Origin of the sequence: Morganella morganii H1r, from assembly GCF_000633515.1 — a bacterium.
Classification (GTDB): Bacteria; Pseudomonadota; Gammaproteobacteria; order Enterobacterales; family Enterobacteriaceae; genus Morganella; species Morganella morganii_B.
This window is the reverse complement of the sequence record NZ_AYMP01000004.1, coordinates 115343-173013: the sequence shown is the minus strand read 5'-3', so window position 1 is coordinate 173013 and position 57671 is coordinate 115343. Positions and strand designations below refer to the sequence as shown.

Sequence of the window (57671 nt, the reverse complement as noted above, 5' to 3'; positions counted from 1 at the left end):
ACTGTATGTGCTCTGCCGTTGTCGATGTCCCGAGTGAGGCCACCGCATAATCAATACCGAACTGTGCCAGGGCAACCACATCCATATAGCCTTCCACCACAAGGATGCGGGACAGTTCGCGGTTATTCTGCTGCGCTTCATACAGCCCGAATAACTGACGGCCCTTATGAAAAATATCGGTTTCCGGTGAGTTCAGGTATTTCGGCAGTGCGTCATCAAGAACACGTCCGCCGAAGGCAATTACCCGGCCGCGCCGGTCGCGGATAGGAAACATCACACGTTCCCTGAAGCGGTCATAGCAGCGGCCGTTATCATTGACCACTAACATGCCTGCATCCAGCAACTGCTGACGGTCATCCTCACTGCGGGCAAAGCGTTTGAGGACGTTGTCCCATCCGGCGGGGGCATAGCCGATAGCAAACCGGCTGATAATCTCCTGACTCAGACCCCGGCGGTTCAGGTACTCACGGGCATGACCGGCGTTATCGGCCTGTAATGCATGGCGGTAAAAGCTGTCCAGTTTTTCCATCAGCTGATACAGATTCTGGCGCTGATGTTTTTCTATCTGGCTGCTGCCGCTTCCGGTTTCATAAGGAACATCCAGCCCGTGCATTGCTGCTAATTCTTCGATCGCCTCGACAAACTCGAGCCGGTCATAATTAATTAAAAAATCAATAGCATTGCCGTGGGCACCACAGCCGAAGCAGTGGTAAAACTGTTTATCGCTGCTGACTGTAAAAGAGGGAGTTTTTTCGTTGTGGAAAGGACAACACGCCTGGTGATTTTTACCGTGTTTTTTCAGCGGCACCCTGACATCGATAAGATCGATGATATCGGTTCTCGCTAATAAGTCGTTGATAAATGTGCGTGGAATGCGCCCGGCCATAACCCCTTTTTCGCCTGTCTGATAACGATAATAAGCCGCGCTTCCTTCCGGAAACACGGCCATTAACTGCAACTACTGCGGTCTGACTAAGTTGCGGCGCGGCCGCAGCGATTAGTACAGACGAGTGCGACGTGCGTTTTCGCGAGCCAGTTTCTTAGCGTGACGCTTAACAGCAGATGCTTTAGCGCGTTTACGTACAGTCGTTGGTTTTTCATAAAACTCACGACGACGTACTTCAGCTAATACGCCTGCTTTTTCGCAGGAACGTTTGAAACGACGCAGTGCAACGTCAAATGGCTCGTTTTCACGTACTTTAATTACCGGCATGTGCCTCTCACCTCAATAAATAGGTCTGTACTGGCGTTATGCCAGTTGTCTTTAAAATGGTGCGGAATTTTACTTCAATGTGACCCACGTTGTAAAGTGCTGTGGATAATCAGACAGAGAAATACCCCGGATTTGGTCCGGTGTTACCGCCGGGACCGGATCCGCACACCCGACAGGGGTTTTACAGAGGGTGCAGATTATAGCGGATACGCGGTGATTTGTCAGCAACAGAAATCCGTTATGCAGGGGAAAAGTGTGTGGATAACTGTGTTCATCCTGTGAATAAGCGGTTTTTGCTGAATAAAAATACGGCAGAAAAGCCCCGTATTTCACCTTAATACCTGTCAGCACGTCATTATGGTGATACACTGCATTCTTTGCGGAGACGGATTTGCGTTCTGCTGTCCGCCGCCAGTCCCGTCAGTTTTTGTTCCAGCGAGTTAAGTCCCATGCGAGTGTTAGGCATTGAAACGTCCTGCGATGAAACCGGAATCGCAATTTATGATGATGAAGCCGGTTTGCTGGCTAATCAGTTATACAGCCAGATCAAAGTCCACGCGGATTACGGCGGCGTGGTGCCGGAACTGGCATCCCGTGACCATATCCGGAAAACGGTGCCGCTGATTCAGGCAGCACTGAAAGAGGCCGGTCTGACGGCACAGGATATTGATGCGGTGGCCTATACCGCAGGACCGGGGCTGGTCGGGGCGCTGATGGTCGGGGCAACAGTCGGCCGTGCACTGGCGTTTTCCTGGGATGTCCCGGCGGTGCCGGTTCACCATATGGAAGGCCATCTGCTGGCACCGATGCTGGAAGAACATCAGCCGGAATTTCCGTTTGTCGCGCTGCTGGTATCCGGCGGTCACACACAGTTAATCAGTGTGACCGGTATCGGTGAATACACACTGCTGGGTGAATCTATTGATGATGCAGCCGGGGAAGCCTTTGATAAAACAGCCAAATTACTGGGGCTGGATTATCCGGGCGGGCCTGCACTGTCACGCATGGCAGCGCAGGGCACGCCGGGGCGTTTTACCTTCCCGCGTCCGATGACCGACCGGCCGGGGCTGGATTTCAGCTTCTCCGGGCTGAAAACCTTTGCTGCCAATACCATTCATCAGAATGATGATTCAGATCAGACCAAAGCAGATATCGCCCGTGCTTTTGAAGATGCGGTGGTGGATACGCTGGTAATCAAATGCAAACGCGCGCTGGAGCAGACCGGCTTTAAACGGCTGGTGATGGCAGGTGGCGTGAGTGCAAACCGCACACTGCGTGAACGCATGGCGCAGACACTGCAGAAACTGGGCGGAGAGGCATTCTACGCCCGTCCTGAGCTGTGCACGGATAACGGTGCGATGATTGCACTGGCCGGGATGATCCGCTTCAAAGGCGGGATGCGCAGTGAGTTAGGGGTGACCGTCCGTCCGCGCTGGCCGCTGGCTGAGTTACCGCCGCTGGACAAATAATCTCCGGACACAAAAAAGGCGCTTCAGCGCCTTTTTTAATCCTCTTTTTCCTGCTCTTTCGCTTCCTGAATTATCTCTTTATCCGTTTTGGCCCGCTTTTTCTTCAGCTTCTGCCAGATGCGGCTTTCCTGCCCGCGCCACAACCGCTGGATATTGTCATGATGGCGGATCAGCACCAGACAGGAGAGCATGGCGACCGGGAAGGTAAACTCCGGTTTGAACCACCAGACATAAAACGGAGCTACCAGCGCACTGACAATTGCGCCTAATGATGAGTAACCACTCAGCAGCACGGTCAGCAGCCAGGTGCCGGCAACCAGTCCGGTCAGATCCCAGCCGATGGCGGCAATCGACCCAAATGCCGTTGCCACGCCTTTTCCGCCTTTAAAGTGGAAAAATACCGGATAAATATGGCCTAAACAGGCAGCAATGGCGATAATGCCGAGGTAAAAATACGGTATTTGCAGGAGGTAGGCGAGCCAGACCGGCAGCATACCCTTGAGAACGTCGCAGATAAGGACACCGGCAGCCGCCAGTTTGCCGCCGATGCGCAGCACGTTGGTCGCCCCCGGGTTTCCGGAGCCGTGATGCCGCGGATCCGGCAGTCCCGCAAGACGGCAGATCAGGATCGCACTGGAAATTGATCCCAGCAGATAAGCGAAGATGATCATACCAAGCGCGATTCCACTCATGCTTCTCTCCTGACAGACGGTAAATTATAGTTATTGCTCCCCATGGATAATACGCATATTTCATGGGAAGTGATATCCGATGAGCATAAAAAAACGGGGTAATTGCGGATGGATGTTGTTTTTATTAAGAAACTTGTTGTTTTTACAACGATTGGTGCTTACGACTGGGAAAAGGATATTACGCAGAAATTGGTGCTCGATATCGAAATGCACTGGGATAACAAACGCGCATCTGAGAGTGACGATGTGGAACATTGTCTCGATTATGCCAGTGTCAGCACCGCTATCCTGAATTATGTACAGACAAGAGCGTTCGCGCTGGTGGAACGTGTGGCGGAAGAAGTGGCGTCATTATTGCTGACAGAGTTCGCTACACCGTGGGTGCGTATTCGTGTGGCTAAACCGGGGGCGGTGGCGCAGGCGGAAGAAGTCGGTGTCATGATTGAACGAAGTGCGGGCTGATATTGTCATAATGCCGTCAGCGGAACTGTCATAAAAGCGCTGAGGGTGTCATGAAACTGTCACACTTGCGTCATATGCTGTCCTCCGTATCCGGCATTCCCGCGTCCGGGAGTGCCTTATTTTATCTGCCATACAGGGCGTTATATGGGCGATATCACAAGTTTACTGCATGCATTGATTCTCGGGGTTGTTGAAGGGTTAACCGAATTCCTGCCGGTGTCATCAACCGGTCATATGATTATTGTTGCTGAGCTTATCGGCTTTACAGGCGATAAAGCGAAAACGTTTGAAGTGGTTATCCAGCTCGGTTCCATCCTGGCAGTGGTTTTCCTGTTCTGGCGGCGGATGTTTGCCCTTATCGGCATTCATTTCGGCCGGGTTCCCCATGAAGGGCAGACGCAGGGAAAACTGAATTTACTCCACATTATTATTGCTATGTTACCGGCGGTGGTTCTCGGTTTACTGCTGCGGGATCAGATCAAGTCTCTGTTTAATCCGGTGAATGTGATGTACGCGCTGGTTGCGGGCGGTATCCTGCTGATTGTGGCGGAAGTCTTTAAGCCGAAGAAGGTGCAGGCCACAGGTCTTGATGACATCAGCTACCGTCAGGCGTTTGCCATCGGCTGTTTCCAGTGCCTGGCATTGTGGCCGGGATTCTCCCGCTCGGGTGCCACCATCTCCGGCGGTATGCTGATGGGGATCAACCGTTACACCGCGTCAGAGTTTTCCTTTATTCTGGCCGTACCGATGATGATGGGCGCGACAGCACTGGATTTATACAAAAGCTGGCATTTCCTGAGCAGTTCGGATATTCCGATGTTTGCGGTCGGTTTCCTGGCGGCGTTTATTGTGGCCTTGATTGCCATGAAAACCTTCCTGTCACTGATTAAACGTATCTCCTTTATCCCGTTTGCTATCTACCGCTTTATTGTGGCTGCTGCTGTTTACGTGGTCTTTGTTCACTGAGTTTCGCGTAAACACATCACTCTTTGCGCAGGGAAAATCCATCTGACCTGCGCAAAGTCAAAGCGGGCACTCTGCAGATTTGCTAGTAATATAATTAATAACGGATACATAAAAGCCGGTAATGGTTTACCGGCTTTTATGTGTAATATTTTATTTATGTTGACTGCCCGACACAGCGTGATCAGATGCTCCGCACCTGTCACGAATCTGACCACAATGCCGCGCCGGAGCCAATAAATCGAGCAGGAGTCAGGATTATGTGCAGCACATGCGGTTGCAGCGAAGGAAACGTGCAGATTGAAGGTCACAGCCACGACCACCACGGCCATGATCACCATCATCATGACCATGACAACCATTCCCGCCCTGTCATTATTCATCACCACCACTATCATCATAACGGTGATGTAAATCACTACTATTATGACGGCCGTGAAGCCGGTGAAGAGCATGAGCACGAACATGCTCATGATCATCATCATTCACATGATCATGAACATGCGCACGACCACGGTCATGACCATGATCACGCAGCGGCTTTTGCGCCGGTAGTTGATAAAGACAATATGCATTACGGGATGGGCGAAGCGGGCACACACGCGCCGGGCCTGACCCAGAAACGGATGGTACAGATTGAGATGGGGGTGCTGGATAAAAACAACCAAATCGCCGTCCATAACCGTGAACATTTACAGGAGCAGGGCATTCTGGCGCTGAACCTGGTGTCCAGCCCCGGCTCCGGCAAAACCACATTACTGACCCGCACACTCAATTACCTGAAAGACAAAATCCCTTGTGCCGTGATTGAAGGCGACCAGCAAACCACCAATGATGCTGAGCGGATCCGCGCAACCGGTGTACCGGCGATTCAGGTTAATACCGGCAAAGGGTGTCATCTGGATGCACAAATGGTGCATGACGCTATGCATCATCTCGGACTGAAAGATAACAGCCTGTTATTTATCGAAAACGTCGGTAACCTGGTCTGCCCGGCCGGTTTTGATCTGGGTGAGCAGCATAAAGTGGCGATTCTGTCAGTGACAGAAGGTGAGGATAAGCCACTGAAATACCCACATATGTTTGCTGCCGCAGACCTGATGCTGATTAACAAAATCGACCTGCTGCCGTATGTGAATGTCAATATTGAAGCCTGTGTGAATGCGGCACGCCGTGTGAATCCGGATATCGATGTCATTGTGCTGTCAGCCACTACCGGTGAAGGAATGGATGAATGGGTTGCCTGGTTGCAGGATCGCCTGAGTAAGGTGAAGCAGCAGCGCAGTACGGCGGAATAAGGGATTTCTATGCGTTTTGTTGATGAATTCCGTGATCCGGCACTGGCAGAAAAACTGCTGGCGCAGATCCGGGAAGAGATGGCTTCGTGGCCGCATCCGCTGAAACAGCCTTTGCAGATTATGGAAGTGTGCGGCGGACATACGCACGCCATTTTTAAATTCGGGCTGGATAAACTGCTGCCTGATTCCGTGGAATTTGTTCACGGGCCGGGCTGCCCGGTCTGTGTGCTGCCGATGGGGCGTATTGATGCCTGTCTGGAAATCGCAGCCCGTCCGGGGGTGATTTTCTGTACGTTCGGGGATGCCATGCGCGTTCCCGGACGCGGCGGTTCACTGCTGGATGCCCGCCGTCACGGCAGCGACATCCGTATTGTCTATTCCCCGCTGGATGCGCTGACCATTGCCCGTGATAATCCTGACAAAGAGGTTGTTTTCTTCGGACTGGGGTTTGAAACCACCATGCCGGGCACGGCGGCGACCTTACAGCTGGCGAAAAAAAACGGACTGAAAAACTTCACCGTTTTTTGTCAGCACATCACCATTATCCCGACGCTGCGCACACTGCTGGAGCAGAAAGATGTGTTTATCGACGGCTTTATCGCGCCGGGGCACGTCAGTATGGTGATTGGCTGCACGCCGTATCAGCCGCTGTGTGATGAATTCGCCAAACCGTTTGTGGTGACCGGCTTTGAGCCGCTGGATCTGCTGACCGCCATTCTGATGGTTGTCCGCCAGCTGAAAAAACAGGCACAGGACAACCACGCGCTGATGGCGGTGGAAAATCAGTACAGCCGAATTGTGCCGGAGCAGGGGAACCTGCTGGCACAGAAAGCACTGGCGGAAGTCTTTGAACTGAAATCCAGCAGTGAATGGCGCGGACTGGGTAATATCGCGGACTCGGGTATTCAGCTGACACCGGCTTACCATGAATTTGATGCTGAACGCCGCTTCCGGCCGCAGCCGCAGTCTGTTGCTGATAACCCGCAGGCGCGTTGCGGGGATGTATTAACCGGCCGCTGCAAACCGGTGGACTGTCCGTTATTCGGCAACGCATGCACACCGGAAACAGCACTCGGCGCACTGATGGTCTCCTCTGAAGGGGCTTGTGCCGCTTATTATCAGTACCGGCGCGGAGAATAACATGAAACCTATTACTGAAATCACCCTGGCCCAGGGTAATGGCGGACAGGGGATGCAGCAACTGATCGACTCCCTGTTTTTGCAGGCATTTTCCAATCCGTATCTGAATGAAAAAGAAGATCAGGCACGCATACCGCTGACTGAATTACAGGCTGCCGGTGATCGCCTGGCGTTCAGTACCGACAGCTATGTGATTGATCCGATTATTTTCCCCGGCGGCAATATCGGCAAACTGGCGGTATGCGGCACGGCGAATGATCTGTCTGTCGGCGGCGCAATTCCGCGCTATCTCTCCTGCGGATTTATCCTTGAGGAAGGGCTGTCGTTTGACATCCTGTCTCAGCTGGTTAACAGCATGGCGGAAACCGCAAAAGCCAATGGTATTCAGATTGTGACCGGCGATACCAAAGTGGTGCCGCGCGGTGCGGCAGATAAAGTCTTTATCAATACCGCCGGTATCGGTGTGATCCCGCATCAGCTGAACTGGGCGGCGGCACAGTGCCGTCCGGGGGATAAAATTATTGTCAGTGGTACACTGGGTGACCACGGTGCAGCGATCCTCAATCTGCGTGAAAACCTCGGGCTGGATGCGGATCTGCGCAGCGACTGCGCGGTGCTGGAGCCGATGCTCGCACCACTGCGGGCAATTGACGGCGTCCGGGCTGTGCGTGATGCCACCCGCGGCGGTGTCACCGCTATCCTGCATGAATTTGCCGATGCTTCACAGTGCGGTATGAATATTGAAGAGCAGAAACTGCCGCTGAAAACCGCAGTACGCGGTGTGTGCGAGCTGCTGGGACTGGAGGCACTCAATTTTGCCAATGAAGGTAAAGTGGTGATTGTCACCGCTCCGGAGGCTGAAGCCGCCGTGCTGGCAGCCCTCCGTAACAGCCTGCTCGGTCAGGATGCCTGTACCATCGGGCAGGTAACAGAAGCAAAACAGGTGAAGGTACAGGGGATTTTCGGGGCGACCAGGTTGCTGGATCTTCCGTATAACGAGCCGTTGCCCCGCATCTGCTAATCTACGTCATCCTCCACTCTGTGGCTGTGTTGGCCGCACTCATCGGCCCCGGTCACATACTGATGTATGCTCCCGGGGCACTCTTCCCTTGCCGCCTTGCCACAGAGCGGATGATTTAGCAGATTTCGCGAACAGGGACGTGTCAGCGTCTTTCCGGTTTGCCGGTTATCCCGCTGCCCGAATCTGAAAGAAGATGGTTTGATGTTTTATTCTTTCCGGCACACAGTGAGTATTCGGATGATTCAGCAGATTTCGCGGACAGGGACATGTCAGTATTTTTAAAAATATTAATAAGCTAATTATTCTAACAGGAGTATGATTCTCCGGTGGATCACATATAAAGATCCTACTGGTACACACGTACTCCGACATCGATTCCCGACGCTGTCGGGATTTTTTTGGTAAAAAAATGAACTGGTCTACATTTAAATCAACGTATCTTGTCAGGTTCTGGCAGCCGTTGCCCGCAGTGATCGCCGCCGGCATCTTATCCGCATACTACTTCGGATTAACAGGCACATTCTGGGCGGTCACCGGAGAGTTTACGCGCTGGGGCGGACACATTCTGCAACTGTTCGGCGCTCATCCGGAAAACTGGGGGTATTTTAAGGTGATCGGTTTGCAGGGCTCGCCCCTGGATCGTATCGACGGCATGATGATTATCGGCATGTTTGCCGGTTGTATCGCCGCTGCCTTATGGGCTAACAACGTCAAAATCCGCCTTCCGCAACACAAAATCCGTATCTGGCAGGCCGTTATCGGCGGCATTATCGCCGGTTTCGGAGCGCGTCTTGCAATGGGGTGTAACCTGGCGGCCTTCTTTACCGGTATCCCGCAATTCTCCCTGCATGCCTGGTTCTTCGCACTGGCAACTGCCGCAGGCTCTTACTTCGGCGCAAAATTCACACTGCTGCCGATGTTCCGCATTCCGGTTAAACTGCAAAAAGTCAGCAAAGCGTCACCGCTGACACAGGATTTGCAACGGGCGAAACGCCGTTTTCGTCTCGGTATGCTGATCTTCCTGCTGTGTGTCACCTGGTCTCTGTTCACGCTGTTTAAATCCCCGAAACTCGGCATGGCAATGCTGTTCGGCATCGGGTTTGGTCTGCTGATTGAACGGGCACAAATCTGCTTTACTTCCGCATTCCGTGATGTCTGGATCACCGGGCGTACTCAGATGGCAAAAGCGATTATCCTCGGTATGGCCGTCAGTGCTATCGGCATCTACAGCTATGTGCAACTGGGCGCAGAGCCGAAAATATTCTGGGCAGGCCCTAACGCCGTGATTGGCGGGTTGCTGTTCGGCTTCGGTATTGTGCTGGCAGGGGGTTGTGAAACCGGCTGGATGTACCGTGCCGTGGAAGGTCAGGTGCACTTCTGGTGGGTCGGTCTGGGGAATATTATCGGTGCGACGATTCTGGCCTATTACTGGGATTCTGTGGCGCCGTGGCTGGCGACTGACTACGACAAAGTCAACCTGCTGGATACCTTCGGCCCGGCCGGTGGTCTGCTGGTCACTTACGGATTACTCGCTTTCGCCTTTATCCTGTTACTGATGTGGGAGAAACGCTTCTTCCGCCGGAAAAACCAGGCTGACGCTGTCGCCGCTGCCGCACACTAAGGAGCACACCATGAATACCGAAAATACTGCAATTGTGCCGGATTACCGGCTGGATATGGTTGGTGAGCCGTGTCCGTATCCGGCAGTGGCAACCCTTGAAGCCATGCCGTCACTGAAATCCGGGGAGGTCCTCGAAGTGGTGAGTGACTGTCCGCAATCCATCAATAATATTCCGCTGGATGCCAAAAACCATGGCTACACCGTGTTGTCCATCCAGCAGGACGGGCCGACAATCCGCTATCTGATACAGAAATAATGCGGTTCCGGGCACCGGTTATCTGCCGGTGCCTGTCAGCACTTCAGTAATGCCACTGCGGCACGGATACGCGGCTCTATCGGATAGTCCGGTGCCGGAGGTGCCAGTTTCAGGGCAATCTGGCGCAGCGGCTCTGCCATCACCATCGATAACAGCAAATCACTGGTTTGTGCTGCATCCGGCTGCGGCAGGAAGTTCTGATGGCGGGACAGCCATTCCGTCAGCAGCGCACGTCCGCGCTCAATTCCGCCTGCCTGATAGCGGGTCAGTAATAACTCCCGGCCGGGAAAATCACTGCTCAGCAGACAAAATAATCCCGCCGCCTCAGCACTGAGCACCTTGTGGCTCATGATGGTCAGATTTTTTTCAAGCAGCTGATAAAAATCATCTTTAGTCTTTGCATCCTGCATAAACAGCGGCACAAAGGAATCCGTCCAGCCGCGCACTATCTGCTCTGCCAGATCTTCCCGGTTATCAGCAAACCGGTACAGCGTCTTTTTGGAGACCCCCGCCTGTTTTGCCACCGCATCCATCGTCATCGCGGCATACCCCTGTGATAACAACAAACTGAGTGATGCTTCCCGGATTTTTGCAATCAATTCTTCTTCCGGAACAACCGGGCGGCCACGTCCGCGGAGTTTTGTGGCAGGTTCATGATTAGCCATACGTGCGATCCTCAATTGACAAATATCCATGGCGGGACAATATTAATTTGGAAACGAAATTCGTTTCTTAATTGTGGAGTATACGTTATGTCAGCGAAAAAACAAAACTTACCGTGGGCACTGAATGATATTAATCAGTTATTATCCCCTGAGCCACTGAGAATGGAAATGGGTCTGGAACGCAGCGAAGAGGGGCTGCTGACCGTATCTGTCAGAACTGATTTGCGCGGCTGCAAAGGGCGGATGCTGGAGTGGTGGTTCACGTTTTTTGAAACCACGCAGCATATCCGCTGGTGGCATCCGCATGATCATGTGGCACACCACGGCTGGGATTCTGTCTGGAAAAAAGGGGAGAGTTATATCGGGGCGACAATCCGTGCGGTTGAGTCTCTCGGGCCGATCCCGCCGGTCGGGGCGACACTGAAATTCAATGATGCACAGGATTTCTTTGATGCGGATAAACTGGCCGCAGCGCGGCAGACTCATCAGATTTCCGGTGCGATTTGTGCCCATATCGGGTTCGGGGATGATGTGAAAACCGATACGCTGGGTTACCCGATCGACGGAAAAATGCTGCATATCACCTATGATACTGAGTTCGGATGTGTGTTACGCAGCCGGTTTTTACTCGGGGCGTCATTGGCGGATCCGCTGACGGAATTGCCGGATGAGATTGGTTTCGGGCTGATGAAGCACTGCTATAACGAGTTTACTTACTTGTCCCGTTTTCTGCCGTCACTCTATTACGGCGAGCACGGTAACGATGAAAAAGCCCCGCTGCCGTGGGCATAACAGCGGGTATCTGCGGGAGCCTGTTACCGGGCTTCCCGCAGATCGTGTTTTCAGCGCTCCGCTTCACCGCCGAGGGCGGCAATGGTGTTGCTGATCAGCGCACTCAGTTCGCCGGTCATCAGAATAAAATCAGCATCAAACCGCTGAGCAAAATCCTCACGGTCGATATCTTCATTTTTGTCTTTTAAATCATCACTGTATTTCAGGCGTTTAAAGGAACCGTCATCAGACATCAGGAACTGAATCCGCTCTTCCCAGTCCAGAGCCAGTTTGGTGACACATTTTCCTGCTTCAATGCAGGTGGCGATTTCATCTGATACCAGATCCTGCTTCTTACAGCGGATCACACCGCCGTCTTCCAGAATGGCTTTCAGTTCAGCTTCCTCCATCAGGGCAAATCCGGTTGGTAAATCACCGGAACGCACCCACTCGGTCAGCGTCAGTTCAATCGGGTCTTTGGTGGTCAGCGGGATCACCGGCAGAGAGCCGAGTGTTTTACGCAGCAGGGCAAGGTTATCTTCCGCCCGTTTGGCACTGGCGGCATCGACGATAATCAGGCCGCGTTCGGCATCAATCCAGATGGCGGTCTGGCTGAAACGGCTGAAGGCACGCGGCAGCAGCGCGTGAACCACTTCATCTTTCAGGGAATCTTTTTCCGTTTTCTTCAGTTTGCGGTGCTGCTCATGTTCCAGCTTTTCAATTTTCGCCTGTAATTCCTGTTTAATCACCGGCGATGGCAGCATTTTTTCTTCTTTTTTTGCACAGATAAGGATCTGTTTACCGGCAGCGTGAGTCAGTGCATCCCCCCGGGATCCCATCGGCGAGACCCAGCCGGTTTTCATCATATCCTGACTGCCGCACGGCGTGAATGCCATGTGTTCCAGCTGTTTTTCCAGTTCATCGGCAGACAGCGGAAACGGTGAGCTAAGGCGGTAAACGAGTATATTTTTAAACCACATCGGACAGTCCTGTTTTATGATGCGCGGTCATTGCGCGGTGAGAATTGCATCCCGCTATGATAACGGATCTTGCCGCGTTGCTCTAATGCCTTCGCGCGGAAACTTGATTGTCAGAGCGCCGCCCTGCATTATCAGAAGCATGAAAGACAGAGCGTAACTCCACAGCAGAAGGGGACAGTATGCGGATCGGTATTGATTTGGGCGGCACCAAAATTGAAGTGATTGCACTCAGTAATGAGGGGCAGGAATTATTCCGTAAACGGACGGATACGCCGCGTTTTGATTATCAGCAGACATTACAGGCGATTGCCGGGCTGGTACACGATGCGGAAACCGCTACCGGAGAGACCGGTACTGTCGGAGTGGGGATACCGGGAACGCTGTCACCGGTCACCGGGAGGGTAAAAAATGCCAACTCGGTCTGGCTTAACGGTCAGCCGTTTGATGCGGATCTCAGTGCATTACTGCAACGGAAAGTGCGGGTGGCAAATGATGCAAATTGCCTGGCGGTCTCTGAAGCGGTTGATGGTGCAGGTGCCGGGTTTCCGGTGGTTTTTGCGGTGATTATCGGTACCGGCTGCGGCGCGGGGATTGCCCTGAACGGGCAGGTTCACAGCGGTGGCAACGGTGTGGCCGGGGAGTGGGGACATAATCCGCTGCCGTGGCAGGATGAAGCCGACCGGCTGTTTAAAGGCATGGCGGATTGCTATTGCGGCAAACAGGGCTGTACCGAATTGTTTATCTCCGGTACCGGTTTTATGGCTGATTATACGGCGCTGACCGGTGAGGTCTGCAAAGGCGCGGAGATCATCCGTCGTTTGTCGCAGGGTGATTTACCGGCTGAACAGGTGATGGTGAATTATGAACAGCGGCTGGCAAAAGCGCTCGGTCAGGTCGTGAACATGCTGGACCCGGATGTGATTGTGCTGGGCGGCGGGATGAGTAATGTCGATCGCCTGTATCAGACAGTACCGGCGCTGATGCGTTCCCGTGTTTTCGGTGGTGAATGCGGTACGCCGATCCGCAAAGCGGTGCACGGTGACTCCAGTGGTGTCCGTGGTGCGGCCTGGTTGTGGCCGAAAATCTGATAAAAAAAGCCCGCACACGGCGGGCAAAGGCATATTTTAACACGATAACAGAAGGTAATTGCGGCGCTTTATGACAGGTAAAGCGCCTGATGCGTCCGGGAACAGCGGCGGTTAATGCGCCGCTGAGTCCGGAAGATTAATTGAAGATTCTGAAACGGCTTTCATCATCCATAAAGGCTTTTTCACCGGCTTCCTGCTCAATGGATCCGAACACTAACTGTGCGCGCAGTTTCCAGTCAGCCGGGATATCCCAGGCTTTGCTGACCTGCTCATCAATCACCGGATTATAGTGTTGCAGGGATGCGCCGATATTTTCTTCGGACAGTGCAGTCCAGACAGCAAATTGTGCGATACCGCTGGCCTGTTCAGACCAGATCGGGAAGTTATCCGCATACAGCGCAAATTGTTCCTGTAAGCCTTTGACAACGGACTGGTCTTCAAAGAACAGCACAGTACCGGCACCGGACAGGAAGGCATTATCAATTTTGCTTTCTGTCGCGGCAAATGCATCTGCCGGTACAATGGCGCGCAGTGTCTCTTTCACGATATTCCACAGTTTTTTGTGGTTTTCACCAAACAGCACCACGACGCGTGATGATTGTGAGTTAAACGCCGTCGGGCTGTGTTTCACGGCTTCTTTGATGAGCGCGGCGATACGATCCTGAGAAACAGGCAGATTATTACCAAGGCTGTAAATTGTTCTGCGTTTTTTAATTAACTCGATAAATGAATTAGACATGTTACTCTCCGTTAAATTTTTTGTCGGAAAAACTGGTTTCCGCGCTCTCTTCAGTTCATGATGAACAGCATATAAGCAATGAATCAAAAAACATACCGAAAATATTTAACCTTATGTTTCAAAAAATTCGGCCAACAGAAAAATTTCCAATAAATATCATTGAATTAATAATTGTGTACTAATGGCGTGAAAATATCACGCCGTTGTAACACGATATTCCGGCGATAATTTGCTGATCCCGAGTCCGTTCATTTTTCTGACAGAGATCTGCACCGCAATACGTTCTTTCATGGCTTCAATGTGGCTGATAACACCGATGGTTTTTCCGGTGGCATTCAGGTTATCGAGTGCATCCAGCGCAATATCGAGTGTTTCCTGATCCAGTGTGCCGAAGCCCTCGTCGAGGAACAGGGATTCAATCTGTGTTTTATGACTGACGAGATCAGACAAGGCCAGTGCGAGCGCCAGGCTGACCAGGAACGTTTCCCCGCCGGAGAGGGTTTTGGTGTCACGCTGAGTGTCTGCCTGCCAGGTATCTGTGATTTGCAGCTCCAGGCTATCTGCTGTTTTGCGCTGCAATACATAGCGGCCGTGCAGTTTCTCCAGCCGCCGGTTCGCCAGATGGATCAGATAATCCAGCGTCAGTCCCTGGGCAAAGCGGCTGAATTTGGCGCCATCGGCAGAGCCTATCAGCAGATTGAGGCGGCTGTGGTCGGTGACGTCCTGCTGATGCCGGGTGATCTGATCCAGTAAATCGCGCTGCTGTACCCGCAGATTATCATCCGCCGTCAGCCGTCCGCGCAGTTCCCCCTGACGGCTGCTCAGTTCCCGCAGTTGCTGTACGGCGGCGGTCTGTGATTCTGTCAGCTGTTGCCGGGACTGTTCACGGAACGGCTCCGGTTGGACGGACAGATGCTGCTCCAGCGCGGTTCTGGCATCCCCGAGACTGGTGGCGGCTTTCAGCTGTGCCTGGTTAAGTGCTGTTTCCAGCGTCTGTAACTGCTGATGTTCCTCTTCACTGAGCAGGGCGGCGAGGAAATCGGCCTCACCGGCAAACGGGCTTTCTGCCAGTTGCTGCTGAAAAATCTGCTGATTGTGGTGCTGCTGCTCCTGTGCGTCCAGAATCTGCTGTTGCAGCCGTTTTTCTTCTCCCCGGAGCCCGGCAAGGTGCTGTTGCAGGCTGTCGCGCTGCTGTGTCAGGGTTTTCAGTCGGTTTTCCGTTTCCTGCTGCTGATGAAGCAGTTTCTGTAATTCCGTGCTGATATTTTTATCACCAAACAGCGCCTGCCGCTGTTCCGTGACGGCGTTGTGTTGTTGTTGCAGTGCAGCCAGTGCGGCGGATTGTTCTGCCAGTTGTGTGGTCAGCTTTGTCTGCTGTGCTTCCAGATTTTGCTGCTGTGCGGTCAGTTCCGCGAGTTGCTGTGCACTTTGCTGTATCAGTTGTTCATTTGCGGCGAACTGATCACTTTCCTGCTGACGCTGTGCCAGCCACTCAGCGGTTTCTGCCGGTGAGGGAATGGTGTAACCAAAGGCGGTCACGGTTTGTGTCAGCGAGGTTTCCAGTGTCTGTTGCTGCTGATGAAGCTGCGTCAGCCGGGCCGCCCGTTCCGTCTGCTGCTGCGCCAGGAACTGCTGTTCCTGACTGTTGCGCTGTAATGCCTGTGACAGCCGCTCACACTCAGCCTCTTCCGCCTGTAACCGGTTTTGCAGTGTTAATACCTGTGTTTCCAGGGTGCGGCGGGCTTCCAGAGACTGCTGTTGCTGCTGATACAGCCCGTCATAATGCTGAGTGATGTCATTCAGTGATACCGGGGAATCTGTCAGGGCGTCAAACCCGCCCTCAAGACAGATTTTCTGCCATTGTGAAGTATGAGCCGCGAGAGCCTCTCCGGTTTCCTGCAGTGTACTGCTCAGTTTTTCGTGTTGTGTGCGGGTAAAGGCCAGCTGAGATTGCTTCGCTGCCAGTGTTTTTTCCGCCTCTCTGATAGTGTGTGTCAGTGTTTCCAGGCGCTGCGCGGTTTCATCCGGTGTTACCTGCTGATAGTCCGTGACAGCCGGGTGATCGGTACTGCCGCATAACGGACAGGGCTCTCCGGCCTGTAAACGCTGACGTTCCGCCTCCAGCCGGACAATGGTTTGCTCCAGCTGATAACGGGCTGTCAGGTCACGCAGATGTACCTGCTGGTCAGCCAGAACCGGCCCGTGTTGTGCAATCAGGTCTGTCAGCGTTTTAATCTCTTCCTGAGAGTCGCGCTGTTGTTGCAGAAGATTTTCCCGGTTACGGGTCAGCAGGGTGATTTCCGGTGCCAGAGATGTCAGTTTTTGCAGTAATCCGCGTTTTTCACCGGTCTGTTGCAGTTGTGTGGTTAACTGCTGATCCGGTTCGGTTTGCCGGGCCTGCTGCAATGTGGTCTGTAAGGCGGTCAGCTCTGTTTTCAGCGGCAGAACAGACTGATTGCGGGCAGCCAGTTTATCTGCCATTTCTGTATGTGCTGCGGTCAGTGACTGCTGCTGAATTTCCCCCGCCTGCTGCTGTTCTGTCAGTGCGAAAATCTGAGCCCGGTATTCCTGCCGGGTGTGCAGCTCATGCCGCCACTGAACAATGGCGGACGGAAGCTCTGCTTTCTGTGCATTTTCCTGTCTGAAGTGTGTGCTGCGTGCATAACTGTCACGGGTTTGCGCCAGCTGTTGCTGAAGCTGTACTGACTGGTTTTGCAGTGCCTGCTGTTCCTGAAACTGTGTCTGATAGTGCTGTGTCAGTGTCTCAGACTGACTGTTCAGCAGCTGCAGCCGGTTATCCAGCGGCCTGATGTCGTTTTCTGCCAGTGTTTCCAGTTGCTGATACTGCTGTTTCAGCCCGGTGAGTAACTGTTGTTGCTCCTCACACTGACTGCTCAGCGGCTGCAGCGAGCGGGTGGTGCTCTCTGTAGTTTGTGCCAGTTCCTGCATACGGGCGGTCAGCTGTGCACTTAAGGCGGCACTGCTCTGCACTGCCTCTCCGGCCGGGCGCAGTTTTTCTGCCGGTTTGGCGCGGGCAAGCCGGTTAAGCTGTGTTTGTGCATCCTGTATCTGCTGCATAACGGAAGCATGTTGCTGTTGCCGCTGTTCTGTTTCTGTATTCAGTGTATCGCGGTGCTGCCACCATTGCAGCGCGGTCTGTAGCTGTGTCTGACGGATAAGCTGAGCCTGCTCATCAGCCTGCAGAGTGGTCAGTTCAGCCTGACACGCAAGACGCTCCTCGTCTGTCATCAGCCGGATAGCGCCGGTCTGCGCTTCCAGCAGAGATAACGCCTGTTGCGCGGCTTTGTAGTCTTCATAAACCTGACGGGAAATCAGACGGTAAATTTCCGTGCCGGTCAGTTCTTCCAGCAGATCCGCCCGTTCATTATCACCGGCATTCAGAAAGGCAGCGAAATTTCCCTGTGATAACAGGACGGAACGGGTAAAACGGGCGAAATCCAGGCCGGTGATCTCAATAATGCTCTCCCTGACCTGCGTCAGTTTGTCTGAGAGAATTTTTCCGGTGGCACACTCAGCCAGTTCGGCCTTCGGCGGCTGAAGGTTACCGTCAGCTTTATCCCTTGCGCGGCGCTGGCTCCAGAACGCGCGGTATGTTTTTCCTTTGACGGAAAACTCCACTTCGGCCAGACATTCCGCAGTATGGCGGGTCATCACATCATTCTGGGATGCGGATGTTTTTACGCGCGGGGTTTCATGATAGAGCGCGAGACAAATGGCATCCAGCAGCGTGGTTTTCCCGGCACCGGTCGGGCCGGTGATGGCAAACAGTCCGTTTCCGGCAAAGGGCTCTGCTGTAAAATCAATCTTCCATTCGCCCTGCAGTGAATTGATATTTTTAAACCGTAATGTCAGGATTTTCATTCACTTTTTCCTTTCCGGCTGTCTGTGCGGGGGCTGCTTTTTCCGCTGATACCGGTGCTGATTTCACTGCTGTCTCTCTCTGCCTGGTCACGAACCTGTTCACACACGCGGCGGAAAAGGGTGGTGAGACGCGGAATATCCTCTTCTTCGGTATCACTGAGTGCCAGACGGCGGGCAAAAACATCATCCGGAGTCAGTTCATTCAGGGTTTCACGCAGGGCTTCGCTGTTGTCTGCGGTTATCTGCCTGCGCTCGCGCCGCAGCAGGAGCACTTCAGCAGCCAGCGGCTCTGTCAGTGCCTGAATACGTTTCTGAATGTCCGGCAGGTAATCCCGCCCGGCAATTTCGATGTCCAGCCAGACCGGCTGTGTATGTTCATCACGGGGCGGAAACTGTTCCAGTGCCAGGCTGATGGCATCGAGATCGCCTTTCAGACAGACCATTGGCTGAAAACAGGGAACCGGCACCGCATCAATCGCTGTAATACTGTTGTTCTCCAGGGTCAGCAGGAAGACACTTTTTTCCTGTCCGGACTCATCAAAACTGAGCGGGACGGGGGAACCGCTGTAACGGATGGTGCCGCTGTCACCGATGGACTGTGCGCGGTGAATATGCCCGAGGGCAATGTAATCCGCCGGCGGGAACGCACCGGCCGGGAAGGCATCGAGTGTGCCGATATAAATATCACGGACAGATTCCGATGTTTTGGCACCCACTGTTGTCAGGTGGCCTGTCATAATGATTGGGACATCCGTGCCCAGTTCAGTCCGTTTTGCCACCGCTCTGTCATAAAGAGACTGATAATGTGTCTGTATGGCGGTCAGCAGTGCCAGTTGTTTCTCTGATTCGGATTGTCCGGCCTGACTTTCCAGAATATCGCGCGGCCGCAGAAACGGTACGGCACAGACAATCGCGCCGGGCTGATTCTGCTTATTATGAAGCACGACCAGATCCCGCGCCGGATCCGGCCGGGCAATCACATCCGCATTCAGGCAGGCCATCAGTTCACGGGATTCATTCAGTGTGGCAACGGCATCATGGTTACCGGCAAGCATAATCAGATGGCAGCCGGTCTGCTGCAATTGTGCAACAAAACGGTTATACAGCTCACGGGCGTAACTCGGCGGGGAGGCGGTATCAAACACATCACCGGCGATAATCAGGGCATCTGCCTGCTGTTCTTTTATCAGGTTTATCAGCCAGTCTGAAAACTGCAGATGTTCCTGCAGCCGGTTTTTAGTGTAAAAATATTGTCCGAGATGCCAGTCTGATGTGTGAATGATTTTCATATATACGGTTATTCCTGCCGGGCGAACTGAATGTGTATTGCATTAGGCGGTTTACTGAAAACAGAGTATAACGGAAATCAGGCGGTAAAAATAAATATTGGATAAATATCCAGTATTTTACGATCTGACACGCATTTTGTGTGTAGTATGTCAGTTTAATGACATTATCTTTGCGGTGCAGGCTGAGGTATCGGCTGATATTCATAAATCTGTCACAAAAGTGACGCATAATCGCGGCACTGTCTGATGAAATGAAATTAACGGTAAACAGGGAACGCCATGGCAAGACGAATTTTAGTCGTTGAAGATGAAGCACCTATCCGTGAAATGGTCTGTTTTGTACTGGAGCAGAATGGCTATCAGCCTATCGAGGCAGATGATTATGATGCGGCTATTGCCCGGCTGGTGGAGCCTTTCCCTGATCTTGTCCTGCTGGACTGGATGATCCCGGGCGGTTCCGGTATTCAGGTTATCAAACATATGAAACGGGACAGTCAGCTGAGGGAGATTCCGGTGATGATGCTGACGGCACGCGGTGAAGAGGAAGACCGGGTCAAAGGTCTGGAAACCGGTGCAGACGATTATCTGACCAAACCGTTTTCACCGAAAGAGTTAGTGGCCCGTGTTAAAGCGATTCTGCGGCGCATCTCCCCGATGGCGGCGGATGATCTTATCGCCATGAACGGCCTGACACTCGACCCGGCATCCCACCGCGTAACCAGTAATGAGAATCCGCTGGAAATGGGACCAACCGAATTCAAACTGCTGCACTTTTTTATGACTCATCCGGAGCGGGTTTACAGCCGTGAACAGCTGCTCAACTATGTCTGGGGCGAGAATGTCTATGTTGAGGATCGCACCGTGGATGTGCATATCCGCCGCCTGCGCAAGGCGCTGGAAGCGGACGGGCACGATAAAATGATACAGACAGTCCGGGGAACGGGTTACCGCTTCTCTGTCCGTTACTGATAATAATGTTAAACCGCAAGAGGATCGCGCGTGCTTGAGCGTCTTTCGTGGAAAAAAATTGTACTGGAATTACTGGTTTTCTGCCTGCCGGCACTCTTTTTGTCACTTTTTTTCGGCTATACCGGCTGGTTTCTTGCCGGTGCCCTGTTTGCCGCTGCCGTCTGGCACAGCTATAACTTACTGAAACTGTCTGACTGGCTGTGGCTGGACCGCAGTATGCTGCCGCCGCCCGGCCGCAGCAGCTGGGAGCCGATTTTTTACGGTATCTACCAGCTTCAGCAGCGTAACCGCAAGCGCCGCCGTGAACTCGCCACCCTGATCAAACGCTTTCGCAGCGGGGCGGAATCCCTGCCGGATGCCGTAGTGATGATGACGGAAGACGGCAATATTTTCTGGTGTAACAAACATGCCCAGCACCTTCTTGGTTTCCGCTGGCCGGATGATAACGGGCAGCACATCTTTAACCTTCTGCGTTATCCTGATTTCAGCCGCTATCTGACCCAGGGCGATTATACCCTGCCGCTGACGCTGGAACTGAATAACGGCAGCATGATGGAATTGCGCATCATGCCGTACTCGGAAGGGCAGTTACTGATGGTTGCCCGTGATGTGACAGAGAAACGTCGTCTTGAAAACTCGCGGCGTGATTTTTTTGCCAATGTCAGTCATGAATTGCGCACGCCGCTGACCGTTTTGCAGGGCTATCTGGAAATGCTTGCGGATCAGGATTTTGATAACCCGATGAACAAAAAAGCGATTCTGACCATGCAGGAGCAGACCCGCCGTATGGACGGTATGGTTAAACAGCTTTTGCAGCTGTCAAAAATTGAAGTGGCGGTCAAAAGCGGGCTGGATCAGGTGGTGGATGTACCGGGAATGCTGATCATGCTTCAGCAGGAAGCCGTTACCCTCAGCCGGGGTAAGCAGGAGATCCGCTTTACGGTGGATGACAAACTGAAGATTTTCGGGGATGAGGAAGAGCTGCGCAGTGCCATGTCAAACCTGGTGTATAACGCGGTAAATCATACACCGGAAAATACCCTGATTGAGGTCAGCTGGGCGCTGCGTAACGGTAATGCGGTGTTCAGTGTGAAAGATAACGGCCCGGGTATTCCGGCGGAACACCTGTCGCGCCTGACGGAACGTTTTTACCGCGTGGATAAATCCCGCTCGCGGCAGACCGGCGGTTCCGGTCTGGGGCTGGCGATAGTAAAACACGCTTTACAGCATCATCACACCCATCTGGATATTACCAGCAAACCCGGGCAGGGAACGGAGTTCAGTTTTACCATTCCGGCACGGCTTATCGCTAAATCTTCTCATTAAAGCGGCTTTTGCCGCTTTCTTTATTTAATCGCTGTTAATTTCAGCAGATTTAAAATGTCTGATTAAAATATAAACAAATCATATAGTGTTTATTGAAGCTTACATAACAGCAATCGCTGCTTTGGAAATAGACTTCGGTATATAGTTCTGGTTTTTGCTTTGACTATTGCCTTTCTGCGCTATAAAAGTTTTACTTGTAGTGAGTTATTGGCAATTATCACTGTTTTTTAAATCTAATCACTATAGTTATTAACTTAACATGAATAACATAGTGCTAATGGAATGTTAAAACAGCAGGAGATGCCGCCGGTGACAGATCAGGGAGTTGGATCTTTATTTCCGATATTTTTATTAAATATTTCACATTAAATTAACAGTAACAGACAAAAATAATATGGCGCATCGTTTAACTTCACGAGATATTTTAGCCTTAGGTTTCATGACCTTCGCGCTGTTTGTCGGGGCGGGGAATATTATATTTCCGCCAATGGTCGGCCTTCAGGCCGGTGAAATGGTCTGGACGGCGGCAGCCGGGTTCCTGGTCACCGGCGTTGGTTTACCGGTTCTGACCGTGATCGCACTGGCAAAAGTCGGCGGCGGTATTGAGGCACTCAGTACACCTATCGGTAAATATGCCGGGTTGCTGCTGGCTATTGTGGCCTATCTGTCCGTCGGGCCGCTGTTTGCCACGCCGCGTACAGCCACTGTTTCCTATAAAATCGGGATTGCACCGCTGGTGGGCGGGGAATCTGAAATGTCCCTGCTGATTTACAGCGTGATCTACTTTGCCTGTGTGATCGGCATTTCTCTGTATCCGGGCAAATTGCTGGACAGTGTCGGGCATGTGCTGGCACCGGTTAAAATGCTGGCTCTGGCGATCCTCGGGGTGGCTGCGGTAATGTGGCCGGCCGGTGATGCCATTATGGCAACGCCGGAGTATAAAGAAATGGCGTTCTCCAACGGGTTTATTAATGGTTATCTGACCATGGATACCCTCGGGGCCATGGTCTTCGGGATTGTCATTGTTAATGCCGCCCGTTCGCGCGGAGTGGAAAACTCGTCACTGCTGACCCGCTATACCATGTGGGCCGGGCTGATTGCCGGTGCGCTGCTGACGCTGGTTTATCTGGCGCTGTTCAAATTAGGGGAAAACAGCGGGTCGATTATCCGGAACCCGGCTGACGGCGCGGAAATTCTGCATGCGTATGTCCAGTATACCTTCGGTAACTACGGCAGCTTCTTCCTTGCGGTGCTGATTTTTGTTGCCTGTATGGTGACGGCGATCGGCCTGACCTGTGCCTGTGCGGAATTCTTCAGCCGTTATCTGCCGATTTCTTACCGTAAACTGGTGTGGATCCTCGGTGCGTTCTCCATGGTGATTTCCAACCTGGGGCTGAGCAAGCTGATAGCATTCTCCGTTCCGGTGCTGGTATCCATTTATCCGCCGTGTATTGTGCTGATCCTGCTGAGTTTCACACTGCGCTTCTGGAAAAAACCGGGACGGGTGGTTGCGCCGGCAATGCTGGTCAGCCTGATCCTCGGGACGATGGGCGCTCTGAAAGCCACTAAAATGTTCGGCTCTTATATGCCTTCATGGATTGAGTCACTGCCGTTCTTTAAATATGACCTGGCGTGGCTTGCGCCGTCACTGGCAGTGCTGGTGGTTTCCATTGTGGTTGATCGCCTGATGGGCGCTGAGCCGGAAGTGAATCACAAACACGCCTGATAACCCGGTTTATAAAAATACCCTGTCATGTGCGGGGTATTTTTTTGCCCGTGATTCAGGCACAAAAAAACCAGCCCGCAGGCTGGTTTTTGTATCTCTTAACTGCCGGAACTTACAGTTTGCCGGAGTTCTTTTTCAGGAAGTCAGCAACGCCTTTCGGAGATGCATTCATACCTTCCTGACCTTTTTCCCACTGAGCAGGACACACATCACCGTGCTCTTCGTGGAATTGCAGTGCGTCAACCATACGCAGCATTTCGTCTACGTTACGGCCCAGCGGCAGGTCGTTGACGACCTGATGACGGACAACACCGTTTTTGTCCACCAGGAAAGAACCGCGCAGAGCAACACCGGCTTCCGGAAACTCAACACCGTAAGCGCGCATGATGTCATGTTTGATATCCGCAATCATCGGATACTGAACCTGACCGATACCGCCATCCTCGATAGCAGTGTTACGCCATGCGTTATGAACAAACTCAGAGTCCATAGACACACCAATCACTTCCACACCGCGTTTTTTGAATTCTTCATAGCGGTGATCGAATGCGATCAGCTCAGAAGGGCAGACAAACGTGAAGTCCATCGGCCAGAAGAAGATAACAGCCGGACGGCCGTTCAGGTGTTCTTTCAGATTGAAGTTATCAACAATTTCACCGTTACCCATAACGGCTGCAGCTGTAAAATCGGGGGCTTGACGGGTTACCAGAACCATAATTTACTCCTGTAAGATTATATAGAGTATGGCAATAAACAACAGACAGAATAAAGAATCCGGGGATGGTATTAAAGATCATAATACCGATTAATATAATAGGTTTTACCTATCAATAGTTCATTATTCTATCTGCTACCCGAATAAGATAGAGTTATTTGAGTAAAGTTCAAGTGCTAATTGTGTGAATGAACGTAAAAACCGTTACTGACCTGTAAACGGCTTTGTCACACTGTCCATCATCTGCGGATAGAAACGGAAGAAGATATTTTCAAGAGACTGATAATTATCGGTAAAATCCTGATTTGTCTCCCTGAGCGCGGCAAGTTTCGGACGCCTTTTTGCCATCCCCGCCAGCACCTGTCCGATATAGGGGACTTCCTGATAACGGATTAACCAGCGCTGCGGCCACATAAATTCATTCAGCTCCTGAAATTTCACCGGTGTAAACGCCAGCTGCGGTTCAATCACGGTGCGGACGTGCTGTGTGAAATCGGTCAGTGAGGTCGCGGGCTCAAATTGTGACCAGTGCAGGGAAAGAAAATGATCCCAGACCACATCCAGGGTGATCGGCGCGTAGCGGCGGTATTCCGGGCGGAACAGCTGACGGGCTTCCCGTACCAGCGGGTGTGTGTCAGTCAGGGTATCAACACGCCGGTGCAGCCGGATCCCCGCCGCGACCGGTGCGCTGTACTGTTCTTCCGGGGCGCCGCGGACAAAATCGGCCATCAGATTGCCGAGAAAACTGCTGTTTGCCAGTGAGGCAAGGTGGAGATGTGCGAGAAAATTCATAATACCGCAGCCTTTTATTCCGCCGTCGGCGGGTTATTTCTTGCGCCCTGCTTACCGGGGCACTAGACTATTGCGCCTGTTTTTCTTTTTGAGATGAAACCGAGAATCTCATGCGTGTTGCCGATTTTACTTTTGAACTGCCGGACGAACTGATTGCCCGCTATCCGCAGGCGGAGCGGAGCAAGTGCCGCCTGTTATCGCTTGATGGTATCAGTGGCGAACTGAACCACGGTATCTTCACCGATGTGCTGAATAAACTCAATCCCGGTGATCTGCTGGTATTTAATGATACCCGCGTGATCCCCGCCAGAATGTTCGGCCGCAAAGCCTCCGGCGGAAAGATTGAAGTGCTGGTGGAGCGGATGCTGGATGAGCATCGTGTACTGGCACATGTCCGTGCATCGAAAGCACCGAAAGAGGGTGCGGAGCTGTTGCTGGGCGAAGATGAGAGCGTGAAAGCCACTATGGTGGCGCGTCACGATGCACTGTTTGAAATCCGTTTTGATGATGAGCGCGATGTGCTGACTATTCTGAATCAGATTGGTCATATGCCGCTGCCGCCATATATTGACCGTCCTGATGAAGAGTCGGATCGCGAGTTATACCAGACCGTGTATAATGACCGCCCCGGCGCGGTGGCCGCACCGACTGCCGGGCTGCACTTTGATGAGCCGCTGCTGGCGGCATTGCGCGAAAAGGGTGTGGAAATGGCCTTTGTCACCCTGCATGTCGGGGCGGGTACTTTCCAGCCGGTGCGCGTGGATAACATCGAAGATCACATCATGCACTCCGAATATGCGGAAGTGCCGCAGAATGTGGTTGATGCCGTGCTGGCGTGTAAAGCACGCGGTAATAAAGTGGTCGCTGTCGGCACAACATCCGTGCGTTCCCTGGAAAGTGCGGCGAAAGCGGCACAGGATGCGCTGATTGCACCGTTCTTTGATGATACGCAAATCTTTATTTATCCGGGATATGAGTATCAGGTGGTGGATGCGCTGATCACCAATTTCCATCTGCCGGAATCCACGCTGATTATGCTGGTTTCCGCGTTTGCCGGCTATCAGCACACCATGCAGGCGTATGAAACGGCGGTACGTGAGCATTACCGTTTTTTCAGCTACGGGGATGCGATGTTTATTACCCGCAACCCGCAGGCGAAATTTGAAAAAATTGGTCAAAACGACTGATATACTACTGATTATTGATCAGGCAGATTTCAGCGACTGCTGACTGACTGCCGCTAATTACACATCATCAGACTGTTTTTCTGATGCCGGAGGTTTTGTGAAATATGAACTGCAGACGACAGACGGCCGTGCGCGCCGTGGTCGCTTAATTTTTGATCGTGGCGTTGTTGAAACCCCTGCATTTATGCCGGTGGGGACTTATGGCACAGTGAAAGGGATGACACCGGAAGAAGTGAAAGAGACCGGTGCGCAAATCTTATTAGGCAACACGTTCCATCTGTGGCTGCGCCCCGGTCAGGAAATTATGAAATTACACGGTGACCTGCATGACTTTATGCAGTGGAAAGGCCCGATTCTGACTGACTCCGGTGGTTTCCAGGTATTCAGCCTGGGCGCAATGCGTAAGATCAAAGAAGAAGGTGTCCATTTCCGTAACCCGATCAACGGAGAAAAAATCTTCTTAAGTCCTGAAAAATCGATGGAAATCCAGTACGATCTCGGGTCTGATATCGTGATGATTTTTGACGAGTGTACGCCGTATCTGGCGGACCGGGATTACGCGAAGAAATCCATGGAAATGTCCCTGCGCTGGGCAAAACGCAGCCGTGACCGTTTCGATGAACTGGGTAACCCGAATGCACTGTTCGGTATCATCCAGGGCAGTGTTTACGAAGATTTACGCGATGTGTCAGTGAAAGGGCTGGTGGAAATCGGATTTGATGGGTACGCTGTGGGCGGTCTGGCTGTCGGCGAGCCGAAAGAAGATATGCACCGTATTCTGGAGCATGTCTGTCCGCAGATCCCGGAAGATAAACCGCGCTATTTAATGGGCGTGGGCAAACCGGAAGATCTGGTGGAAGGGGTGCGCCGCGGTATTGATATGTTCGACTGCGTGATGCCGACCCGTAATGCCCGTAACGGTCATCTGTTTGTGACGGACGGCGTGGTAAAAATCCGTAATGCGAAGTATAAATCAGATACATCACCGCTGGATGCGGAATGTGACTGCTATACCTGCCGCAATTATACGCGCGCTTACCTGCATCATTTGGATCGCTGTAATGAAATCCTTGGCGCGCGCTTAAATACCATTCATAATCTGCGCTACTACCAGCGTCTGATGGCGGGTATCCGGCAGGCAATCGAAGAAGGCCGTCTGGACGCATTTGCCGCTGAATTTTATCAGCGGATCGGGAAACCCGTTCCGCCGTTAAGTGAGTGATTTCCCCGAAACGGGATCACCCGGTGGGGTATAACATAGGCGATATCCCACCGGCAGGTTTATCTGCCTGATAATTATGTGAATAACAAGAGGATAGTTTGATGAGTTTTTTCATTTCTGACGCAGTAGCATCAACCGGTGCGGCCGCTTCTCAGGGCAGCCCGATGTCTCTGATTGTTATGCTGGTCGTTTTCGTGCTGATTTTCTACTTCATGATCCTGCGCCCGCAACAGAAACGTGCTAAATCACACAAGCAATTAATGGACTCCATTACCAAAGGTGATGAAGTGTTAACTACCGGTGGTCTGATCGGTCGTGTGGCTAAAGTGTCTGACACCGGCTACATCGTTCTGGAACTGAACGAAACAACTGAAGTAACCATCAAACGTGATTTCGTCGCAGCAGTTTTACCGAAAGGTACACTGAAGGCGCTGTAATCTTCCTGTAGTATGATTTTCCCGAAGGGACTGCCGTGTTAAACCGTTATCCTTTGTGGAAGTATCTGATGCTGATCGCTGCGATCCTCATCGGTTTGCTTTATGCGCTTCCAAACCTGTATGGAGAGGATCCGGCTGTTCAAATCACTGGCGCGCGGGGAACCGCCGCCAATGAACAGACCCTGGATCAGGTCCGGACCATTTTAGAAAAAGATCAGATCGCGAGTAAGTCGATCGCACTGGAAAATGGTGTGATACTTGCCCGTTTCTCAAATCCTGATATCCAGTTACGTGCCCGTGAAGAGCTGATGAAAGGCCTGGGGGAGCAATATGTTGTTGCCCTGAACCTTGCTCCTGCGACACCGAAATGGCTGACCGCCGTCGGTGGCGAGCCGATGAAACTGGGTCTCGACCTGCGTGGTGGTGTTCACTTCCTGATGGAAGTGGATATGGAAACCGCGCTGGGTAAACTGCAGGAGCAGAATCTCGACGGTATCCGCTCGCTGCTGCGTGAGAACAGCATTCCGTTCGCCTCTGTCCGCAAATCAGCGGATTACGGCGTGGAAGTCCGCTTCCGTGATGATGCATCACGCTCCGAAGCCAGCTCGCTGTTAACAAAACGCCTGCGTGATTTAGTCTTCAAAGACGGTTCGGATAACACCCTGACCGCAGTGATGAGCGATCAGCGCTTAAGTGAAGCGCGCAGCTATGCAGTTATGCAGAACATCACTATCCTGCGTAACCGTGTTAACCAGCTCGGTGTTGCCGAGCCGCTGGTACAGCGTCAGGGTGCGGATCGCATCGTGGTCGAATTACCGGGTATTCAGGACACCGCCCGGGCGAAAGAGATCCTCGGGGCAACCGCCACGCTGGAATTCCGTCTGGTCAACAGCACTGTTGACCCTGCCGCTATCGAAGCAGGCCGTATTCCGGGCGACACCGAAGTGAAATACACCCGTGACGGACGCAAAGTCGCTCTGTACAAGCGTGTGATTCTGACCGGTGACCACATTACTGACTCCACATCACAGAGTGATGAGTACGGTCAGCCGCAGGTCAGCATCTCGCTGGACAGCGCCGGTGGTAACACCATGTCCGATTTCACCAAGGATAACCTGTATAAGCCGATGGCGACCCTGTTTGTCGAATATAAAGACAGCGGGCGTAAAGATGCCGCAGGCCGCTCAATCCTTGAGAAAAACGAAGAAGTTATCAACATTGCCAATATCCAGTCCCGTTTAGGGTCAAACTTCCGTATCACCGGGATTGATAATGCCAATGAAGCACGTCAGTTATCACTGCTGCTGCGTGCCGGTGCCCTGATTGCACCAATCCAGATTGTGGAAGAGCGGACCATCGGGCCGACTCTGGGTCTGCAGAATATCGAGCAGGGCCTGGAAGCGTGTCTGTGGGGGCTGATGGCCTCAATTCTCTTCATGGTGATCTACTACCGTAAATTCGGTCTGATCGCGAGCAGCGCGTTACTGGCGAACCTTATCCTGATTGTCGGGGTGATGTCGCTGTTACCGGGGGCTACGCTGACCATGCCGGGGATTGCGGGGATCGTGCTGACCCTTGCGGTTGCGGTTGATGCGAACGTACTGATAAACGAACGTATCAAAGAAGAACTGCGCAACGGGCGTTCTGTCCAGCAGGCAATCCATGAAGGGTATAAAGGCGCCTTCTCCAGTATTATCGACGCAAACTTAACCACACTGATTACCGCTGTCATTCTGTACGCGGTCGGTACCGGTTCAATTAAAGGGTTTGCGATTACGACAGCCATTGGTGTGGCAACCTCCATGTTTACAGCGATTATCGGTACACGTGCCATCGTGAACCTGCTGTACGGCGGTAAACGTATTAATAAGCTGTCTATTTAAGGAGCACGTTGTGGCACAGGATTATACTGTTGAACAATTAAACCACGGCCGCAGAGTCTATGACTTTATGCGCTGGGACAACGTGGCATTTACCATCTCGGCACTGCTGCTGATTGCCTCTGTGGCAATCATCGGCGTGAAAGGGTTTAACTGGGGTCTGGACTTCACCGGCGGTACCGTCATCGAAGTTAACTTCAGCCAGCCGGCTGACCTGGATAAAATCCGTGATACTGTTTCGCTGGCCGGGTTTAAAGACCCGCTGATCCAGAACTTCGGCAGCAGCCGTGACATCATGGTACGTCTGCCGCCGGCAGAAGGCGTGGCTGGTCAGGAACTGGGTAAAACTGTCATCAATGTTATTAACAAAGATATTGATGAAAATGCAGTGGTCAAGCGTATTGAATTCGTCGGACCGAGTGTGGGTGCTGAACTGGCTCAGACTGGGGCGATGGCACTGATCGCCGCATTAATCTGTATCCTGATTTATGTGGCGATGCGGTTTGAATGGCGTCTGGCGTTGGGTGCGGTTATCGCGCTGGCGCATGACGTTATCATCACCCTCGGCGTACTGTCGTTATTCCATATTGAGATTGACCTGACCATTGTGGCATCCCTGATGTCGGTAATCGGTTACTCACTGAACGACAGTATCGTGGTATCTGACCGTATCCGTGAGAACTTCCGCAAAATCCGCCGTGGTACCTCGTATGAGATCATGAACGTTTCCCTGACTCAGACGTTAAGCCGTACCATTATGACATCGGCAACCACCCTGTTAGTGGTTCTGATGCTCTATATCTTCGGTGGTGCAATGCTGAAAGGCTTCTCGCTGGTCATGCTGATTGGTGTGTCTATCGGTACCATTTCCTCAATCTACGTGGCGTCCGCGCTGGCCCTGAAACTGGGTATGAAGCGTGAGCACCTGATTGTGCAGAAAGTGGAAAAAGAAGGTGCGGATCAGGAATCTATCCTGCCGTAATTTCTGCCGTGAAAAAACAGAAAACACCCTGTATGTGCAAGCATGCAGGGTGTTTTTTATGTGTAAACAGGGTAAACTACCGCAACAGTTCATTGACCCGCAGGATAATTTATGCATTGCCCGTTTTGCTCTGCCGTTGATACCAAAGTCATCGACTCACGCCTGGTGGGTGATGGTTCTCAGGTCCGCCGCCGCCGCCAGTGTCTGGAATGCCACGAACGTTTTACCACATTTGAGGTCGCCGAGCTGGTGATGCCGCGTGTGGTCAAAAGTGATGACAGCCGCGAGCCGTTTGACGAAGAAAAGCTGCGCCGCGGTATGCAGAAGGCGCTGGAAAAACGCCCCGTCAGCTCTGACGATATCGAAACTTCCCTCAGTCATATCAAATCGCAGTTACGGGCTACCGGCGAACGGGAAGTCTCTGCTAAGTTTGTCGGCGAACTGGTGATGAGCGAGCTGAAAAAGCTGGATAAAGTCGCGTATATCCGCTTTGCCTCGGTTTACCGCAGCTTTGAGGATATCCGTGAATTCGGCGAGGAAATTGCCCGCCTGCAGGACTGAACATGATGCATTCTGATGAATTTTATATGGCCCGCGCCCTTGAACTGGCGGCGCTGGGTCGTTTTACCACGGCACCGAACCCGAATGTCGGCTGTGTGATTGTCCGTAACGGCGAAATCGTCGGCGAAGGTTACCATCAGCGCGCCGGTGAACCGCATGCGGAAGTGCATGCGCTGCGCATGGCCGGTGATAAAGCCCGTGGTGCCACCGCGTATGTCACACTGGAGCCGTGCAGTCATCACGGCCGCACACCGCCGTGTGCCGAAGCGCTGATCAATGCCGGGGTCGGCCGGGTGGTGGCCGCCATGCAGGATCCGAATCCGCAGGTGGCCGGACGCGGACTGTTTAAACTGCGTGAAGCCGGTATTGACGTCAGCCACGGCGTACTGATGCAGGAAGCGGAAGCACTGAATAAAGGCTTCTTTAAGCGGATGCGTACCGGTTTCCCGTATATTCAGCTGAAAATGGCGGCATCAATCGACGGTAAAACCGCATTAGCCAATGGCGAAAGTCAGTGGATCACCTCAAAAGCCGCACGGCAGGATGTTCAGCAATTCCGCGCACAGGCCGGGGCGATTTTATCCACCAGTGCCACGGTTCTGGCGGATGATCCGGGCCTGACTGTCCGCCATGCGGATTTCCCGGCATCGCTGCAGCAAAGTTATCCGGAGGCGGATATCCGTCAGCCGGTGCGAATTATCACCGACAGCCGTCAGCGGGTGACCGCTCAGCACCGTGTCACACAATTGCCGGGCAGTTGCTGGCTGGCGCGGACCGCCTCTCAGCCGGATAACTGGCAGGGCGATGTTGAGGAAATGATCCTGCCGGAGAACGGCAGTGGTGTGGATCTGGTTCTGCTGATGATGCAGCTCGGCAAACGCAATATTAACCATATCTGGACAGAGTGCGGCTCACATATGGCGGGCGCATTGCTGAAAGCTGGGCTGGCGGATGAAATCGTGCTTTATCTGGCACCGAAAATTCTGGGCAGCGGTGCACAGGATCTCTTTACACTGCCGCCGCTTGCCCATCTGCGTGATGCGCCGCAGTTGCGGATCGACGATTGCACGATGGTCGGGCCGGATCTCCGCCTGCGGCTGATCCCGGTTTATTAACCGCTGAATTTACGCCGGAATTTAATTTTTATTCCGGAGTTTGAAAAACACAGGCGCGGTGACGGAAAGAATGTGATAAAATCCGCGCCCCGCAGTATGAAACTCGTAAGAAGGAAAGGCTATGAACGTCATTAAAGGTGTTGTCAGTGCGCCGGGTGCGCGTATCGCCATCGCAATTGCCCGCTTTAACAACTTCATCAACGACAGCCTGTTAGACGGTGCGGTTGATGCGCTTGAGCGTATCGGTCAGGTTTCCTCTGAGAACATTACAACGGTCTGGGTGCCGGGTGCGTATGAACTGCCGCTGGCAGTGAAAACACTGGCTGATACCGGAAAATATGACGCTATTATTGCGCTGGGTACTGTTATCCGCGGCGGCACCGCACATTTTGAATATGTGTCCGGTGAATGCAGCTCCGGGTTATCCGCCGTTGCAATGAATAGCGCGATTCCGGTGACTTTCGGGGTGCTGACCACCGAAAATATTGAACAGGCCATTGAACGTGCGGGAACCAAAGCCGGTAACAAAGGGGCGGAAGCCGCAATGACCGCGCTGGAAATGATCAACGTAATTAAGGCCATCAAAGGCTGAATTCAGATTTTAGTAAGGGGATATGTGTGAAACCTGCAGCTCGTCGTCGTGCTCGTGAATGTGCCGTTCAGGCGCTTTATTCGTGGCAGTTATCCGGCAATAACATTGCGGATGTTGAATCAGAATTTCTGTCAGAGCAGGATGTCAAAGACGTTGATGTCGCCTATTTTCGTGAGCTGTTCTTTGGTGCGGCAACGAATGCAGTGCGTCTTGATGCACTGATGGCACCGTACCTCTCCCGCCAGCTGGAAGAGTTAGGTCAGGTGGAAAAAGCGGTTCTGCGTCTGGCGATGTATGAATTAAGCTACCGTGAAGATGTCCCTTACAAAGTGGTTATCAACGAAGCGATTGAACTGGCGAAAGTGTTCGGCGCGGAAGAGAGCCACAAATTTGTCAATGGTGTGCTTGATAAAGCTGCGCCGAATGCCCGCAGAAAGTAATCATCTGATACTTTTATGCACGGACATACATGACATGATATAAAAGAGGCCGGTTTAACCGGCCTTTTGTCTTTATCTGATTGCGGAATTTCTGATTATGGCTTGTGGTGAATTTGATCTCATCCGGCGTTTTTTTGACCGGCAGCACTATTACCGCCGGGACGTTGAACTGGGTATCGGAGATGATTGCGCTCTGATGACCGTAGCGGAAAAACAGCAGGTTGCTGTCAGTACGGATACCCTGGTGTCCGGTATTCATTTTCTGCCTTCCGTTTCTGCCCGTGATCTGGCGTGGAAATCCCTTGCGGTAAATTTAAGTGATCTGGCCGCTATCGGTGCTGATCCGGCCTGGGTTTCCCTGGCGCTGACGCTGCCGTCCATTGATGAAGCGTGGCTGGGCGAATTCAGCGACAGCTTCTTTGAGCAACTGAATTATTACGGCATGCAGTTAATCGGCGGCGATACCACACGCGGCCCGATGAGCCTGACACTAACGGTGCATGGCCTGGTCCCGGCAGGGCGGGCAATGAAACGCGCCGGTGCCCGTAACGGCGACTGGATCTATGTCACCGGCACACTGGGTGACAGCGCCGCCGGACTGGCAATTTTGCTGGGTGAACTGCAGCCGGAAGACCCGGCGCATACAGAATATCTGCTGAAACGTCATCTGCGCCCGCAACCGCGTATTTTACAGGGGCAGGCGCTGCGCGACCTCGCATCCTCAGCAATTGATATTTCTGACGGACTGATTTCCGATCTCGGCCATATCCTGAAAGCCAGTCGTTGCGGTGCCAGGATTGAGCTGGATAACTTACCGATGTCTGAGGCACTGAAAGCCTGTTCATCACCGGAGCTGGCGCTTGCCCGTGCACTGGCGGGTGGTGAGGATTATGAACTGTGCTTTACCGTTCCGGAAATTAACCGTGGCGCGCTGGAAATGGCACTGGCACACACCGGCGCACCTTTCTGCTGTATCGGGCAGATGAAACCGGAGAGTGACGGCATCCGCTATTTCAGCAAAGGTGAGGAAGTAAAACCGGCGCTGAGCGGGTTTGATCATTTTGCGGTGAAAGCGCTGGCAGAGTAAGTGGCAGCGGCATTATTGATAACATAAAAAACCCTGCATCAGCAGGGTTTTTTATGTCAGGAAGGATAATCAGGCTTTTGCCAGATACGCTTCGATGGATTTCTGAATATGCTCTGCATCCAGGCCCATATCGCTGCGGATCTCTTCCTGGTCGCCCTGCGGCACATAGCTGTCCGGCAAACCGATATTGAGCACCGGTACCGGCTTGCGCTGCGCCATCAGGAATTCATTCACGCCACTGCCCGCACCGCCCATAACGGCGTTTTCCTCGACAGTCACCAGCGTGTCATGGCGCGCTGCCATCTCCAGGATCAGGGCTTCATCCAGCGGTTTGACAAAACGCATATCCACCACGGTGGCGTTCAGGTTCTCTGCCGCTTTCAGGACTTCTTCCAGCAGGGTACCGAAGACCAGAATTGCGGTTTTTTCCCCTTCACGGCGCACAACACCTTTACCGATCTCAATCTGAGTCAGTGGCTGGAGTGTGGCACCACAGCCGCCGCCGCGCGGATAACGGACTGCCACCGGGCCTTTGCCGTAGTGATAGCCGGTGTGCAGCATCTGGCGGCACTCGTTTTCATCACTCGGGGTCATGATCACCATGTTCGGCAGGATGCGCAGGAAGGAGAGATCAAACGCGCCCTGGTGTGTCGGGCCGTCATTGCCGACAATCCCGGCGCGGTCGATAGCAAACAGCACCGGCAGTTTCTGGATCGCGACATCGTGGATCACCTGGTCGTAGGCACGCTGCAGGAAACTGGAGTAAATTGCGACAACCGGCTTGTAACCGCCGATAGCCAGCCCGGCGGCAAAGGTGACGGAGTGCTGTTCAGCAATCGCCACATCAAAATACTGATCCGGGAAGGATTTGGAGAAGCGCACCATGCCGGAACCTTCGCGCATGGCGGGGGTGATCGCCATCAGTTTCGGATCGTGTTCTGCTTCTTCACACAGCCAGTCACCGAAGATTTTTGAGAAGGTCGGTTTGGACGATTTGCTTTTCGGCAGTGTGCCGGTTGACGGATCAAACTGCGGCACGGCGTGCCAGCTGATCGGATCTTTTTCAGCCGGTTCATAACCGCGCCCTTTTTTCGTCATAATATGCAGGAACTGAGGACCTTTCAGGTCACGCATATTTTTCAGGGTCTGGATCAGCGCCAGTACATCGTGTCCGTCTACCGGGCCGATGTAATTGAAACCCAGCTCTTCAAAGAAGGTGCTCGGTACCACCATGCCTTTGATGTGCTCTTCGGTTTTCTTCAGCAGATCCTTGATAGGCGGCAGGCCGGAGAACACTTTTTTGCCGCCTTCACGTAGCGTGGTGTAGAGCTTGCCGGAAAGCAGCTGTGCCAGGTGGTTATTAAGGGCACCGACGTTTTCGGAGATAGACATCTCATTGTCGTTGAGGATCACCAGCATGTCGGATTTGATATCCCCGCCGTGGTTCATTGCCTCAAAGGCCATGCCGGCGGTGATTGCGCCGTCACCAATCACACAGACGGTTTTACGGTTACGTCCTTCACGGGCAGCGGCAACCGCCATCCCGACACCGGCACTGATGGAGGTGGAGGAGTGGCCGACACTGAGGACATCATATTCACTCTCTTCGCGCCACGGGAAGGCGTGCAGCCCGTTTTTATGGCGGATAGTGTCAATACGGTCGCGGCGCCCGGTCAGGATCTTGTGCGGATAGGCCTGGTGGCCGACATCCCAGATCAGGTTATCAAACGGCGTCTGATAGACATAATGGAGTGCCACAGTCAGTTCAATCGTGCCGAGACCGGAGGCAAAATGCCCGCTGGAACGGCTGACACTGTTTAACAGATATTGCCGCAGTTCATCGCAGAGTTTCGGTAAACTCTCTTTCGGTAACAGACGCAAGTCATCGGGCGTCTCAACGAGTGCCAAAGTCGGATATTTAGCGATATCAATACTCATGTAATGCTCACTAATTCTTATTAAAGTTTCTGAAAATACCGGAACGTGCCGGACGGATTAGTTGTTACGTTCAATCACAAAATTAGCAAGTTCACGCAGGGTTGCTGTGTTGTAATGATGTTCTTCAAGCTGTGAAAGCGCAGCCAGTGATTCCTGATAAAGCGCCTGTGCTTTATCCTGAGCCGCTTTCAGCCCGAGCAGCGCCGGATAGGTGCTCTTTCCGTGAGCGGCGTCACTGCCCTGGCTTTTTCCGATCACATCCGTATGACCGATAACATCCAGAATGTCATCCTGTACCTGAAACGCCAGGCCGATCGCCTGTGCGTATGTGTCGAGAGCCGGTAATACGGCGTAACCTGCTTCACCGGCACTCATCGCGCCCATGCGGACGGAAGCACGGATTAAAGCACCGGTCTTATGGTTGTGTATTTGTTCCAGCGCATGAATACCGATGTTTTTTCCTTCCGCTGCCAGATCAAGCGCCTGGCCGCCGCACATTCCGCCAAGACCGGCGGCATCCGCCAGTTCGGCGATCATCGCCAGACGGTCCTGCGGGCGGACATCCGGCATCGGCCGGGCGGCAAGAATGGCAAATGCCTGGGTTTGCAGGGCATCCCCCGCCAGAATCGCATTGGCTTCACCAAAGGCGACGTGGCAGGTTGGTTTGCCGCGGCGCAGTGTGTCGTCATCCATGGCCGGTAAATCGTCATGGATCAGGGAATAGGCATGAATGCACTCAATGGCTGCCGCCGGGGCATCCAGGTTTTCAGCCGCCACACCAAACATCTCTCCGGTGGCGTACACCAGGAACGGGCGCAGACGTTTTCCGCCGAGCAGGGCACCGTAATGCATGGCTTTACCCATGTCGGTGGCGGCAAACGGCAGTGTGGTCAGGATCTCATCAAGAACGTGATCAACACGCGCTCTGGCCTGTGTCAGTTGGTTGCGGAATGTTTCGGGAGTTTGTTCTGGCATGGTCATTCTCGTTCACACAGGAACCGCCGGATCCGGGCGGTCAGTCGTTTTCAGGTGTAAAATCGCTCAGCGGTGCGTTTTCATCATCATTAAGCAGGATCTGAACCCGCTGTTCGGCTGCCATCAGGGTTTTCTGGCTGGTGCGGGTCAGTGCGATACCGCGTTCAAACTCGGCCAGGGCTTCTTCCAGCGGCAGGTTACCCGCTTCCAGACGGGTGACGATCCCTTCAAGGGCATCGAGTGATGCTTCAAAGCTCAGTGCATCGGTTTTCGTTGCGGATGTTTTTTTGGTCATGGTCTGTTTTTCACTGATGTTACATTTATGTCGCAAATAATTCCTAGTTTACACTTTTCAGTGAAAATTGTGCCTTTCATTTACGATTTTTACGGGGCAGATCGAGATATGGTGATATACTGCCGCCTTTCAATTTCATCAACGGGGATTGCCGCTGCCTGACGCCGGCTGCTCCGTCCTTTGCAAATCAAGCCGATAGCCAGTAAACCGTTATGAAGTTTATCATTAAATTATTTCCTGAAATTACCATCAAAAGCCAGAGTGTCCGCCTGCGCTTTATTAAAATTCTGACCAGTAATATCCGCAATGTGCTTAAAGATCTGGCCGAAGACGTGGCCGTTGTCCGTCACTGGGACTATCTTGAAGTCCGCGTGAAAAAAGAAGAGCTTGGCGAAGGTGTGGCTGACCGCCTGACCCGCATTCCCGGTATCCACCATATTTTACAGGTGGAAGAGCGCGCATTTACCGATCTGCATAATATCTATGAGCAGACTTTCGAAATGTATGCCGCATCACTGGAAAACAAAACCTTCTGTGTCCGTGCCAAGCGCCGTGGTAAGCACCCGTTCAGCTCTATTGAGCTGGAGCGCTATGTCGGCGGCGGCCTGAACCAGCATATTCCGTCCGCGAAGGTGAAACTGACGCATCCGGATGTCACGGTTAATCTGGAAGTGGAAGATGACAAACTGATCCTCGTGGTACGCCGTCTGGAAGGGATCGGCGGTTTCCCGATCGGGACTCAGGAAGATGTGCTGTCTCTGATCTCCGGCGGGTTCGATTCCGGTGTCTCCAGTTATATGCTGATGCGCCGTGGTTGCCGTGTTCATTACTGCTTCTTTAATTTAGGCGGTGCGGCACATGAAATCGGTGTGAAACAGGTGGCGCATTACCTGTGGAACCGCTTCGGCAGCTCGCACAAAGTCCGTTTTGTGGCGGTGAACTTTGAGCCGGTGGTGGCGGAAATCCTGGAAAAAGTGGATGACGGCCAGATGGGGGTGGTGCTCAAGCGGATGATGGTCCGTGCGGCATCCCGTGTCGCGGAACGCTACGGCGTGCAGGCGATTGTGACCGGTGAGGCGCTGGGACAGGTCTCCAGCCAGACGCTGACCAACCTGCGCATGATCGACAACGCAACAGACACCCTGGTACTGCGTCCGCTGATCTCACACGACAAAGAAACCATAATCAATCTCGCCCGTCAGATCGGTACTGAAGATTTTGCCCGTACCATGCCTGAATTCTGCGGCGTGATCTCGAAAAACCCGACCGTGAAAGCGGTGAAAGAGAAAATCGAAGCCGAAGAAGAGAAATTCGACTTTGCGATTCTGGATGATGTGGTGCTCAACGCGCAGAACATGGATATCCGTGTGATCGCGCAGCAGAGTGAGCAGCAGGTCACGGAAGTGGAGATGGTGTCTGAACTGTCTGCCACCGATGTGGTGCTGGATATCCGTTCGCCGGATGAACAGGAAGCGCATCCGCTGAAAATTGAGGGAGCGGAAGTGCGCACACTGCCGTTCTACAAACTCAGCACTCAGTTCGGTGATTTACCGGCGGAGACCACCTGGCTGCTCTATTGCGATCGCGGAGTGATGAGCCGTCTGCAGGCGCTTTATCTGGCAGAGCAGGGCTATACCAATGTGAAGGTGTACCGTCCCTGAGTCACCGCTGTCATTTATTTCTGAACCCCGTCTCTGAGGAGCCGGGGTTTTTTATTGTCTTTTTTCAGAGTGTAAGGGATACCGTTGTGCCTGTTCAGACTCTATGCTGTCCGGCAGCAACATCCATTACTGACGGGGTTTCAGCATGAAAAACAGTGCAGTTCAGGCACCGGCAAGCCGTTTTATCTATTTTATTGTTATTGTGGTGGCGCTCCTTCAGGGGCTCACACTGAATGCAACATCCGATTACCTTATCCGCAGTTCATGGCAGATACCGGGGTCGCTGGTCTGGCTGCCGATGCTGCTGGCGCTGTTTGTGCCGTCGGTATTCAGTTATCTGATTAGCCGGTTTTCCTCAGCGGCACTCTGGGCCGGGCTGCTGCTGACAGTTATTCTCTGTGTCTGGATGAATTTCTGGTATCTGAGTGAGGCAACGGCGGGTCACACCCGGGAACTTTCTTCGCTGATCCCGCTGCTGGTACTGCTGTTCTGGCTGATCCTGCCGTGGTTGCAGCAGCGGCAGTCCTCAGGTTCGTGGAACCCGGATTATGCACTGCTGACGGAACAGTATGTCAGAAACACCGTGCTGGGTGCGCTGGCAGGGCTTATCGGCCTGCTGGTGATGGGGGTGCTGTTTCTGGCGGTTTATCTGTTCCGGATTGTGAATCTGACGTTTCTCAGTGACTGGCTGGATGACTCACTGTATTACTGGATGAGTTTTTGTCTCGGTTTTAATATCAGTCTGGTGTTTATTCAGTCCGCCTTTTCTTTCAGTACCGGAAAAATCGCCGGGTATGTGGCGCGGGTGCTGTTGCCGCTGCTGACCGTTATTGGTGTCATTGCTGCCGGCGGATTATTGTTATCCGTGGTCACCGGCGTCCGCGTCAGCGGGCTGGGTTCATTCACCATGATTTGGTTTGTTGCTTTGAACATCATTCTGCTGAATCTGGTTTACGGTAATGCGTGTGTCCCGCGCTTCCGCTCCTGGCTCAACGGCGTGGTGCTGGCTGGTGTGCTGCTGCTGAATATTTTCTCACTGTCATCGGTTTACGGCATTCTGGTGCGGGTTAATCAATACAGCTGGAGTATGGATCGCTTATACGGATTCAGTATCGCGTTGTTTCTGGCAGTGGTTGTACTGGCCTACAGTGCGGTCCTGTTATGGAAACGCAGCAGGTGGGCGGTACTGCTCGGGCCGGTCAACAAAGCCGGATTACTGACGCTGATGGCGGTTATTCTGGTGATCAGCAGTCCGCTGGCCGATTTTAAACAGATCACGGCAAACAGTATTCTGGCAGGTATTGAAAATGGCAGAATTAAAGTGACGTCAGATATCCGCTATACCCTGGAACGTCTCGGACAGCGTGGAGAAGCGGTACTCGCGGTGCTGAATGACAATCCGGAATACCGCAAAGCACTGACATACTCCTCTTATGATCAGGATAACCGCCGGACATTGCGGGAGGTCATGCTCACCGTACCGGGCAGCCCGCCGCTGCCGGAATCCTGGTGGGAAGGAAAACCGGATGTTACCCGCAGCTGGTTCTGTACGGAATCCTCCGCGAACGGGGAGTGTCTCGGCTTTATGGCGGATGCGGACGGCGACGGACAGGATGATGCGCTGGTCTGTGTCAGCGGTTATTCTGATTTATCGTTCTATTGTCAGATCTGGCAGCAAACCATTGAAGTCACAGGCGGTCAGCCGGATAAACAGGTCTGGCAAGAGCGTGATTATCAGGATATTCAGTATGCCTCTGAAGAAGAGAAGCTGGCGGCCTGGGCAGCGCTGAAAGCGGGGCATTACTCGCTGAAACCCAAAGTCTGGATGATGGTGATGCCGGAACCACAAGTACAGTAAATATGAAAATACCCGGCATCACAGAGAGCCGGGCGTTTTTATCAGTGATCTGCCGGGGTGCGGTAAGGGGTGTCCTGATAATCCCATATCCCCGGTGGCAGCACTAATTCCGCCGCGACTTTCGCGGCTGTTTCCTGTCCGCACAGGCGCTCTGTCAGACGCAGTGCAAAATCGATGGCAGTGGCCGGGCCCTGGCTGGTCAGCAGATTAACACGCTCATCAAAATAGACCCGCTGATTGACCCGCTGTTTTGCCGGTATTTTATCTTCCAGCGCCGGATAGCCGGTCATATTGCCGAGCGGAAACAGATTATGGGCTACCAGAATGACAGACGGTGCCGCGCAGATAGCGGCAACAATGTGCCCGTCACAATGCATGCGGCGGATTTTTTCAATCACCAGCGGGCTGTCACGCAGATTTTCCGCACCTTTCAGGCCACCCGGCAGCACAATGGCATCAAACGGGGTATCCGCCACCCGCACCAGCGGGATATCGGCCATAATGCGGATCCCGCGTGAACCGGTGACCAGGCAACTGCCGTCATCATTGGCACTGGCGAGTGTGACCGTCACACCGGCGCGAACCAGCAGATCCGCAGTGGTGACGGTTTCGGTTTCTTCGCAGCCGTCAGCGAGACAAATGAGAACTGAAGGGGGCATTTTGTTCCTCTTTTTGTTTGACGAGGCTGTAAACGTGAATATGTTCCGGCAGCAGGATCCCGTGATAGCGGGCGCGTTGCAGCAGATAGCCGGTGATGTAATCAATTTCGGTATAACGGCCGTAAAGAATATCCCGGCGCATGGAGGAGCTGTGATCAGCGGTTTTTTCAATCACATGAAGAATGTATTCATAGATATCATCACCGTCAGTGTGGATCCCCTCACGCAGCATCACTTCCGCCACTTCATCACACAGCACGCGGATTTGCGGCAGATGTGCCATCAGTTCGCCGTTTTTGCAGTCATAGATAACGGTGAGCGGGGAAATGACACAGTTCACGGCGAGTTTTTGCCAGCTGGCAGCATCAATTTCATCATGCCAGGCGACGTCCGGCAGGGCATCATGCAGAATATCCGCCAGATGACCGTAATGACGGGCGCGTTCATTCACCGGACCAATGTGGGTCAGTCCCCGGCGGCTGTGATGCAGCAGACCATTTTCTTCAAATGCGCTGTGAGAGGTGATGCCGGTCAGCAGCGGGTTCGGGCAGCGGGATAATTCACGTGCCACACCCATACCATTGTGCAGCAGTAACACCGGGCTGGATTCCGGTATCTGCGGGAGCAGCTGATTAACCGCTTCGGAGGTTTGCCAGGCTTTCAGGCAAACCAGTAATAATTCGGTTTGTGCGAGGAATTCCGGATCGTTTGTGGTAAATTGCCCGTAAAACGGCTCTCCGTTCAGAGAGTCAATATTCACATTCAGGTAGGGCTGGGGAATACGCATCCATCCCTGCACCTCATGATTGCCTGACAGTGCAGCGAGCCAGAGTTTCCCGATTGCGCCGCAACCCAGTACTGTTATTTTCATAAGGACTCCGGACAGCGAAAAAGATGTGAGCAATATCACTGAATAGTACCACTTTTTGGCCGTTTGCACCTTAGTAAATATAGCGGGAAATATAGTGCTTTTGTTGGTCTGATAAACCCGGTATTATGCCGGTCAGTTGAATATAGGGAGGTTTTCCGATGCCATCATTTGATATTGTTTCTGAAGTTGAATTACATGAAGTGCGCAATGCCGTGGAAAACGCACAGCGTGAAGTGACCAGCCGCTGGGATTTCCGCAATATTACCGCGACGATTGAGCTCAATGAGAAAAATAACAGTGTTAAAATGACCAGTGAATCTGATTTCCAGGTCAATCAGCTGGTTGATATTATGCGGGAAAAACTGGCGAAACGCGGAATCGACGGCGCGTCTCTGACCGTACCGGATGAGATTGTTCACAGCGGTAAGTTGTACAGTGTTGAGGCAACTCTGTTACAGGGGATCGACACAGCACTGGCGAAAAAAATCGTCAAGCTGATCAAAGACAGCAAACTGAAAGTGCAGGCACAAATCCAGGGAGAAGAAGTCCGTGTGACCGGCAAATCCCGTGATGATTTACAGTCCGTTATGGCACTGGTGCGTGAAGGGAAACTGGGCCAGCCTTTCCAGTTCAAGAACTTCCGCGACTGAGTGTTATCCGGCAACCTGCATCAGCATGGTTGCCGGTTCCTGTTCAGCCCTGTAAAACCGCTTCGAGTTGTCTGCGGCTTGACAGTCTGGTATCGGTTTTCACATATACCGCCCGTTCCTGCGCAATAATCACCACATCACGCACACCCGGTTGTTCGCGTAACTTCGCGGCAATATCCGGATTATTCACGTCATTTTCCGGTAATTCCAGCCGAAGACTGCTGACATACGGTGGCTGACGCAGTGTCAGGCTGACAGCCAGCCAGAGAAGTGTCAGTATCAGGCCACCGCCGAAAACCGCCACCGCACCATGGATGCCGTAGAGCAGGCCGCCGAGACTGCCGCCCAGTGCCACGCCGATAAACTGGCTGGTGGAGTAGATCCCCATCGCCGTTCCTTTATAGCCTGCCGGTGCTTCTTTACTGATCAGTGACGGTAAAATCGCCTCCATCACATTGAAGGCGATAAAGAAAATCTGTAATCCGCCGTAAAGCAGCCACAGGTTTTTGCCTGCCAGCAGAAACAAGACTTCTGCCAGCGCCATCATGATCACGCAACTGACAAAAACCTGCTTCATTTTACGGTATTTTTCCGCATAAATAATAAACGGCAGCACAGACACAAAGGCGATCAGCATGGTGTACAGATACGCTTTCCAGTGAGATTCCCGTGCCAGCCCGGCATCACTCATCACCAGAGGAAGGGCGACAAAGGTGGCCATCAGCAGGGTGTGCAGAGCGAGGATCCCGAAATTCAGCCGGGCGAGCTGCTTGTCCATCAGCACCTGTTTAATTGCGCCTTTTACCACGGCGGTTTCCCTGTTCTGACGATGCTCTTTGTTGTCCGGCACCACATACAGGGTGACGAGGATCCCGAGGAAGGCGAGCAGGGCAATGCCCCAGAACAGGCCGGACAGGCCGACGATATCCGCCAGTACCGGGCCGAGTACCAGGGCAACGGCAAAGGTGATCCCGATACTGATACCGATAAAGGCCATTGCTTTGGTGCGGTTTTGTTCGCGGGTGGTATCGGACAGTAATGCCATGACAGCAGCGGATATCGCCCCTGCGCCCTGGAGCGCCCGTCCGGCAATCACGCCGTAGATGGAGTGGCTGAGTGCGGCAACAATACTGCCCGCCATAAAGATAATCAGCCCGCCGACAATCAGCGGCTTGCGGCCGATTTTGTCAGAAAGCAGACCGAAGGGGATCTGGAAGATAGCCTGGGTCAGGCCGTAGACGCCAATGGCAAAGCCGATCAGAGTGCTGGTGGCGTCTTTAAAATCGAGTCCGAACGTGGTGATAACAGGCAATACCATGAACATGCCGAGCATGCGCAGAGAAAATACCGAGCCTAACCCCCAGGTCGCGCGACGCTCAAGCGGGGTCATTTTATTATCGTTCATGGGATAACCTCAAAAAAACAGACACCACATTCTAATGAGATTTGTGGTTTTTGCTAAACACAAAATGGCAGGGGAACCCTGCCATTTTGTTATTACAGAAAGTGTGTGTTAACGACTGTAGGCCAGCAGAACATCACCGGAGACGCTTGGGTCAACAGACATCATCACACTGAGTGACGTGATAGCGACAATGGAGAACACGAACAACTTACGCGCCCAGACGCGATCATTTGTTGTTTTATAGCCCGATAATGCCATACCCAGCCACCAGACACTGACTGCCGCAGCGACAATCAGGTACTTATATCCCGCATACCCGCTGATGGCGAGCATCAGTGTGGCAAACATAAAGGCAATGATGTACAGGATAATGTGGTTTTTCGCCACAGAAATACCTTTAATCACCGGCAGTACAGGGATATTGGCCGCCTGGTAATCTTTGAAACGGAAGATGGCAATCGCATAGGAGTGCGGCATCTGCCATAAACTGAAGATTAGCAGCAGGATCAGTGCGCCGGTATCAAACTGGCCTGTCACTGCGCAGTAACCGATAACCGGCGGTGCGGCACCGGACAGGCTGCCGACCAGTGTGCCGTAGACCGATTTGCGTTTCATGTACAGGCTGTAAACCCCGACATAAACCACAAAGCCGACAACAGCAATCAGCATTGCCACCACATTGGCGGCCACTAACAGCAGCACCATGCCGGCAATACCCAGCACAGAGGCATAAACCAGACTGATTTTCGGGTCAATAAGCCCTCTTACCAGAGGGCGGTTTTTCGTGCGTTCCATGACGGAGTCGATGTCGCGGTCGATGTAATTGTTAAAAACACAACCGGAGGCCACGACCAGCGAGACACCGAGCAATGTCGCAATGAACAGGGGGTAATCAATGTCACCTTTGGAGGCGAGCAGGAATCCCCCGACCACAGAAATTAAATTTCCGAAAATAATTCCCGGCTTGGTCACTTGCAGGTATTGCTTCATCATATCGGCAACTCTTAATCAACCATCATATTGATGTTCAGGTTGTACATAATCCACAGTGAACCCACAACCACGATACCGATAATGAGGAGCGTGAACAGGAACGCAATCAGGTTCCAGCGCTCTTCAGACGCGGTATTCATGTGCAGGAAGCACACCAGGTGAACAAGAATCTGAACAACAGCGGTAATCACAACAGTCGCCAGCAGTACAGATGTTGAGGCGGTTCCCTCAATCACCATATAAAACGGGATGACTGTCAGAATGACCGATAATATAAAGCCGATCAGATAGGTTTTCACACTACCGTGGCTTGCCCCGGTACCGGCTGTATTTGAATGACTCATTACAGTGCCCCCAACAGATAAACAACGGTGAACACACAAATCCAGACCACGTCCAGGAAGTGCCAGAACAGGCTTAAGCAGTTCAGGCGGGTTTTATTCACTTCGGTCAGGCCGCGGCGGCTGGTCTGGATGATCATGATGATGATCCAGATAAGACCGGCTGTGACGTGAAGACCGTGTGTTGCCACCAGGGTGAAGAAACCGGACAGGAAGCCGCTGCGGTCAGGGCCGTAGTTTTCGCTGATTAATTCATGGAATTCATAGATTTCCATTGCCACGAAGCCGAGGCCGAACAGGAAAGTAACAAATAACCACAGATTAACCTGACCCACCTGATTGCGGTTCATTGCCAGCATGGCAAAGCCGTAGGTGATACTGCTGAATAACAGCAGGAAGGTTTCCACCAGAACAAACTGTAAGTTAAAGATCTCTTTGCCGGTCGGGCCGCCGGCGGTGCCGTCTTTCAGCACCACATAAATGGCGAACAGACTCGCAAACAGAATCAGGTCACTCATCAGGTAGACCCAGAATCCGAAGACCTTGGTCGCACCTGCATCGTGATGCCCATGATCATCATGGGCGTTATTATGTTGAGTCAGGGTATTAGTTGACATTATCCACACCTGCCTTGCTCAGTTGTTCGTAGTGGGCGTTTTCGATTTTCTCGACTTCAGCCACAGGAACATAGTAATCCACATCTTCGTCGAAGCTTTTCGCAATCCAGGTGACGATCATGCCGGCGAAACCGACAATCGCAAGCCACCAGATATGCCAGATCATGGCGAAACCAAAGATCAGGCTGAAACCGGCGATAATCACACCTGCAGCCGTGTTTTTCGGCATATGAATTTCTTCATATTTTGCAGGGCGTTTATGCGCAGTACCTTTTTCTTTCATATCCCACCACTCATCACGGGACTGAACATCCGGTACTTCAGCAAAGTTGTAGAACGGCGGTGGCGAAGAGGTTGCCCACTCCAGTGTGCGGCCGCCCCACGGATCCCCGGTAAGGTCGCGGTTCTGGTCGCGGTCACGGATACTGACGTAGAACTGAATAATCTGGCACAGAATACCGACACCGATAATCGCCACGCCGACCGCTGCGATTAACAGCATGGTGTGGAAAGTCGGGTCAATGTTCTGGCTGATACGGCGGGTCATTCCCATGAAGCCCAGCACGTAAACCGGCATAAAGGCAACAAAGAAACCGATGAACCAGCACCAGAATGCACGGACACCCCATTTTTCGTTCAGGGTGAAACCGAACGCTTTCGGGAACCAGTAAGCGGTACCGGCGAAGCAACCGAAGACCACACCGCCGATGATGACGTTATGGAAGTGTGCAATCAGGAACAGGCTGTTATGCAGGACAAAGTTTGCGCCCGGCACGGCCAGCAGAACCCCGGTCATACCACCGACGGAGAAGGTGATAATAAAGCCGACCGTCCAGAGCATCGGGGTTTTGAACTCGATACGCCCCTGATACATGGTAAACAGCCAGTTGAATATCTTCACCCCGGTCGGAATGGAGATGATCATCGTGGCGATACCGAAGAAGGCGTTGACGTTCGCGCCGGAGCCCATGGTAAAGAAGTGGTGCAGCCAGACGATAAAGGACAGTACGGTAATCGCGATAGTTGCCCATACCAGTGAGGTATAGCCGAACAGGCGTTTTTTCGAGAATGTCGCAGTGACTTCAGAGAAGACCCCGAAGACCGGCAGAACCAGGATATACACTTCCGGGTGGCCCCATGCCCACACCAGGTTGATGTACATCATCATGTTGCCGCCCATATCATTGGTGAAGAAATGGGTGCCCAGGTAGCGGTCTAATGTCAGGCCGGTTAAGGTGACAGTCAGAATCGGGAACGCGGCGATAATCAGGATGTTGGTACAGAATGCCGCCCAGGTAAAGACCGGCATTTTCATCATCGACATGCCCGGTGCGCGCATACGCAGAACGGTGGCGAAGAAGTTCACCCCGGTCAGCAATGTACCGATACCGGATATCTGGAGACTCCACAGCCAGTAATCGACCCCGACGCCCGGGTTATATTCCAGTCCCGACAGCGGCGGATAGGCCAGCCAGCCGGTCTGTGCAAATTCCCCGATACCCAGAGAGATATTCACCAGCATCACGCCGACCACAAAGAACCAGAAGCTCAGGGAGTTCAGGAACGGGAAGGCAACGTCACGGGCGCCGATCTGTAATGGCACAACCAGGTTCATCAGACCGACAACAAACGGTGTCGCGACGAAGAAGATCATGATAACGCCGTGGGCGGTAAAGATCTGGTCGTAGTGTTCAGGCGGCAGGAATCCGGCTTCACCGGCAGACGAAAGAGCCTGCTGGGCGCGCATCATAATGGCGTCAGCAAAACCACGGATAAGCATCACCATCGAAACGATGATGTACATAATACCGATTTTTTTATGGTCAACAGTGGTCAACCATTCGGTCCATAACCACGTCCATTTGCGGAAGTAGGTAATAAGACCGACAAGTGCAGCACCACCCAGAATGATACCCAGTACCGTAATAACAACGATAGGTTCATGCAGGGGGATGGCATCCAGTGTTAATTTTCCGAACATGCTTTACCCCTCATTCCCGGCATGAGCTGCAGGCATATGACTACTGTGTTCATCTGTGCTCATGTTCATCATTGAATGGCTTTCGCCTTCGTGTGTCTTCCCTGCACCGTGACCGCTGTGACCGAATTTGTTAATGGTCTCAACATACAGGTTTGGTTTGACTGCGGAGAAATAGACAACCGGGTTGTTGACACTCGGTTTTGCCAGTGCGTCAAACGCTTCGGTGGTGGTCAGGGTATCCGGTGAGGCTTTCACCTTCGCAACCCATTCATCGAAGGCTTCGCGTGTCGGGGTGGCGGTGGCGGTAAATTTCATGTCAGAGAAACCATGGCCGCTGTAACTGGCAGAAATGCCTTTGTACACGCCCGGTTCTTCCGCAATCAGATGCAGTTTGGTCTGCATACCTGCCATTGCATAAATCTGGCCGCCTAACTGCGGGATGAAAAACGAGTTCATCACAGAATCAGAGGTGATTTTGAAATTGACAGGAACACCGACAGGGAATGCGATTTCATTCACTGTGGCAATGCCCTGATCCGGATAGATAAATAACCATTTCCAGTCCATTGAGATAACCTGGATGGTGACAGGCTCCTGGTCACTGACCAGCGGCTTGTACGGATCCAGCTCATGGGTGGTTTTCCATGTAATGGTACCCAGGATCAGAATGATAATAATCGGAACCGTCCAGACGACCAGCTCGATTTTATTGGAATGCGCCCAGTCAGGACGGTAAGTTGCTTTTCTGGTTTCCCGGTAACGCAGGGCAAATACGATTGCCATGATAATGACCGGAATAACCACAATGAGCATCAGACCAATGGCGGTTAAAATCAGTGTTTTTTGCTCAGCACCGATAGTGCCTTTCGGGTTCATCAGCGCCATATCGCATCCGCCCAGCAAAAGCGCAGATGCGAGCAGCGAGATTATCCCAATACTCTTTTTGTAGTTCATAAGTCTCATCCAACGACCCCAAAAACAAAGGTACTCAAGTACTCTTGTCGTTTCATCAGTCCGCACATATTACGGCAAGGTAAGATCAGTGTAAATATATGTAATAGGATTGATGGGTTTGTTGCCTCTTTATGTTAAAAGGATCACAAGTAAGCCTGTTTTTATGAAATCATGAAATAAAAGTTACAATTTTAACAATAAGAAGACAAATGTCTGTTTAAGCTTAGATTAGGGAAGGAAATACCGAAAGGATAAAACACTGATTATTACATTTTATGTGATGTAATAGTGAAATTTTTTTGTTCAGAAACAATTTATTGGTAAAAATACGGGAGGTTTTTGCCCCCCGCAGCGAAAAAATGTGATCTAGAAGTTATATTTTATGCTGTAAACCACCGCCTGCTGGTAAAAATCCTCACCCAGTTTGTTATCCGCATAGCGGTACTGAATGCCGGTTGTCACTGACGGAACCGGTGTCCACCATAAGGCCAGGGCACCGTTGACGCCGTCACGCCCGCCGTTGCCGTAACGATCGTTACGGTTGAGTTCGATTTCGTTCCAGTTGGTGATACTGAATTTTTCATTCCACAGGTTAAAGTCATAACCGGCAACCCAGCCGAGAACATAACCGTTGTTACCGCTGTAGAACGTCTGATCAACATAGTGCAGGGCAGCAAACGGTTTGAACCATAAGCCGTGGAAATCGGTGTTATAACCGATACCGTACAGGGTATTCACTTCATGGAAGTTACCGCCGTTCCCCGGCAGGGAATAGGTGCCGTAGACATGACCGTAGGCGTTAAAACCGGTATCACCCAGGTAGATACGCGCTGTGGTTTTGAAGGTGTAACGCTGGTTATCACCGGCATCAGAATCGTTTTTACTGTTAAACGCATTCTCAAGATCGAAGAAACCATAGAGTTCACCCCAGCTGAAACCGGCGCCGCCCTCAAGCTCCAGATACACAAAGTCATCCTTGTGCGTACTGTTACCACTCTTGTGAGTGGTATGCGGAGTCCAGTCCAGATAGTTCATGCTGACGTTAGCAAATCCCCACTGATATTCAGCCTGCGCAGAAAACGCGGCGGTTGCAGCAATCAGGGCTGCAATAGTTGTTTTTTTCATAATTTATTAGCTGTTTATTTGGTCGTTAAAGAGTAAAGAAGTCAGAAGTCACTGCGCGAATATAGGGGGAAGGCACAAAAAGGAAAATGGGGGATGTGATGTATTTGTGGTTTTGAATGTAATTTTAAGAAATAAATTATAAAAATTGTGACCTATATCTAAAACAGGGCATAAAGAAAGCCGGTTTTAACCGGCTTTCTAAACTTTTGATTGAATTTTTTCTGATATTCGCAGCAGCCGGTCAGGCCAGTTTATCGCGGCGGAGTGCACAATAATCGAGCAGCCCGCCAAGGAACAGCCCGGCAATACCGATATTCAGGCCGTAAATAAACAGGTCGCCTTTCAGCGTGTCCGGAATAAAGCCCGGTGTCAGTTCAAACACGCCGGTCAGCAGCAGGATCAGGCTGGCTGTAAACAGAACTGCCGTGATACCGAGCAGTGACATTGCTGTCCGGTAGCCGTTGCGGAAATGCCGCCGCGGCAGGAATTGTTCTGTTTTCTGAGTGTGGAGCAGCGTTTTGCGGCACAACATCAGCAGCAACAGACCGGGAACCGCAGCAACCACGGTGAACAGATAGAACCAGCTCCAGCCGTAGACTTCCACCATCCAGCCGGCAAACGGACCGGTATAGACACGACCGACGGCAGATAAGGCTGACAACAGCGCAAACTGTGTGGCGGAGAATGACCGGTTACAGAGTGTCATCAGCAGAGCGACAAAGGCTGCCGTGCCCATCCCGCCGCAGATATTTTCGATAAAGACCACGCTGCCCATCATATAGATATTCTGGGGGGTGACGGAAAGCACCCAGTAGCCGATGTTGGAAACCCCCTGCAGGAGCCCGAAAAACATCAGGGATTTAAACAGGCTCCAGCGCTGCATCAGATAACCGCCGTACAGCGCCCCGACAATCGTGGCGGCCAGTCCCAGGGTTTTGTTGATTAGCCCCACTTCATCCGGGCCGAACCCGGCACCCCGGATCAGGAACGGTGTGCTCAGTGTCAGGGCGAAGGCATCCCCCATCTTATAAAGGACAATCAGCAGTAACAGCAGCCAGGTGTTATTGCGGGAGAAAAACTCCGCCAGCGGTTCCCGGACAGCCTCACGCAGTGTGCGCGGCGGCGGGGCATCGGTTTCCGGCTCTTTTGCGCGCAGCGTGGCAAACACACCAATCAGCATCATCCCTGCCATCAGCAGGTACATATTCTGCCAGCCGGTATAGCGGTGAGCAATAAACAGCGCCAGACCGCCGGAGAGCAGCATGGCCAGCCGGTAACCTAAGGTTGATATTGCCGCGCCGGTGCCGCGATCTTTCGCGGACAGTAAATCGGTTTTATAGGCATCAAAAATGATGTCCTGTGAGGCCGAGCAAAAAGCAACAATTGCGGCGGCAGCAGCCAGCCACCAGAGGTGTTCTGCCGGTTTCAGCATCCCCATACCGGCAATACTGACGACCAGCAGGAGCTGTGTGGTTATCATCCAGCCGCGGCGGCGTCCGAGGAACGGCAGCTGGTAGCGGTCCATAAACGGTGCCCACAGGAATTTAAACACATAGGCCTGGCTGACAAGCGTAAAAAAACCGATGGTTTTGATATCGACGTTTTCGACGGTGATCCAGGCCTGGAGTGTGCCGCTGGTCAGCGCCAGCGGCAGTCCGGATGCAAAACCGAGCAATAAAAGAATACGGGCATTACGCTGGCTGTATGTCGCCCAAATACTCCGGAGCATGATTATCCTCACACGCCGCAGGTGCGGCGTATTGACAGTGACTGAAAACAGCAGGCCGCCCGGCGTTGTCCGGCTGCGGGCGGCCGGGCAGATTAGTTGCGGGCGTTCTGCTTAATGAACTGGCTGATCTGGGTATCCTGAGCCATATCCGCGACGATATCGCTGAGTGCGCGGTTAAAGGCATCAGTGATTTTCTCGTTGCTGGCACTTAACGGACCCTGCACATTATAGCTGGTGCGGAATGTCCGGCTCTTTGTGCTGTTATTCTGTGCGGTGGCGAGAACAGTAATATCAATATTTACGGTAATGTTATGACGCAGGCTGCCTTCCTGCACATCCGCCTTAAAGGTATTGATGGAAATCTGCACATTGGCATTTGCCGGTGAGCCGATCATAAAACCGCGTGCGGTCATCTGTTTTTCCAGGGTTTCCTGCATCAGGAAACGCAGGTCCCGGGACGGACGCAGCTGTGCCAGCTGGCCGTTACGGCTGAATTCGGCCAGGGTCTGTGACGGGCGTTTATCCACTCCGGTAATGGAGACAGTGGCGGCACCGAGCGTCGGATCCGCAGACGGTAATTTCATCACCGGTTCAATCGACAGGGTGTTGGATGGTGCCTGGCACCCCGCCAGTAAGATCAGTGCGAACAGCGGAAAGAGGTATTTTTTCAACATAATAGGGATCCGTTACAAGTTGTTGAAGTCAGTCACCGCACCGGATAAACGCCGGGGCGTGAGTGTTCGGCTTAGTGCATGATGATAATCGGCTTTATCCGTGAATGGTATGGATTTTGATAAAAAACTCACTACACTGGGCTTTCTCTGAAAGCCAGTATTGACCGGAAGGATAGTTATGTCGGCATCATTTCCTGCTGTAATGCAGCAGCGTATTGAAGAAAAACTGAATCATGCACTCGCACCTCTTTATATCAGTGTGGTGAATGAGAGTGGTCAGCACAATGTTCCGGCGGGATCGGAAACCCATTTTAAGGTGGTAGTGGTCAGTGAGGCCTTTGCGGGTATGCGCCCGGTGGCTCGTCACCGTCATATGTACACCCTGCTGGCCGGTGAACTGGCGGACGGGGTTCATGCGCTGGCGCTGCATACCTATACCCCGGATGAATGGGATCACTGTCAGGGCCCGGTGAATCCGTCCCCGCGCTGTCACGGTGGCGGAAAGTAAGCGGCCGGTTGAATAAAAAAGCAGCGCACAGCACAAAATTTAACAGAAAAAGATCGAAATTCAGACTCTTTTGTCTGCACTTCTCGACGCGGCCGGTCAGCATCGCTATAATGTCGCGTCTGAAATTCCGTATGGTTTCGGGACGCTTCTGAATATAAGGGAACTCGGTTTTTAAATGCGACCGCCCCGGTTCATTATCGTTTCACACAGGCATCGGGCCGGTGTGAGATATGGAGTTGACCGAGCAATAGACTTTTTTGAGGTAATAAGATGCAAGTTTCTGTTGAAACGACTGAAGGCCTTGGGCGTCGTGTATTAATCACCGTTCCTGCAGCCGATATTGACAAAGAAGTAACTAAGCAATTAGCTGAAATCGCCAAAAAAGCACGTATCGATGGTTTCCGTAAAGGCAAAGTACCGCACAACATCATCAAACAGCGTTACGGCGATGTGGCGGTTCAGGATGCACTGAGCGACCTGATGTCACGTAACTTTGTCAGCGCTATCATCGAAAACAAAATCAATCCTGTCGGTGCGCCTGACTACAAAGTTGATGAGCCGTACAAAGAAGGTCAGGATTTCACTTACACTGTTGAGTTCGAAGTCTTCCCTGAAATTGAGCTGAAAGGTCTGGAAACAATCGAAGTTGAAAAACCGGTTGTTGAAGTCAAAGACGAAGACATCGACGGCATGGTTGAAACTCTGCGCAAACAGCAGGCTGAGTGGAAAGTGATTGAAGGCGCAGCGAAAGCTGACGATCGCATCACTATCGACTTCACCGGTTCTGTTGACGGCGAAGAGTTCGAAGGCGGCAAATCGTCTGATTTCGTCCTGGTCATGGGCCAGAACCGTATGATCCCGGGCTTCGAAGACGGTATCGTGGGTCACAAAGCCGGTGAAGAATTCGACATCGAAGTGACATTCCCGGAAGATTACCACGCTGAAAACCTGAAAGGGAAAGCAGCGAAATTCGCTATCAGCCTGAAAAAAGTGGAAGAGCGCGAACTGCCGGAAATGACTGAAGAGTTCATCAAACGTTTCGGTATCGGCGACGGTTCCCTGGAAGGTCTGAAAGCGGAAATCCGCAAAAATATGGAACGCGAACTGAAAAACGCAGTACGCAACCGTATCAAATCCCAGGTTATCGACGGTCTGCTGAAAGCAAACGAAATCGATGTACCGAAAGCAGCGGTTGACAGTGAAATCGAAGAACTGCGCCGTCAGGCGGCACAGCGTTTCGGCGGCTCTGAAAAACAGGCGATGGAACTCCCGCGTGAACTGTTTGAAGGCCAGGCTAAGCGCCGTGTAATGGTTGGCCTGCTGTTAGGCGAAGTGATTTCTTCTAACGAACTGAAAGCTGAAGATGAGCGCGTTAATGCACTGATCGAAGAAATGGCATCAGCGTACGAAGATCCGGCTGAAGTTGTAGCATACTACAACAAAAACAAACAGATGATGGATGGTATCCGTAATCTGGCACTGGAAGAGCAGGCTGTTGAAACTGTTCTGGCGAAAGCAAAAGTGACAGATAAAGAAACCGGTTTCACTGACCTGATGAATCAGGTTCAGGCAGCAGGTTAATCCGCTCTCTTTGTGAACAGCTGAAGGCTGTTTATCTGATTAAAACCGCAGGCAATGTGTATTGTCTGCGGTTTTTTCGTCATTTCTGACAATATTCCTTGAAAACAACGGTGGTTATCCCCCATATTTGCCATACAGGGTCTCTGCGGACAGTATATGCTGCTTATATGACCGGATCGCGTATAGCGCATGGTCATCTCACCGGATCTCAAGTAAAATGACCGGTATCCGCCAGGCACCAATAAAATTCAATCAGGAGATGGACATGTCATATCACGACAATCAGGATACTTTCGCACCCAACATGGCGCTGGTGCCGATGGTTATCGAGCAGACTTCACGCGGTGAACGCTCCTACGATATCTATTCCCGTTTATTAAAAGACCGTATTATCTTTTTAACCGGCCAGGTTGAAGATCATATGGCAAACCTGATCGTGGCACAGTTACTCTTCCTGGAAGCTGAGAACCCGGAAAAAGACATCAGTCTTTATATCAACTCACCGGGCGGCGTGATCACCGCCGGGATGTCTATTTATGACACCATGCAGTTTATCAAACCGCAGGTCAGCACTATCTGCGTAGGCCAGGCCTGCTCAATGGGCGCTTTCTTACTGACGGCAGGTGCGCCGGGCAAACGTTACTGTCTGCCGAACTCCCGGGTGATGATTCACCAGCCGCTGGGCGGCTATCAGGGACAAGCTACTGATATTGAAATTCATGCTCAGGAAATTCTGAAAGTGAAAGCGCGCATGAATGATTTATTAGCTCACCATACCGGTAAATCCGTTGAGGAAATTCAGCGTGATACCGAGCGTGACCGCTTCCTGTCCGCGAAAGAAGCACAGGAATACGGTCTGGTTGACCATATTTACACACACCGGTAAGTAACACCGGTACTGCCCGTATCCTGCCGGGCGGCAGGGTACTGCGGTGCTGTGACATTTTTTTGCAGCTCACAGGCGGTGAGCTGTTCTGATTAAGTGAGGTTTACTGATGACAGACAAACGCAAAGACGGTTCAGGAAAGCTGCTGTACTGCTCTTTCTGCGGAAAAAGTCAGCATGAGGTTAAGAAACTGATTGCCGGCCCGTCAGTGTATATCTGTGATGAATGCGTTGATTTATGCAACGATATTATCCGTGAAGAAATTAAAGATCTGATCCCGGCCCGTGGCAGTGAACGCAGTGAGCTGCCGACGCCTCATGAAATTCGTCAGCACCTCGATGACTATGTCATTGGTCAGGAACTGGCTAAAAAAGTGCTGGCAGTCGCGGTATACAACCACTACAAACGTCTGCGCAACGGCGATAAAACCGCTGACGGCGTGGAACTGGGTAAAAGTAACATCCTGCTGATCGGCCCGACCGGCAGCGGTAAAACGCTGCTGGCTGAAACTCTGGCCCGCTACCTGGATGTGCCGTTCACCATGGCGGATGCCACCACACTGACCGAAGCCGGTTATGTGGGGGAGGATGTGGAAAACATCATTCAGAAGCTTTTACAGAAATGCGACTATGATGTGGAGAAAGCACAGCGCGGTATCGTCTATATTGATGAAATCGATAAAATCTCCCGTAAATCAGATAACCCGTCTATTACCCGTGATGTGTCCGGTGAAGGCGTTCAGCAGGCACTGCTGAAACTGGTTGAAGGCACGATTGCCGCTGTTCCGCCGCAGGGCGGGCGCAAACATCCGCAGCAGGAATTTTTACAGGTTGATACCTCGAAAATTCTGTTTATCTGCGGCGGGGCATTTGCCGGTCTGGATAAAGTGGTCGGCCAGCGTCTGAACACCCGTTCCGGTATCGGTTTCGGTGCGCAAGTGCGCGGCGAGAAAGACAAAGCGACAGAAGGCGAATTACTGGCTCAGGTTGAACCGGAAGATCTGATCAAATTTGGTCTGATCCCGGAATTTATCGGCCGTCTGCCGGTGGTGGCAACGCTTGGTGAGCTGAGTGAAGATGCGCTGATTCAGATCCTTCAGGAGCCGAAAAACGCATTAACCAAACAGTATCAGGCACTGTTCAGCATTGAAGATGTTGAACTGGAATTCCGCCGTGAAGCGCTGATTGCCATCGCGAAAAAGGCGATGAACCGTAAAACCGGTGCCCGTGGTCTGCGTTCCATCGTTGAGGCTGCGCTGCTCAACACGATGTATGATTTACCGTCGATGGAAAATGTCGAAAAAGTGGTTATCGATGAGAACGTGATAACCAATCAGACCGAACCGATGCTGATTTACCGCAAACCGGAAGCTCAGGTTTCCGGCGAGTAA

54 protein-coding genes (1 of these 54 cut by a window edge) are annotated in these 57671 nt (G+C 52.3%); 30 read left to right on the top strand and 24 right to left on the bottom strand.

What is annotated here, in order from left to right; all coding sequences use genetic code 11:
- Both dnaG and rpsU read right to left on the bottom strand, forming a co-directional pair.
- Window positions 1-886 carry the 5' portion of a DNA primase gene (gene dnaG, locus U868_RS0101735; protein ID WP_024474555.1) on the bottom strand. The gene continues 851 nt to the left of window position 1, outside the view, so 886 of the gene's 1737 nt are visible here — the first part of the coding sequence; it begins with the start codon at window positions 884-886; the stop codon falls past the left edge of the window.
- A 111-nt stretch (window positions 887-997) separates the two neighbouring features.
- Window positions 998-1213 carry a 30S ribosomal protein S21 gene (gene rpsU / locus U868_RS24360; RefSeq protein WP_004240446.1) on the bottom strand — a complete coding sequence of 72 codons (216 nt, stop codon included), beginning with the start codon at window positions 1211-1213 and terminating at the stop codon, window positions 998-1000.
- 449 nt (window positions 1214-1662) lie between these two features.
- Between rpsU and tsaD the strand changes: the two genes are divergently transcribed.
- A complete protein-coding gene (gene tsaD / locus U868_RS0101725; protein WP_004236396.1) occupies window positions 1663-2682 on the top strand; it encodes a tRNA (adenosine(37)-N6)-threonylcarbamoyltransferase complex transferase subunit TsaD in 1020 nt (339 codons plus the stop codon).
- Window positions 2683-2717: 35 nt separating this feature from the next.
- Here tsaD and plsY read toward each other — a convergent pair whose 3' ends face one another.
- Window positions 2718-3374, bottom strand: a complete 657-nt coding sequence (gene plsY / locus U868_RS0101720) for a glycerol-3-phosphate 1-O-acyltransferase PlsY (RefSeq protein ID WP_004240442.1) — start codon at window positions 3372-3374, stop codon at window positions 2718-2720.
- Between the two features lie 108 nt (window positions 3375-3482).
- Between plsY and folB the strand changes: the two genes are divergently transcribed.
- The 7 genes from folB (at window position 3483) to yedF (ending at window position 10135) form a co-directional block, all read left to right on the top strand.
- Window positions 3483-3836, top strand: a complete 354-nt coding sequence (gene folB, locus U868_RS0101715) for a bifunctional dihydroneopterin aldolase/7,8-dihydroneopterin epimerase (protein WP_025151784.1) — start codon at window positions 3483-3485, stop codon at window positions 3834-3836.
- 144 nt (window positions 3837-3980) lie between these two features.
- On the top strand, window positions 3981-4802 hold the full coding sequence (bacA, locus tag U868_RS0101710; protein ID WP_024474559.1) for an undecaprenyl-diphosphate phosphatase: 822 nt from the start codon (window positions 3981-3983) through the stop codon (window positions 4800-4802).
- Window positions 4803-5059: 257 nt separating this feature from the next.
- Window positions 5060-6097 (top strand): hydrogenase nickel incorporation protein HypB, encoded by a 1038-nt coding sequence (hypB, locus tag U868_RS23320; RefSeq protein ID WP_025151782.1) that lies wholly within the window; start codon window positions 5060-5062, stop codon window positions 6095-6097.
- Between the two features lie 9 nt (window positions 6098-6106).
- Window positions 6107-7237: a hydrogenase formation protein HypD gene (gene hypD, locus U868_RS0101695; protein ID WP_025151781.1), complete on the top strand. Its 1131-nt coding sequence runs from the start codon at window positions 6107-6109 to the stop codon at window positions 7235-7237.
- A 1-nt stretch (window position 7238) separates the two neighbouring features.
- The gene (gene hypE / locus U868_RS0101690) at window positions 7239-8258 is read left to right on the top strand and encodes a hydrogenase expression/formation protein HypE (protein WP_025151780.1); all 1020 of its coding nucleotides are present in this window, start codon (window positions 7239-7241) and stop codon (window positions 8256-8258) included.
- Window positions 8259-8667: 409 nt separating this feature from the next.
- Complete coding sequence (yedE, locus tag U868_RS0101685) at window positions 8668-9879, top strand: selenium metabolism membrane protein YedE/FdhT (protein WP_024474563.1); 1212 nt, start codon at window positions 8668-8670, stop codon at window positions 9877-9879.
- A gap of 10 nt (window positions 9880-9889) precedes the next feature.
- Window positions 9890-10135 (top strand): sulfurtransferase-like selenium metabolism protein YedF, encoded by a 246-nt coding sequence (yedF, locus tag U868_RS0101680; RefSeq protein WP_025151779.1) that lies wholly within the window; start codon window positions 9890-9892, stop codon window positions 10133-10135.
- Window positions 10136-10170: 35 nt separating this feature from the next.
- Here yedF and U868_RS0101675 read toward each other — a convergent pair whose 3' ends face one another.
- Complete coding sequence (locus U868_RS0101675; RefSeq protein ID WP_025151778.1) at window positions 10171-10800, bottom strand: TetR/AcrR family transcriptional regulator; 630 nt, start codon at window positions 10798-10800, stop codon at window positions 10171-10173.
- 87 nt (window positions 10801-10887) lie between these two features.
- Between U868_RS0101675 and U868_RS0101670 the strand changes: the two genes are divergently transcribed.
- Window positions 10888-11592, top strand: coding sequence for a DAPG hydrolase family protein (locus U868_RS0101670; protein ID WP_025151777.1), 705 nt, complete (start codon window positions 10888-10890; stop codon window positions 11590-11592).
- 50 nt (window positions 11593-11642) lie between these two features.
- On the opposite strand, the gene rdgC is transcribed toward U868_RS0101670, so the two are convergent.
- Window positions 11643-12551, bottom strand: coding sequence for a recombination-associated protein RdgC (rdgC, locus tag U868_RS0101665; protein ID WP_025151776.1), 909 nt, complete (start codon window positions 12549-12551; stop codon window positions 11643-11645).
- A gap of 179 nt (window positions 12552-12730) precedes the next feature.
- Between rdgC and mak the strand changes: the two genes are divergently transcribed.
- Entirely contained in the window at window positions 12731-13639 is a 909-nt protein-coding gene (gene mak / locus U868_RS0101660) for a fructokinase (protein WP_025151775.1), read from the top strand.
- A 136-nt stretch (window positions 13640-13775) separates the two neighbouring features.
- Here the strand turns inward: mak and U868_RS0101655 are convergent, their stop codons facing one another.
- The 3 genes from U868_RS0101655 to sbcD all read right to left on the bottom strand — a co-directional run bounded on the left by U868_RS0101655 (window position 13776) and on the right by sbcD (window position 19549).
- A complete protein-coding gene (locus U868_RS0101655) occupies window positions 13776-14378 on the bottom strand; it encodes a nitroreductase family protein (RefSeq protein ID WP_025151774.1) in 603 nt (200 codons plus the stop codon).
- 195 nt (window positions 14379-14573) lie between these two features.
- Window positions 14574-18260: an SbcC/MukB-like Walker B domain-containing protein gene (locus tag U868_RS0101650; RefSeq protein WP_025151773.1), complete on the bottom strand. Its 3687-nt coding sequence runs from the start codon at window positions 18258-18260 to the stop codon at window positions 14574-14576.
- Window positions 18257-19549, bottom strand: a complete 1293-nt coding sequence (sbcD, locus tag U868_RS0101645; RefSeq protein ID WP_025151772.1) for an exonuclease subunit SbcD — start codon at window positions 19547-19549, stop codon at window positions 18257-18259. The genes U868_RS0101650 and sbcD overlap by 4 nt, the downstream gene beginning before the upstream one ends.
- 279 nt (window positions 19550-19828) lie before the next feature.
- Here sbcD and phoB point away from each other — a divergent pair, with 279 nt between their 5' ends.
- From phoB to brnQ, 3 genes are all read left to right on the top strand, one after another.
- Window positions 19829-20518, top strand: coding sequence for a phosphate regulon transcriptional regulator PhoB (gene phoB, locus U868_RS0101640; RefSeq protein ID WP_004236414.1), 690 nt, complete (start codon window positions 19829-19831; stop codon window positions 20516-20518).
- 30 nt (window positions 20519-20548) lie between these two features.
- Window positions 20549-21844: a phosphate regulon sensor histidine kinase PhoR gene (gene phoR / locus U868_RS0101635; RefSeq protein WP_025151771.1), complete on the top strand. Its 1296-nt coding sequence runs from the start codon at window positions 20549-20551 to the stop codon at window positions 21842-21844.
- Window positions 21845-22238: 394 nt separating this feature from the next.
- The gene (gene brnQ, locus U868_RS0101630) at window positions 22239-23570 is read left to right on the top strand and encodes a branched-chain amino acid transport system II carrier protein (protein ID WP_025151770.1); all 1332 of its coding nucleotides are present in this window, start codon (window positions 22239-22241) and stop codon (window positions 23568-23570) included.
- A gap of 112 nt (window positions 23571-23682) precedes the next feature.
- Here brnQ and U868_RS0101625 read toward each other — a convergent pair whose 3' ends face one another.
- Both U868_RS0101625 and U868_RS0101620 read right to left on the bottom strand, forming a co-directional pair.
- A complete protein-coding gene (locus U868_RS0101625) occupies window positions 23683-24285 on the bottom strand; it encodes a peroxiredoxin C (RefSeq protein ID WP_025151769.1) in 603 nt (200 codons plus the stop codon).
- 204 nt (window positions 24286-24489) lie between these two features.
- On the bottom strand, window positions 24490-25077 hold the full coding sequence (locus U868_RS0101620; protein ID WP_025151768.1) for an ACP phosphodiesterase: 588 nt from the start codon (window positions 25075-25077) through the stop codon (window positions 24490-24492).
- 110 nt (window positions 25078-25187) lie between these two features.
- Between U868_RS0101620 and queA the strand changes: the two genes are divergently transcribed.
- From queA to thiL, 10 genes are all read left to right on the top strand, one after another.
- On the top strand, window positions 25188-26264 hold the full coding sequence (queA, locus tag U868_RS0101615; RefSeq protein WP_025151767.1) for a tRNA preQ1(34) S-adenosylmethionine ribosyltransferase-isomerase QueA: 1077 nt from the start codon (window positions 25188-25190) through the stop codon (window positions 26262-26264).
- 97 nt (window positions 26265-26361) lie between these two features.
- Entirely contained in the window at window positions 26362-27486 is a 1125-nt protein-coding gene (tgt, locus tag U868_RS0101610) for a tRNA guanosine(34) transglycosylase Tgt (RefSeq protein WP_025151766.1), read from the top strand.
- Between the two features lie 101 nt (window positions 27487-27587).
- Complete coding sequence (gene yajC / locus U868_RS0101605; protein ID WP_004236424.1) at window positions 27588-27923, top strand: preprotein translocase subunit YajC; 336 nt, start codon at window positions 27588-27590, stop codon at window positions 27921-27923.
- Window positions 27924-27958: 35 nt separating this feature from the next.
- Entirely contained in the window at window positions 27959-29806 is a 1848-nt protein-coding gene (gene secD, locus U868_RS0101600; RefSeq protein ID WP_025151765.1) for a protein translocase subunit SecD, read from the top strand.
- 10 nt (window positions 29807-29816) lie between these two features.
- Window positions 29817-30785: a protein translocase subunit SecF gene (secF, locus tag U868_RS0101595; RefSeq protein ID WP_025151764.1), complete on the top strand. Its 969-nt coding sequence runs from the start codon at window positions 29817-29819 to the stop codon at window positions 30783-30785.
- A gap of 111 nt (window positions 30786-30896) precedes the next feature.
- Window positions 30897-31346 carry a transcriptional regulator NrdR gene (gene nrdR / locus U868_RS0101590; protein ID WP_004236428.1) on the top strand — a complete coding sequence of 150 codons (450 nt, stop codon included), beginning with the start codon at window positions 30897-30899 and terminating at the stop codon, window positions 31344-31346.
- Between the two features lie 5 nt (window positions 31347-31351).
- On the top strand, window positions 31352-32461 hold the full coding sequence (gene ribD / locus U868_RS0101585; RefSeq protein WP_025151763.1) for a bifunctional diaminohydroxyphosphoribosylaminopyrimidine deaminase/5-amino-6-(5-phosphoribosylamino)uracil reductase RibD: 1110 nt from the start codon (window positions 31352-31354) through the stop codon (window positions 32459-32461).
- Between the two features lie 121 nt (window positions 32462-32582).
- Window positions 32583-33053, top strand: coding sequence for a 6,7-dimethyl-8-ribityllumazine synthase (gene ribH / locus U868_RS0101580; protein WP_025151762.1), 471 nt, complete (start codon window positions 32583-32585; stop codon window positions 33051-33053).
- Window positions 33054-33079: 26 nt separating this feature from the next.
- Complete coding sequence (gene nusB, locus U868_RS0101575; RefSeq protein WP_004240412.1) at window positions 33080-33493, top strand: transcription antitermination factor NusB; 414 nt, start codon at window positions 33080-33082, stop codon at window positions 33491-33493.
- A gap of 97 nt (window positions 33494-33590) precedes the next feature.
- Window positions 33591-34580: a thiamine-phosphate kinase gene (gene thiL, locus U868_RS0101570; RefSeq protein WP_025151761.1), complete on the top strand. Its 990-nt coding sequence runs from the start codon at window positions 33591-33593 to the stop codon at window positions 34578-34580.
- A 69-nt stretch (window positions 34581-34649) separates the two neighbouring features.
- On the opposite strand, the gene dxs is transcribed toward thiL, so the two are convergent.
- From dxs to xseB, 3 genes are read right to left on the bottom strand one after another with little or no spacing between them, the layout of a single operon-like run.
- Window positions 34650-36518 (bottom strand): 1-deoxy-D-xylulose-5-phosphate synthase, encoded by a 1869-nt coding sequence (gene dxs, locus U868_RS0101565; protein WP_025151760.1) that lies wholly within the window; start codon window positions 36516-36518, stop codon window positions 34650-34652.
- Window positions 36519-36575: 57 nt separating this feature from the next.
- Complete coding sequence (gene ispA / locus U868_RS0101560; RefSeq protein WP_071997681.1) at window positions 36576-37499, bottom strand: (2E,6E)-farnesyl diphosphate synthase; 924 nt, start codon at window positions 37497-37499, stop codon at window positions 36576-36578.
- A 34-nt stretch (window positions 37500-37533) separates the two neighbouring features.
- Window positions 37534-37788, bottom strand: coding sequence for an exodeoxyribonuclease VII small subunit (gene xseB / locus U868_RS0101555; protein WP_004236437.1), 255 nt, complete (start codon window positions 37786-37788; stop codon window positions 37534-37536).
- Between the two features lie 212 nt (window positions 37789-38000).
- Here xseB and thiI point away from each other — a divergent pair, with 212 nt between their 5' ends.
- Window positions 38001-39449, top strand: coding sequence for a tRNA uracil 4-sulfurtransferase ThiI (thiI, locus tag U868_RS0101550; RefSeq protein WP_025151758.1), 1449 nt, complete (start codon window positions 38001-38003; stop codon window positions 39447-39449).
- A 145-nt stretch (window positions 39450-39594) separates the two neighbouring features.
- Entirely contained in the window at window positions 39595-41307 is a 1713-nt protein-coding gene (locus tag U868_RS0101545) for a DUF7057 domain-containing protein (RefSeq protein ID WP_025151757.1), read from the top strand.
- Window positions 41308-41348: 41 nt separating this feature from the next.
- Here U868_RS0101545 and yajL read toward each other — a convergent pair whose 3' ends face one another.
- The gene (gene yajL, locus U868_RS0101540; protein ID WP_025151756.1) at window positions 41349-41966 is read right to left on the bottom strand and encodes a protein deglycase YajL; all 618 of its coding nucleotides are present in this window, start codon (window positions 41964-41966) and stop codon (window positions 41349-41351) included.
- Window positions 41935-42837 carry a 2-dehydropantoate 2-reductase gene (gene panE / locus U868_RS0101535; protein ID WP_025151755.1) on the bottom strand — a complete coding sequence of 301 codons (903 nt, stop codon included), beginning with the start codon at window positions 42835-42837 and terminating at the stop codon, window positions 41935-41937. The genes yajL and panE overlap by 32 nt, the downstream gene beginning before the upstream one ends.
- A 158-nt stretch (window positions 42838-42995) precedes the next feature.
- On the opposite strand from panE, the gene U868_RS0101530 reads away from it, so the two are divergent.
- Window positions 42996-43487 carry a YajQ family cyclic di-GMP-binding protein gene (locus U868_RS0101530; RefSeq protein WP_025151754.1) on the top strand — a complete coding sequence of 164 codons (492 nt, stop codon included), beginning with the start codon at window positions 42996-42998 and terminating at the stop codon, window positions 43485-43487.
- A gap of 43 nt (window positions 43488-43530) precedes the next feature.
- Here the strand turns inward: U868_RS0101530 and U868_RS0101525 are convergent, their stop codons facing one another.
- The 9 genes from U868_RS0101525 to U868_RS0101485 form a co-directional block, all read right to left on the bottom strand.
- Window positions 43531-44892: an MFS transporter gene (locus U868_RS0101525; protein ID WP_025151753.1), complete on the bottom strand. Its 1362-nt coding sequence runs from the start codon at window positions 44890-44892 to the stop codon at window positions 43531-43533.
- Window positions 44893-45000: 108 nt separating this feature from the next.
- Window positions 45001-45885 (bottom strand): heme o synthase, encoded by an 885-nt coding sequence (cyoE, locus tag U868_RS0101520; protein ID WP_025151752.1) that lies wholly within the window; start codon window positions 45883-45885, stop codon window positions 45001-45003.
- Window positions 45886-45896: 11 nt separating this feature from the next.
- Window positions 45897-46229: a cytochrome o ubiquinol oxidase subunit IV gene (locus U868_RS0101515; RefSeq protein WP_004236445.1), complete on the bottom strand. Its 333-nt coding sequence runs from the start codon at window positions 46227-46229 to the stop codon at window positions 45897-45899.
- Complete coding sequence (locus U868_RS0101510) at window positions 46229-46843, bottom strand: cytochrome o ubiquinol oxidase subunit III (protein ID WP_025151751.1); 615 nt, start codon at window positions 46841-46843, stop codon at window positions 46229-46231. Before U868_RS0101510 ends, U868_RS0101515 begins: the two co-directional genes overlap by 1 nt.
- Window positions 46833-48824, bottom strand: coding sequence for a cytochrome o ubiquinol oxidase subunit I (gene cyoB / locus U868_RS0101505; protein WP_025151750.1), 1992 nt, complete (start codon window positions 48822-48824; stop codon window positions 46833-46835). The genes U868_RS0101510 and cyoB overlap by 11 nt, the downstream gene beginning before the upstream one ends.
- 3 nt (window positions 48825-48827) lie before the next feature.
- Window positions 48828-49787 (bottom strand): cytochrome o ubiquinol oxidase subunit II, encoded by a 960-nt coding sequence (cyoA, locus tag U868_RS0101500; RefSeq protein ID WP_025151749.1) that lies wholly within the window; start codon window positions 49785-49787, stop codon window positions 48828-48830.
- Between the two features lie 357 nt (window positions 49788-50144).
- Complete coding sequence (locus tag U868_RS0101495; RefSeq protein WP_025151748.1) at window positions 50145-50903, bottom strand: outer membrane protein OmpK; 759 nt, start codon at window positions 50901-50903, stop codon at window positions 50145-50147.
- Between the two features lie 241 nt (window positions 50904-51144).
- Entirely contained in the window at window positions 51145-52632 is a 1488-nt protein-coding gene (gene ampG, locus U868_RS0101490; RefSeq protein WP_025151747.1) for a muropeptide MFS transporter AmpG, read from the bottom strand.
- A 92-nt stretch (window positions 52633-52724) separates the two neighbouring features.
- A complete protein-coding gene (locus U868_RS0101485; RefSeq protein WP_025151746.1) occupies window positions 52725-53306 on the bottom strand; it encodes a YajG family lipoprotein in 582 nt (193 codons plus the stop codon).
- A gap of 178 nt (window positions 53307-53484) precedes the next feature.
- Between U868_RS0101485 and U868_RS0101480 the strand changes: the two genes are divergently transcribed.
- The 4 genes from U868_RS0101480 to clpX all read left to right on the top strand — a co-directional run bounded on the left by U868_RS0101480 (window position 53485) and on the right by clpX (window position 57671).
- Entirely contained in the window at window positions 53485-53814 is a 330-nt protein-coding gene (locus U868_RS0101480; RefSeq protein ID WP_025151745.1) for a BolA/IbaG family iron-sulfur metabolism protein, read from the top strand.
- A gap of 270 nt (window positions 53815-54084) precedes the next feature.
- Window positions 54085-55395, top strand: coding sequence for a trigger factor (gene tig / locus U868_RS0101475; protein WP_025151744.1), 1311 nt, complete (start codon window positions 54085-54087; stop codon window positions 55393-55395).
- Between the two features lie 265 nt (window positions 55396-55660).
- Window positions 55661-56281, top strand: coding sequence for an ATP-dependent Clp endopeptidase proteolytic subunit ClpP (clpP, locus tag U868_RS0101465; RefSeq protein WP_025151743.1), 621 nt, complete (start codon window positions 55661-55663; stop codon window positions 56279-56281).
- A 109-nt stretch (window positions 56282-56390) separates the two neighbouring features.
- Complete coding sequence (clpX, locus tag U868_RS0101460; protein ID WP_025151742.1) at window positions 56391-57671, top strand: ATP-dependent protease ATP-binding subunit ClpX; 1281 nt, start codon at window positions 56391-56393, stop codon at window positions 57669-57671.

Coding starts and splice junctions, on each gene's coding strand:
- sbcD (WP_025151772.1), bottom strand. CDS start 19,549: ATGAAAATCATTCACACATCAGACTGGCATCTCGGACAATATTTTTAC.
- rdgC (WP_025151776.1), bottom strand. CDS start 12,551: ATGTGGTTTAAAAATATACTCGTTTACCGCCTTAGCTCACCGTTTCCG.
- yedE (WP_024474563.1), top strand. CDS start 8,668: ATGAACTGGTCTACATTTAAATCAACGTATCTTGTCAGGTTCTGGCAG.
- U868_RS0101675 (WP_025151778.1), bottom strand. CDS start 10,800: ATGGCTAATCATGAACCTGCCACAAAACTCCGCGGACGTGGCCGCCCG.
- U868_RS0101515 (WP_004236445.1), bottom strand. CDS start 46,229: ATGAGTCATTCAAATACAGCCGGTACCGGGGCAAGCCACGGTAGTGTG.
- U868_RS0101485 (WP_025151746.1), bottom strand. CDS start 53,306: ATGTTGAAAAAATACCTCTTTCCGCTGTTCGCACTGATCTTACTGGCG.
- cyoB (WP_025151750.1), bottom strand. CDS start 48,824: ATGTTCGGAAAATTAACACTGGATGCCATCCCCCTGCATGAACCTATC.
- U868_RS0101670 (WP_025151777.1), top strand. CDS start 10,888: ATGTCAGCGAAAAAACAAAACTTACCGTGGGCACTGAATGATATTAAT.
- mak (WP_025151775.1), top strand. CDS start 12,731: ATGCGGATCGGTATTGATTTGGGCGGCACCAAAATTGAAGTGATTGCA.
- phoB (WP_004236414.1), top strand. CDS start 19,829: ATGGCAAGACGAATTTTAGTCGTTGAAGATGAAGCACCTATCCGTGAA.
- U868_RS0101480 (WP_025151745.1), top strand. CDS start 53,485: ATGTCGGCATCATTTCCTGCTGTAATGCAGCAGCGTATTGAAGAAAAA.
- dxs (WP_025151760.1), bottom strand. CDS start 36,518: ATGAGTATTGATATCGCTAAATATCCGACTTTGGCACTCGTTGAGACG.
- ampG (WP_025151747.1), bottom strand. CDS start 52,632: ATGCTCCGGAGTATTTGGGCGACATACAGCCAGCGTAATGCCCGTATT.
- yedF (WP_025151779.1), top strand. CDS start 9,890: ATGAATACCGAAAATACTGCAATTGTGCCGGATTACCGGCTGGATATG.
- hypD (WP_025151781.1), top strand. CDS start 6,107: ATGCGTTTTGTTGATGAATTCCGTGATCCGGCACTGGCAGAAAAACTG.
- cyoA (WP_025151749.1), bottom strand. CDS start 49,787: ATGAGACTTATGAACTACAAAAAGAGTATTGGGATAATCTCGCTGCTC.
- U868_RS0101525 (WP_025151753.1), bottom strand. CDS start 44,892: ATGAACGATAATAAAATGACCCCGCTTGAGCGTCGCGCGACCTGGGGG.
- ribH (WP_025151762.1), top strand. CDS start 32,583: ATGAACGTCATTAAAGGTGTTGTCAGTGCGCCGGGTGCGCGTATCGCC.
- clpX (WP_025151742.1), top strand. CDS start 56,391: ATGACAGACAAACGCAAAGACGGTTCAGGAAAGCTGCTGTACTGCTCT.
- ribD (WP_025151763.1), top strand. CDS start 31,352: ATGCATTCTGATGAATTTTATATGGCCCGCGCCCTTGAACTGGCGGCG.
- U868_RS0101510 (WP_025151751.1), bottom strand. CDS start 46,843: ATGTCAACTAATACCCTGACTCAACATAATAACGCCCATGATGATCAT.
- folB (WP_025151784.1), top strand. CDS start 3,483: ATGGATGTTGTTTTTATTAAGAAACTTGTTGTTTTTACAACGATTGGT.
- thiI (WP_025151758.1), top strand. CDS start 38,001: ATGAAGTTTATCATTAAATTATTTCCTGAAATTACCATCAAAAGCCAG.
- clpP (WP_025151743.1), top strand. CDS start 55,661: ATGTCATATCACGACAATCAGGATACTTTCGCACCCAACATGGCGCTG.
- tig (WP_025151744.1), top strand. CDS start 54,085: ATGCAAGTTTCTGTTGAAACGACTGAAGGCCTTGGGCGTCGTGTATTA.
- U868_RS0101545 (WP_025151757.1), top strand. CDS start 39,595: ATGAAAAACAGTGCAGTTCAGGCACCGGCAAGCCGTTTTATCTATTTT.
- queA (WP_025151767.1), top strand. CDS start 25,188: ATGCGTGTTGCCGATTTTACTTTTGAACTGCCGGACGAACTGATTGCC.
- panE (WP_025151755.1), bottom strand. CDS start 42,837: ATGAAAATAACAGTACTGGGTTGCGGCGCAATCGGGAAACTCTGGCTC.
- U868_RS0101655 (WP_025151774.1), bottom strand. CDS start 14,378: ATGTCTAATTCATTTATCGAGTTAATTAAAAAACGCAGAACAATTTAC.
- plsY (WP_004240442.1), bottom strand. CDS start 3,374: ATGAGTGGAATCGCGCTTGGTATGATCATCTTCGCTTATCTGCTGGGA.
- U868_RS0101495 (WP_025151748.1), bottom strand. CDS start 50,903: ATGAAAAAAACAACTATTGCAGCCCTGATTGCTGCAACCGCCGCGTTT.
- U868_RS0101530 (WP_025151754.1), top strand. CDS start 42,996: ATGCCATCATTTGATATTGTTTCTGAAGTTGAATTACATGAAGTGCGC.
- hypB (WP_025151782.1), top strand. CDS start 5,060: ATGTGCAGCACATGCGGTTGCAGCGAAGGAAACGTGCAGATTGAAGGT.
- brnQ (WP_025151770.1), top strand. CDS start 22,239: ATGGCGCATCGTTTAACTTCACGAGATATTTTAGCCTTAGGTTTCATG.
- U868_RS0101650 (WP_025151773.1), bottom strand. CDS start 18,260: ATGAAAATCCTGACATTACGGTTTAAAAATATCAATTCACTGCAGGGC.
- tsaD (WP_004236396.1), top strand. CDS start 1,663: ATGCGAGTGTTAGGCATTGAAACGTCCTGCGATGAAACCGGAATCGCA.
- hypE (WP_025151780.1), top strand. CDS start 7,239: ATGAAACCTATTACTGAAATCACCCTGGCCCAGGGTAATGGCGGACAG.
- yajL (WP_025151756.1), bottom strand. CDS start 41,966: ATGCCCCCTTCAGTTCTCATTTGTCTCGCTGACGGCTGCGAAGAAACC.
- ispA (WP_071997681.1), bottom strand. CDS start 37,499: ATGACCATGCCAGAACAAACTCCCGAAACATTCCGCAACCAACTGACA.
- rpsU (WP_004240446.1), bottom strand. CDS start 1,213: ATGCCGGTAATTAAAGTACGTGAAAACGAGCCATTTGACGTTGCACTG.
- nrdR (WP_004236428.1), top strand. CDS start 30,897: ATGCATTGCCCGTTTTGCTCTGCCGTTGATACCAAAGTCATCGACTCA.
- thiL (WP_025151761.1), top strand. CDS start 33,591: ATGGCTTGTGGTGAATTTGATCTCATCCGGCGTTTTTTTGACCGGCAG.
- cyoE (WP_025151752.1), bottom strand. CDS start 45,885: ATGATGAAGCAATACCTGCAAGTGACCAAGCCGGGAATTATTTTCGGA.
- U868_RS0101625 (WP_025151769.1), bottom strand. CDS start 24,285: ATGGTTCTGGTAACCCGTCAAGCCCCCGATTTTACAGCTGCAGCCGTT.
- yajC (WP_004236424.1), top strand. CDS start 27,588: ATGAGTTTTTTCATTTCTGACGCAGTAGCATCAACCGGTGCGGCCGCT.
- bacA (WP_024474559.1), top strand. CDS start 3,981: ATGGGCGATATCACAAGTTTACTGCATGCATTGATTCTCGGGGTTGTT.
- U868_RS0101620 (WP_025151768.1), bottom strand. CDS start 25,077: ATGAATTTTCTCGCACATCTCCACCTTGCCTCACTGGCAAACAGCAGT.
- xseB (WP_004236437.1), bottom strand. CDS start 37,788: ATGACCAAAAAAACATCCGCAACGAAAACCGATGCACTGAGCTTTGAA.